54 protein-coding genes and 3 pseudogenes (1 of these 57 cut by a window edge) are annotated in these 56038 nt (G+C 62.6%); 19 read left to right on the top strand and 38 right to left on the bottom strand.

Features of this window, described 5'->3' with window-relative positions:
• The 3 genes from E3T41_RS00415 to E3T41_RS00405 all read left to right on the top strand — a co-directional run.
• On the top strand, positions 1-250 hold the 3' portion of the coding sequence (locus E3T41_RS00415; RefSeq protein WP_092450886.1) for a DUF6194 family protein. 242 nt of this gene lie to the left of the window's left edge; the window shows 250 of its 492 coding nt (coding positions 243-492); its start codon lies beyond the left edge, outside the window; its stop codon occupies positions 248-250.
• Positions 251-672: 422 nt separating this feature from the next.
• Positions 673-1293 carry an META domain-containing protein gene (locus E3T41_RS17720; RefSeq protein ID WP_166787518.1) on the top strand — a complete coding sequence of 207 codons (621 nt, stop codon included), beginning with the start codon at positions 673-675 and terminating at the stop codon, positions 1291-1293.
• Positions 1294-1364: 71 nt separating this feature from the next.
• Positions 1365-1622, top strand: coding sequence for a hypothetical protein (locus tag E3T41_RS00405; RefSeq protein ID WP_134476727.1), 258 nt, complete (start codon positions 1365-1367; stop codon positions 1620-1622).
• 29 nt (positions 1623-1651) lie between these two features.
• Here the strand turns inward: E3T41_RS00405 and E3T41_RS17715 are convergent, their stop codons facing one another.
• Together E3T41_RS17715 and E3T41_RS00400 are read right to left on the bottom strand one after the other, a co-directional pair.
• A complete protein-coding gene (locus tag E3T41_RS17715; RefSeq protein ID WP_166791464.1) occupies positions 1652-1804 on the bottom strand; it encodes a hypothetical protein in 153 nt (50 codons plus the stop codon).
• 103 nt (positions 1805-1907) lie between these two features.
• The gene (locus E3T41_RS00400; protein ID WP_134476725.1) at positions 1908-3728 is read right to left on the bottom strand and encodes an HNH endonuclease signature motif containing protein; all 1821 of its coding nucleotides are present in this window, start codon (positions 3726-3728) and stop codon (positions 1908-1910) included.
• A 366-nt stretch (positions 3729-4094) separates the two neighbouring features.
• Here E3T41_RS00400 and E3T41_RS00395 point away from each other — a divergent pair, with 366 nt between their 5' ends.
• The gene (locus tag E3T41_RS00395) at positions 4095-5219 is read left to right on the top strand and encodes a hypothetical protein (RefSeq protein ID WP_134476723.1); all 1125 of its coding nucleotides are present in this window, start codon (positions 4095-4097) and stop codon (positions 5217-5219) included.
• A gap of 24 nt (positions 5220-5243) precedes the next feature.
• Here E3T41_RS00395 and E3T41_RS00390 read toward each other — a convergent pair whose 3' ends face one another.
• A complete protein-coding gene (locus tag E3T41_RS00390; RefSeq protein WP_092450898.1) occupies positions 5244-5891 on the bottom strand; it encodes an FMN-dependent NADH-azoreductase in 648 nt (215 codons plus the stop codon).
• A gap of 160 nt (positions 5892-6051) precedes the next feature.
• On the opposite strand from E3T41_RS00390, the pseudogene E3T41_RS00385 reads away from it, so the two are divergent.
• The 4 genes and pseudogenes from E3T41_RS00385 to E3T41_RS00370 all read left to right on the top strand — a co-directional run bounded on the left by E3T41_RS00385 (position 6052) and on the right by E3T41_RS00370 (position 9967).
• Positions 6052-6936, top strand: a pseudogene (locus E3T41_RS00385) (IS5 family transposase).
• 479 nt (positions 6937-7415) lie between these two features.
• The gene (gene dhaK / locus E3T41_RS00380) at positions 7416-8423 is read left to right on the top strand and encodes a dihydroxyacetone kinase subunit DhaK (protein ID WP_134476721.1); all 1008 of its coding nucleotides are present in this window, start codon (positions 7416-7418) and stop codon (positions 8421-8423) included.
• Positions 8420-9055 (top strand): dihydroxyacetone kinase subunit DhaL, encoded by a 636-nt coding sequence (dhaL, locus tag E3T41_RS00375; RefSeq protein WP_198416373.1) that lies wholly within the window; start codon positions 8420-8422, stop codon positions 9053-9055. Before dhaK ends, dhaL begins: the two co-directional genes overlap by 4 nt.
• A 45-nt stretch (positions 9056-9100) precedes the next feature.
• The gene (locus E3T41_RS00370) at positions 9101-9967 is read left to right on the top strand and encodes an SMP-30/gluconolactonase/LRE family protein (protein ID WP_166787520.1); all 867 of its coding nucleotides are present in this window, start codon (positions 9101-9103) and stop codon (positions 9965-9967) included.
• Positions 9968-9996: 29 nt separating this feature from the next.
• On the opposite strand, the gene E3T41_RS00365 is transcribed toward E3T41_RS00370, so the two are convergent.
• The 13 genes from E3T41_RS00365 to E3T41_RS00305 form a co-directional block, all read right to left on the bottom strand.
• Complete coding sequence (locus E3T41_RS00365) at positions 9997-10959, bottom strand: sugar kinase (protein WP_134476719.1); 963 nt, start codon at positions 10957-10959, stop codon at positions 9997-9999.
• Complete coding sequence (locus E3T41_RS00360; RefSeq protein ID WP_092450905.1) at positions 10956-11621, bottom strand: bifunctional 4-hydroxy-2-oxoglutarate aldolase/2-dehydro-3-deoxy-phosphogluconate aldolase; 666 nt, start codon at positions 11619-11621, stop codon at positions 10956-10958. Before E3T41_RS00360 ends, E3T41_RS00365 begins: the two co-directional genes overlap by 4 nt.
• An 82-nt stretch (positions 11622-11703) precedes the next feature.
• Positions 11704-12918: a sugar ABC transporter substrate-binding protein gene (locus E3T41_RS00355; protein ID WP_092450907.1), complete on the bottom strand. Its 1215-nt coding sequence runs from the start codon at positions 12916-12918 to the stop codon at positions 11704-11706.
• 29 nt (positions 12919-12947) lie between these two features.
• A complete protein-coding gene (locus tag E3T41_RS00350) occupies positions 12948-13958 on the bottom strand; it encodes an ABC transporter permease (protein WP_092450909.1) in 1011 nt (336 codons plus the stop codon).
• Positions 13955-15031, bottom strand: a complete 1077-nt coding sequence (locus E3T41_RS00345) for an ABC transporter permease (RefSeq protein WP_092450911.1) — start codon at positions 15029-15031, stop codon at positions 13955-13957. Before E3T41_RS00345 ends, E3T41_RS00350 begins: the two co-directional genes overlap by 4 nt.
• Complete coding sequence (locus E3T41_RS00340) at positions 15028-16647, bottom strand: sugar ABC transporter ATP-binding protein (protein ID WP_092450913.1); 1620 nt, start codon at positions 16645-16647, stop codon at positions 15028-15030. The genes E3T41_RS00345 and E3T41_RS00340 overlap by 4 nt, the downstream gene beginning before the upstream one ends.
• Before the next feature lie 198 nt (positions 16648-16845).
• Positions 16846-17556 carry a FadR/GntR family transcriptional regulator gene (locus E3T41_RS00335; protein ID WP_092450915.1) on the bottom strand — a complete coding sequence of 237 codons (711 nt, stop codon included), beginning with the start codon at positions 17554-17556 and terminating at the stop codon, positions 16846-16848.
• 125 nt (positions 17557-17681) lie between these two features.
• Positions 17682-18821 (bottom strand): mandelate racemase/muconate lactonizing enzyme family protein, encoded by a 1140-nt coding sequence (locus E3T41_RS00330; RefSeq protein WP_092450917.1) that lies wholly within the window; start codon positions 18819-18821, stop codon positions 17682-17684.
• Positions 18822-18884: 63 nt separating this feature from the next.
• The gene (locus E3T41_RS00325) at positions 18885-19604 is read right to left on the bottom strand and encodes a gluconate 2-dehydrogenase subunit 3 family protein (protein WP_092450919.1); all 720 of its coding nucleotides are present in this window, start codon (positions 19602-19604) and stop codon (positions 18885-18887) included.
• Between the two features lie 19 nt (positions 19605-19623).
• A complete protein-coding gene (locus E3T41_RS00320) occupies positions 19624-21303 on the bottom strand; it encodes a GMC family oxidoreductase (RefSeq protein WP_092450921.1) in 1680 nt (559 codons plus the stop codon).
• 152 nt (positions 21304-21455) lie between these two features.
• Positions 21456-21983, bottom strand: coding sequence for a type 1 glutamine amidotransferase domain-containing protein (locus tag E3T41_RS00315; RefSeq protein ID WP_092450925.1), 528 nt, complete (start codon positions 21981-21983; stop codon positions 21456-21458).
• A gap of 58 nt (positions 21984-22041) precedes the next feature.
• Positions 22042-22746, bottom strand: a complete 705-nt coding sequence (locus tag E3T41_RS00310; RefSeq protein WP_092450927.1) for a cysteine hydrolase family protein — start codon at positions 22744-22746, stop codon at positions 22042-22044.
• A gap of 104 nt (positions 22747-22850) precedes the next feature.
• Positions 22851-23114, bottom strand: coding sequence for a hypothetical protein (locus tag E3T41_RS00305; RefSeq protein WP_134476717.1), 264 nt, complete (start codon positions 23112-23114; stop codon positions 22851-22853).
• Between the two features lie 101 nt (positions 23115-23215).
• Between E3T41_RS00305 and tatA the strand changes: the two genes are divergently transcribed.
• The 3 genes and pseudogenes from tatA to E3T41_RS18285 all read left to right on the top strand — a co-directional run.
• Entirely contained in the window at positions 23216-23440 is a 225-nt protein-coding gene (gene tatA / locus E3T41_RS00300) for a twin-arginine translocase TatA/TatE family subunit (protein ID WP_092450931.1), read from the top strand.
• Positions 23441-23574: 134 nt separating this feature from the next.
• On the top strand, positions 23575-24339 hold the full coding sequence (gene tatC, locus E3T41_RS00295) for a twin-arginine translocase subunit TatC (RefSeq protein WP_092450933.1): 765 nt from the start codon (positions 23575-23577) through the stop codon (positions 24337-24339).
• Between the two features lie 566 nt (positions 24340-24905).
• A pseudogene (locus tag E3T41_RS18285) lies at positions 24906-25845 on the top strand (integrase core domain-containing protein); the annotation flags it as partial.
• Positions 25846-25866: 21 nt separating this feature from the next.
• Here E3T41_RS18285 and E3T41_RS00285 read toward each other — a convergent pair.
• The 6 genes and pseudogenes from E3T41_RS00285 to gabT form a co-directional block, all read right to left on the bottom strand.
• Positions 25867-27168: pseudogene (locus E3T41_RS00285) on the bottom strand (ISL3 family transposase).
• Positions 27169-27382: 214 nt separating this feature from the next.
• Positions 27383-28933, bottom strand: a complete 1551-nt coding sequence (locus E3T41_RS00280) for an APC family permease (protein ID WP_092450938.1) — start codon at positions 28931-28933, stop codon at positions 27383-27385.
• 7 nt (positions 28934-28940) lie between these two features.
• On the bottom strand, positions 28941-29849 hold the full coding sequence (locus tag E3T41_RS00275; protein ID WP_104133076.1) for a universal stress protein: 909 nt from the start codon (positions 29847-29849) through the stop codon (positions 28941-28943).
• Positions 29846-31207 carry an NAD(P)/FAD-dependent oxidoreductase gene (locus tag E3T41_RS00270; RefSeq protein ID WP_134476714.1) on the bottom strand — a complete coding sequence of 454 codons (1362 nt, stop codon included), beginning with the start codon at positions 31205-31207 and terminating at the stop codon, positions 29846-29848. Before E3T41_RS00270 ends, E3T41_RS00275 begins: the two co-directional genes overlap by 4 nt.
• A 22-nt stretch (positions 31208-31229) precedes the next feature.
• Complete coding sequence (locus E3T41_RS00265) at positions 31230-32720, bottom strand: NAD-dependent succinate-semialdehyde dehydrogenase (RefSeq protein ID WP_134476712.1); 1491 nt, start codon at positions 32718-32720, stop codon at positions 31230-31232.
• Entirely contained in the window at positions 32717-34096 is a 1380-nt protein-coding gene (gabT, locus tag E3T41_RS00260) for a 4-aminobutyrate--2-oxoglutarate transaminase (RefSeq protein ID WP_134476710.1), read from the bottom strand. The genes E3T41_RS00265 and gabT overlap by 4 nt, the downstream gene beginning before the upstream one ends.
• Before the next feature lie 171 nt (positions 34097-34267).
• On the opposite strand from gabT, the gene E3T41_RS00255 reads away from it, so the two are divergent.
• Both E3T41_RS00255 and E3T41_RS00250 read left to right on the top strand, forming a co-directional pair.
• Complete coding sequence (locus tag E3T41_RS00255) at positions 34268-35836, top strand: PucR family transcriptional regulator (protein WP_134476708.1); 1569 nt, start codon at positions 34268-34270, stop codon at positions 35834-35836.
• Positions 35837-36162: 326 nt separating this feature from the next.
• On the top strand, positions 36163-36387 hold the full coding sequence (locus E3T41_RS00250) for a hypothetical protein (protein WP_134476706.1): 225 nt from the start codon (positions 36163-36165) through the stop codon (positions 36385-36387).
• A 91-nt stretch (positions 36388-36478) separates the two neighbouring features.
• Here the strand turns inward: E3T41_RS00250 and E3T41_RS00245 are convergent, their stop codons facing one another.
• From E3T41_RS00245 to E3T41_RS00235, 3 genes are all read right to left on the bottom strand, one after another.
• Positions 36479-36988 (bottom strand): hypothetical protein, encoded by a 510-nt coding sequence (locus E3T41_RS00245; RefSeq protein WP_092450951.1) that lies wholly within the window; start codon positions 36986-36988, stop codon positions 36479-36481.
• Between the two features lie 116 nt (positions 36989-37104).
• Positions 37105-37560 (bottom strand): GNAT family N-acetyltransferase, encoded by a 456-nt coding sequence (locus tag E3T41_RS00240; protein ID WP_092450952.1) that lies wholly within the window; start codon positions 37558-37560, stop codon positions 37105-37107.
• A 287-nt stretch (positions 37561-37847) separates the two neighbouring features.
• Entirely contained in the window at positions 37848-38525 is a 678-nt protein-coding gene (locus tag E3T41_RS00235; RefSeq protein ID WP_134476704.1) for a hypothetical protein, read from the bottom strand.
• Between the two features lie 68 nt (positions 38526-38593).
• Here E3T41_RS00235 and E3T41_RS00230 point away from each other — a divergent pair, with 68 nt between their 5' ends.
• A complete protein-coding gene (locus E3T41_RS00230; RefSeq protein ID WP_233195428.1) occupies positions 38594-39469 on the top strand; it encodes an acyl-CoA thioesterase II in 876 nt (291 codons plus the stop codon).
• 8 nt (positions 39470-39477) lie between these two features.
• Here E3T41_RS00230 and E3T41_RS00225 read toward each other — a convergent pair whose 3' ends face one another.
• Entirely contained in the window at positions 39478-40188 is a 711-nt protein-coding gene (locus tag E3T41_RS00225) for a zf-HC2 domain-containing protein (RefSeq protein WP_092450955.1), read from the bottom strand.
• Entirely contained in the window at positions 40185-40694 is a 510-nt protein-coding gene (locus E3T41_RS00220; RefSeq protein ID WP_092450957.1) for a sigma-70 family RNA polymerase sigma factor, read from the bottom strand. Before E3T41_RS00220 ends, E3T41_RS00225 begins: the two co-directional genes overlap by 4 nt.
• Before the next feature lie 141 nt (positions 40695-40835).
• On the opposite strand from E3T41_RS00220, the gene E3T41_RS00215 reads away from it, so the two are divergent.
• Entirely contained in the window at positions 40836-41324 is a 489-nt protein-coding gene (locus E3T41_RS00215; RefSeq protein WP_092450959.1) for a ubiquinol-cytochrome c reductase iron-sulfur subunit, read from the top strand.
• A 39-nt stretch (positions 41325-41363) separates the two neighbouring features.
• Here E3T41_RS00215 and E3T41_RS00210 read toward each other — a convergent pair whose 3' ends face one another.
• The 5 genes from E3T41_RS00210 to msrA form a co-directional block, all read right to left on the bottom strand.
• Complete coding sequence (locus tag E3T41_RS00210) at positions 41364-41834, bottom strand: thioesterase family protein (RefSeq protein WP_092450960.1); 471 nt, start codon at positions 41832-41834, stop codon at positions 41364-41366.
• A gap of 12 nt (positions 41835-41846) precedes the next feature.
• On the bottom strand, positions 41847-43529 hold the full coding sequence (gene ettA / locus E3T41_RS00205) for an energy-dependent translational throttle protein EttA (protein ID WP_134476702.1): 1683 nt from the start codon (positions 43527-43529) through the stop codon (positions 41847-41849).
• A 5-nt stretch (positions 43530-43534) separates the two neighbouring features.
• Positions 43535-44089: a hypothetical protein gene (locus E3T41_RS00200; protein WP_241990981.1), complete on the bottom strand. Its 555-nt coding sequence runs from the start codon at positions 44087-44089 to the stop codon at positions 43535-43537.
• Between the two features lie 41 nt (positions 44090-44130).
• Positions 44131-44661 carry a single-stranded DNA-binding protein gene (locus E3T41_RS00195; RefSeq protein ID WP_134476700.1) on the bottom strand — a complete coding sequence of 177 codons (531 nt, stop codon included), beginning with the start codon at positions 44659-44661 and terminating at the stop codon, positions 44131-44133.
• Positions 44662-44865: 204 nt separating this feature from the next.
• Positions 44866-45390: a peptide-methionine (S)-S-oxide reductase MsrA gene (gene msrA / locus E3T41_RS00190; protein ID WP_134476698.1), complete on the bottom strand. Its 525-nt coding sequence runs from the start codon at positions 45388-45390 to the stop codon at positions 44866-44868.
• Positions 45391-45529: 139 nt separating this feature from the next.
• Between msrA and E3T41_RS00185 the strand changes: the two genes are divergently transcribed.
• Entirely contained in the window at positions 45530-45760 is a 231-nt protein-coding gene (locus E3T41_RS00185) for a hypothetical protein (RefSeq protein WP_092450968.1), read from the top strand.
• Positions 45761-45861: 101 nt separating this feature from the next.
• Complete coding sequence (locus E3T41_RS00180) at positions 45862-46632, top strand: hypothetical protein (RefSeq protein WP_134476696.1); 771 nt, start codon at positions 45862-45864, stop codon at positions 46630-46632.
• Between the two features lie 79 nt (positions 46633-46711).
• On the opposite strand, the gene nadE is transcribed toward E3T41_RS00180, so the two are convergent.
• The 3 genes from nadE to E3T41_RS00165 all read right to left on the bottom strand — a co-directional run bounded on the left by nadE (position 46712) and on the right by E3T41_RS00165 (position 51211).
• Positions 46712-47533: an ammonia-dependent NAD(+) synthetase gene (gene nadE / locus E3T41_RS00175; RefSeq protein WP_104133067.1), complete on the bottom strand. Its 822-nt coding sequence runs from the start codon at positions 47531-47533 to the stop codon at positions 46712-46714.
• A gap of 1181 nt (positions 47534-48714) precedes the next feature.
• Positions 48715-50262, bottom strand: a complete 1548-nt coding sequence (locus E3T41_RS00170) for a cytosine permease (protein WP_198415565.1) — start codon at positions 50260-50262, stop codon at positions 48715-48717.
• 34 nt (positions 50263-50296) lie between these two features.
• The gene (locus E3T41_RS00165) at positions 50297-51211 is read right to left on the bottom strand and encodes a LysR family transcriptional regulator (protein ID WP_092450975.1); all 915 of its coding nucleotides are present in this window, start codon (positions 51209-51211) and stop codon (positions 50297-50299) included.
• Between the two features lie 71 nt (positions 51212-51282).
• Here E3T41_RS00165 and hisD point away from each other — a divergent pair, with 71 nt between their 5' ends.
• Complete coding sequence (hisD, locus tag E3T41_RS00160; RefSeq protein ID WP_134476694.1) at positions 51283-52632, top strand: histidinol dehydrogenase; 1350 nt, start codon at positions 51283-51285, stop codon at positions 52630-52632.
• Positions 52607-53470, top strand: a complete 864-nt coding sequence (locus E3T41_RS00155) for a nitrilase-related carbon-nitrogen hydrolase (protein ID WP_370256841.1) — start codon at positions 52607-52609, stop codon at positions 53468-53470. Before hisD ends, E3T41_RS00155 begins: the two co-directional genes overlap by 26 nt.
• Before the next feature lie 456 nt (positions 53471-53926).
• Here E3T41_RS00155 and E3T41_RS00150 read toward each other — a convergent pair whose 3' ends face one another.
• The 3 genes from E3T41_RS00150 to E3T41_RS00140 all read right to left on the bottom strand — a co-directional run bounded on the left by E3T41_RS00150 (position 53927) and on the right by E3T41_RS00140 (position 55912).
• On the bottom strand, positions 53927-55147 hold the full coding sequence (locus E3T41_RS00150; protein ID WP_134476692.1) for a hypothetical protein: 1221 nt from the start codon (positions 55145-55147) through the stop codon (positions 53927-53929).
• 35 nt (positions 55148-55182) lie between these two features.
• Positions 55183-55449, bottom strand: coding sequence for a hypothetical protein (locus E3T41_RS00145; protein ID WP_134476690.1), 267 nt, complete (start codon positions 55447-55449; stop codon positions 55183-55185).
• 76 nt (positions 55450-55525) lie between these two features.
• Complete coding sequence (locus E3T41_RS00140) at positions 55526-55912, bottom strand: sulfate permease (RefSeq protein ID WP_174775264.1); 387 nt, start codon at positions 55910-55912, stop codon at positions 55526-55528.
• Positions 55913-56038 lie beyond the last annotated feature (126 nt).

Genomic DNA, 56038 nt, shown 5'->3' with positions numbered 1-56038 from the left:
CCCGGCCAAATTTACCGCCCTCACCGGTGAGACCACCGGTGACTTCTCCGCCCGGGATTTCAGCGTTGCGGACGTGATCATGCCGCATCCCGTCTACGGTGCCTTGGGCTGGATCGCGGTCGTCAACCCTGGTCCCCGTACAGAGAACACGGTCATCGACCTGCTCCACGCGGCACACGACGACGCGCGACGACGACTCATACGTCGATCAAGCCTGACTGCTGAGGGCGAGTCTGCCGCGGATCGCTGAGTTGGGTCGTGCCCGCGCAGGCGAGCAGCCGCGGCGCTGGACAATCCGGCGGGCACTCGGCCATGATCAAAGGCATGGGGATTACGTCAGGAACTCCGAAGGGAACCGCTTCGCAGGGGGCGACCAGGTCGCGACGAGCGCGGTCGTGGCCGATGGGTTTCGGAACGGCCCGACGGCGCGGGCGTGAGGCAGCGAGCCTGGCTGCCGTGCTCGTACTTGCGTTGACGGCCTGTGCGCAGGCTCCACGAGGACAGGTTGAGCCGACTTCGGACTCACCGCCCCCGACCAGCCCTCCTACCGGCGCGGAATCTGCCGCGATTGGATTGGTCAACATCTGGCGCGTTTCGGGCGCAGCGGGCGAGGCAGCCGCTACCTGGTTGCGGATGGACGTCCCGGAGTTCCAGCTCTGGCGAGACTGCGGCATGATCCAAGGCTCGTGGCGGGCGAGCGAAAACCTGCTGCTTGCCTCCACGTACAGCGCCAGCGGTGAGTGCGTCACCGGGACCACCTTGCCACGAGTCGCCTGGCTCGAATCTGTCACCGGGTATCGGGCTGCCGGCGCGGGCTGGGAGCTCACCGATGCGAGCGGCGCAGTGGTCGCCACCCTCACCATCGATGGCAAGCCCGATGCGATTCCGACAGCGGCCGAGTTCTACACCGAGCCGCCCGTCATCACGGAGGCGATGCGCGAGACGTTGCGATTACCGGCCTCCCTGCCGCCCGAATTCACCCCGGCAACGCCTGACGGCCTCGTCGGACGGTGGGTCCCGATTTCTCCCAGCGGCGCAACCGATCCGCACGTACTGTTTGCGGCGGACGGTACGTGGACGGGCTCCGACGGCTGTAATGGTGGGCAGGGCCGCTGGGCCGCGGACGGGCACGGCGCGCTCCTCGCCACAGCCGGCGCATCGACCCTGATCGCGTGCGAAGGCGCGCCGGTGCCGTCTTGGGTGTCCGAGGCCAGAGTGGCCGCCGTCGATGGTGGAGTACTGCGGCTCCTCGACGCGGTCAGGGCAGAACTGGGGCAGCTCAAGCGATACTAATCGTCCCGCACGATCCGATCACGATCATGAAGCCGCGAGCGTGCGCGCCGTGCAGGGCATAGTGTTTTGCTATGTCAACACCGACGCGCACAGCTGAGCCGAAGCTTCGATGGGTACTGGCAAGCCTGCTGATCATTGCCGTCAATGTCGTGCTTCTAGGCACCCGCACGGGCGAGTGCACGGACTACTCGCCCGAGTCGGGGGCGGTGAGCACCTGTAGCAGCGGCCCACTGGTGGGAGTCCCCGGAACGTGGGCAATTGCAATACTCAGTCTCGTCGCTCTGGCCTATTTCGTCTATCGACTGGTACGCCGCCCCGTTGCGAGTTGAAGCTGGGACGGCCGATCACCAGCGCAGCACTAGACACTCGCTGGCTGCCGGACGAGCTCGTCGAGACCGCCACCGGCACGACGCGACCCAGTCTCGCCAACGCGCCCGACTTCGTCGGTCGAGCCCGTCGCGACCACCATAAGCACGACGTCCGCCGTCGGCACGACGTCCTCCGTCGGCACGACGTCCTCCAGCCTCTCGAATGCCAACAGCCGTTGGTCGAGCCTGCCGAGACCGCCATAAGCACGACGCGACCCAGTCTCGGCGTCTGGTCCAGCGGTGGCGCTACTTCTCCCAATGGGGTTTTTCTGCCGGGGTGGCGGCACGGTTCTGACCGGCGGGGCGCCAGGTTTGGGTGGGGTCGAAGAGGAGGGGGCCGCGCACCCAGGGACGTCCGTCTCGCATGTCGATCTCCCAGCCGGACGTCTCAATGCTGGCATGCCCGGCGTTGCAGAGCAGGACCGCGTTGTCGATATTGGTCCGGCCGCCCTTGCTCCAGGCTAGGACGTGGTGCGCCTGCGTCAGGTGCGGCGGCACCGTGCAGCCGGGGATGACACAGCCACCATCACGGGCCGCCAACGCCCGGCGCTGACTCGCGGTGAAGAACCGGTTGGAGTCGCCGAGGTGCAAAACCTGACCCTGGTGGCCGAACAGCACGGGTTGGTACCCGCCGGCGCAGAGGAGCTCGTCGACTTGTTTGACGGTGAGGGGGCCGTCGATGCCGTCGATCCAGCCAGCACCGCGCCCGGCGAGGAGGTCGTCGATGTTGATATGCACGAGCACCGTCGGTGCGGCCCCACCCATCGTCGGGGTTCCCGGCTGCCGAGCAGCCGCCTCAAAGACCGCACGGAGGATGCCGGCCTGCTTCTCACCGATCGAACGGACGTCGCCGGGTTCCTGCGGGCAGGGACTGAGCGGGGCGGGCTGGCCGGCGCCGAGCGTCTCACCCGCCTCACCCGTCGCGGCGGTGTTGCCCTGAGTCTGCTCGTCGCAGCCTTCGTCGTGGCCGTTCTGGCCGTTCTCTTCCTGCTCGATCGCCGTGGTCCGCGCGTCTGGGGCATCGAGTTCGACCTTTTCGGAGTCGGCGCCGGTTTCGGTGAGTTCGCTGACATCGCTGTCGGTGTCCTGGTCACTGCTGGTGCTGGTGCTGGTGCTAGTGCTGTCCTCGGTGGACGGGTCCGTCGCACGGAACGCGACCTTGGCGCGTGGAGCGGCGCCGGGAACGGGGTTGGCCGCGGCGGAAGAAAGGTAAGCGTCGAAGACGGTACTGATGATGGCACGGTCGAGGGTGGTCAGCCAGCCGTTCAGACTGTAGCCGCCGTTTACCAGCCCACCGAAAGAGAGCCAGCTGCGCCGTTCGGCGGTGGCCTCGCCGGGCGCGGACCCGTCGGGCGCCAGGCGCGCCTGCCACGCAATGCCCTGCTGGCGGAGCAAATCCGGCGCGAACGCGATCCCCGCGCCCGGGAGCCCCTCGGTTTCGGGCGTGATCGCACCGGAACCGCTCGCTACCAGCGACCGCTCCACCCGGTCGAGATCATCGACCAGCACCGACGGGCGCAGGCCGTCGAGGACGGACACGATCACTCGGGCCTGCTCGACGCCGAGCTCCCCGCCCTGCAACGCCTCCCCCACCACGGGATAGGTCGGTGTCAGGGGCCTGCCGAGCAGCATCCGCTCACCCGCATTCTTGCCCAGGCTGGCACGCTGCCGAACCTCGCTGCGGGAGATCCGGGCGAGGGTGGAGACCAACACGAGGCCGCTGCGGCAGCCCAGCCGACGCGCCAGGGACACCGCGCCGGAAGCTTCAACCTCGGTCTGCTGCGCCGTTTTCGCCGCAGCCTTCGTCGCCACGGCCTTCTTAGCCACAGCCGCATCAAAGTACTCGGAGCGACGGAGCACATCCGTCGTGGAGAGCACCCGGGCCCCATCAACGACCCGGCCCACACTCTCCAGCGCGAGCAGCATACTCAGGGATTCTTCATCACCAAGAGACCCGAACGACAGCCCACCCAACGCCGCCAACAACGCATCCCGCGCCTGCTCCACCGCCACAACAACGGGGTTCGAACTGGACTCACCGGGGTTTTCCATGAACATGGGCGCCATTGCCTCCTTCCCAATGATTCTACCCCGAATCGAACACAAAAGCGAGGAAAACTCAGGGAATTTCTAGAAACCAAAATTGACAGACTGATCGAATTGCTTCAACATCACGGTCTCTTCTCGCGGCAAGACTGCCGATGTCACTCATGAATCGCTGCCGCAGCGGTCAAGCGACCTCGAAGTAATAAACGATTTGTCCTCTCATATACGCCTGAGCCCCTGCACCCGCTCGTGCCCCGCGCACCAGCGCTCCGCCAATGCCCTATCGGCGACGCCCGACCGCGACGTTCGACGTAGTGGTCGACCGCTGGCATCCCGACGACACAGAGGGACTGGCGGCACGTCCGCGCGTGTTGGTACATTGCCAGCATGGGGAAAAACAGTGTGGTTCCAATTACCGTTGCCCTGATCCTTGCGCTGACGGGGTGTGCGGGCCCGGCGACGCCAGCTGCCTCGGGACCGTCGACATCTCCGTCGACAACACCGGCGGCCGAGCTCTCGTCGGCGCCCGCTTCGCGGTTCGACGTGACCTGCGCCGACCTGGTGTCGATCGCCGAACTGGAGGCGCTTTTCGGTGCGAACGACTACGAGCCACGATTGGACTGGGCACCATCCGTATCCCCGGTGAAGTATGCCGTGCAGAACACCGGTGGGTTGAGCTGCACCTGGGGCAATGACGATGTGCCCGTGGGTGGTATTCCCAATCCGGCATATGACGAACTGACCGTCCAGGTACTGCCCGATGCCACGGCCGCGCAGATCGAATTGCATGTGGCCGACCATCCGCAGGGTGACGCCCAGCCATTCGGAGACTCGTCCGGGACGACCTGTTTCGCGCACTCCGGCCTGTGCACGTCCAACATTGTCGTCGGCGAGGCCTGGATCGAAGTATTTCTGGAGGGGGCCAACGTTTCCGATCCGGCCTCCGACGCCGATGTGCTGGCGCTCGCAGCGCCGATCCTCCGCACCATCACCAAACGGGTCGCCACCGCCGCGGCCTCGAACACCACGCCGGCCGTTGCCGCAGTCGCTGCACGCACCGACTGCGAGGTAATCCTGCCGGCTGCAACCGTGCAGTCCGTCTTCCAGGCGGCCGAGCTGCCCGTGCACACCACTTACCACGGCGGCGGTTGGAGCGTCATGACCGGAGCGGCGACGCTCGCTGGGGTGACGCGCTGCATCGTGGGGCCCGCCGGTTCCGACGCAGCCCTCGCCAACCTGGAGATGCTGCCGCACGGTGCGTGGGCTTTCGATTCCGCTCAGGTGCAGAGCGGCGTCTGGGCGGCGCACGAGCCCGTCGATGTCGCGGGAGTAACCGAACAGGCCTATCTCCTGTGCCCGGTCGGCACGATCTCGGCCTGCTCGGTCGACTTCATCGTCGGCGATGACTGGGTGCGACTGGGCACGTTCATCAACGGACAACGGCCGGTAGAAGCCACCGACCGCGACCAGGTATTGGAGCTGGCCGGGCACGTCGCAGCCGCTCTGGAATGAACTAGCCGGCCGATCGAGGGCGGGTCAGCCCAGGCGGCGGGCGGCCTGCGCAGCGGACGCGTGGGCGGCCGCCAGTTCCTGGTGCTGCTTGGCGACCTCGTCGGCGGGGGCGCCGAATCGTTCGCTCAGCGTGCGGGTGGCCACGATCGTTTCGAGCGTCATTCCCAGTGCGTCCGCCAGAATCAGGCTGAGCGCGGGCAGTGCGTGATCGTCGTATTCCGTGGATGTTCCCGCGTCGTAAACCCCGCCGCGAGTCGAAACGAGCACGGCCGGGCGACCGGCCAGTGGCTGCTGGCTGGCTGGGTCGTCGAACGGAGCGGTCACCGCCGGCAGGTGGATGTAATCGATCCACGCTTTCAAGGTCGACGGCATCGAGTAGTTGTACAGCGGAACGCCGATCAGCAGCACGTCAGCGGCGACCAGTTCCGAGATCAAAACCTGCTGCAGGGCCTCCTGCTCCGCGCTCGGGTTCGCATCCACGGGGCGTAGCCGGGGCGGAAAGTGTAGCGCGGCATCCGTCAGGTGGGGCAGCGGTTCGCGATGCAGGTCACGGTGAACGACTGTGTGGTCGGCGCCGAGACTGCGCCAGGTATCGGCGAAGGTCGCCGTGATAGCCCGCGACCGCGAAGTCACGAGGTCTGCGGACGAGTCAAGCTGCAACAGTATGGGCATTCCCACAGCCTAGAGGACGGCAGCCCACCGCCCAGTGGTCACATCAGGCTCACGGCACCCATTGCCGTTCGTGGCACCCCCTACCCACGGAGTGCCGCGAGCGGCACTCACCTAGGGCGTGTCTCTTAACCCAGTGGGTTGGTTGTGAGAGCATTTAGATGTGACTCGCACCGTTTTCCTTACTGATTCGCAGTGGTCGATGATTGAGCAGTTGATGCCGCCTGCTGCGGCGAAGGGTGGCCGCCCCTTTCAGGATCATCGCCGCGTGGTGGAGGGGATCATTTACCGGTTTCGAACCGGGACTCCTTGGCGGGATTTGCCGGAGAGTTTTGGTCCGTGGCAGACGGTATGGAAGCGGCACCACCGGTTCAGCGGCGACGGCACTTGGGACAAGATCCTCACAGAGTTGCTGTCTCAGGCTAATGCCGCCGGGCTGATCGAGTGGGAAGCGTCGGTGGACTCGACCGTGAACCGGGCGCATCAACACGGCACGAACCTCGGCCGGGCCACGGGGGCAACTGTCAAATTACACGAATCTGCTTGTCGAGCCACCTGATCATGCAATTGGCCGGTCACGGGGTGGTTTGACCACGAAGATCCACGCGCTGTGCGACGCGAATATGCGTCCTCTCGTCCTTCTTCTGGGTACGGGGCAGGGCGGTGACTCGCCCATGTTTCCGCGCGTAATGTCGAGCTTGAGAGTGCCACGCCGCGGCACGGGGCGTCCTCGGACCAAGCCTGATCGCGCCATGGCTGACAAAGCTTATGCGTCAAAGGCGAACAGAAAGCTTCTGCGCGACCGCGGTATCCAAGCCGTGATTCCGGAGAAATCCGACCACATCGCCAACCGCAAACGGCGGGGAGGAAAAGGCGGGGAGGAAAAGGCGGCCGGCCACCAGGATTCGACAAGGAGGCCTACAAGCGCCGCAACGTGATCGAGCGATGCTTTCAGGCGTTCAAACAATGGCGCGGCATCGCGACCCGATACGACAAGCTCGCCGTCAACTACCGCGGCGGAGTCATCCTCCGGACGATCACAATCTGACTCAATCCGTTAGGAGACACTAGGTGCAAGACAGAATTCTCATGTCCATTCCTCCCTAATGCCCGGTGCGTCTCCGCGCTGACACTCGTTGGGTGACAATGACGGATGATCTCCTAACGGTTCACGGGTCCCCACGCGACCAGTGCTGCGTTCATCGTTTGGTGGCGACTTTCGGACCGTGTACATACACACGATGCCAAAGGTAGACAACTCCCAAGGTGAAGGTGCGGCTTTCAACGAGTTAAAGAGCCACTCGGCGGCGAGGGTTTCTCCACCACTGGCGTTGTCACCCTCCCCCGGCTCGGCGGCGTCGGGAGAGCGATACTGTTTCTTCGAAACCAGTGGCATTTGACATCGTCCTCGTTTTTGCATAGTGTTCAGACCACCTGATCACCTGCTTTTCAGCGTAAAATCGCGGCATCACCTGGACTGCCTCGGACTGACTCATGAGCAACACCTTGAAACGAAGGCACACTTCGATGAAGAAGTTTATGAACGATCCCGCAGACGCAGTAACCGATTATCTTGTCGGCCTGGCTGCAGCTCACCCGACGACAGTGACCTTCGATGCCGAGCGACGCATTGTTGTGAGAACCACGCGCGCCAGAGCAGGCAAGGTCGGTCTGGTGGCCGGCGGCGGCTCCGGCTGTGAACCGCTGCACACGGGGTTCGTAGGCCACGGCATGCTCGACGCCGCCTGCCCCGGTGAAATATTCACGTCCCCAGTTCCCAAGCAAATTGTCGCCGCCACGCTGGCCGCTGACAGTGGTGCCGGGGTGTTGCATGTCATCAAGAATTTCAGTGGAGAGGTGATGAACTTCGGCATGGCCACAGAGCTGCTCGCCTTTGAAGGCATCGCAATCGACTCAGTGCTCGTCACCGATGACGTCTCCATCCCGCAGATGCCCGGAACTGCCGGACGACGGGGACTCGGCGCGACCGTGCTGGTCGAAAAGATCGCGGGTGCAGCGGCCGAACGTGGTGACGACCTTGCCTCCGTCACGGCAATAGCCCGCCGCGTCACTGACCGCGCTCGTACGTTCGGTGTGGGCCTGAGCTCCTGCACACCCCCACTTCGCGGAAAACCTATTTACGATTTGCCCGACGGCGAGATTGAATTCGGAATCGGTATCAGCGGCGAACCTGGTCGGGAACGAGTGGCCATGAGAGACGCGCACCAGATAGCCGACGCCATGGTTTCCGAGGTCGTGACCGATCTGCAGCCCTCCCCTGGCGCACAGCTGCTCGTCCTGGTGAACGGAATGGGTGCGACCCCGCTCAGCGAGCTGTACCTGCTGTACGGCGAGTGTGACCGGCTGATTCGCGCTCGAGGACTGGAGCCGGTACGCAGTCTGGTCGGAAATTTCGTCACCTCACTCGATCAGGCCGGAGCTGCCCTGACCATTCTGGAGCTCGACGATGACCTGACAGTTTTATGGGATGCGCCCGTGCGCACCCCCTCAATCACCTGGGGAGCAGAAGCATGAACGACCAGATCACCACGGCACAGCTGACCGCGTGGGTCACCGAATGTGCCCGCCTGATCAACGTTCACGCCGACGCTCTGAACGACCTCGATGCGACCGCTGGCGACGCCGACCACGGCTCCAACCTCGAACGCGGGTTCACTGCCGTGATGGCGATCGGATTCCTTGACCAGCTGGACTCACCGCGGGAACTCCTCAAACACGTGGGCTCCACAATCGTTGACGTGGTCGGCGGTTCCAGCGGCGCCCTCTATGGCACCTTTTTTCTGCGAATGGCTGTGACGAGCGGGCCGAACGGCGTGTTGGATGCTGCCGGTTTTGCTGAGCTGCTCCGCGCCGGTGGGCAGGGAATTGTGGATCGCGGCTCCGCCCAGGTCGGCGATAAAACGCTCTACGACTCTCTCGCTCCGGCCATCACTGCCCTGGACCAAGCGCTGGCGGCCGGTAACACGCTGGCCCGTGCATTGGTCAGCGCGTCTGCCGCCGCAGACGCCGGTCGGGACGGCACGGTGGCGCTGGCTGCCCGCAAAGGACGTGCAAGCTATCTCGGCGATCGAACCATCGGCTATGCCGATGCGGGGGCGACGTCGATGGCTCTGATCATTCGGGCCGCCATGACAACTCTGGGCTGACCCGTGCACGCTGCAAACACTCGAGCTTCTCGGGCATCTGCCGGGGTGGAAGTTGCCCTCGAAGCCGCAGCCGAACTGGCCGAAAGCCCCTGGTGGGACACCGAACGAGCCGAGTTGCTCTGGGTAGACATCTCGAAGGGTGAAATTCACCACTTTGACCCGGCATCCGGAACAGACCACAGCATCGCTGTCGGGCAACCGGTGGGAACCGTGGTCGGCCGCCGGTCCGGCGGCGTCGTGTGTGCGGTGCGCGACGGGATCGGCTACGCAGACTTGGAAACGGGTGCGTTCGAACTCGTTGCCCCCGTCGAAGCAGACCGAGCATCGAACCGGATGAACGACGGCGCCTGTGATGCAGACGGCCGGCTCTGGGTCGGCACCATGAATGCTGATTTAGTTCCGGGGGCAGGCAGTCTGTACCGCGTCTCTGCAGATCTGGCCGCAGATCGCATGGTTTCACCGGTTTCGATCTCCAACGGTCTGGACTGGAGCCCGGACGGTCGGACCTTCTATTACATCGATTCCCTGACCCGACAGATTGATGCTTATGACTTTGAACCCGGCGCCGGAACGCTCCGCGGCCGTCGCACCCTGGTGAAGACTCCCGGCCTCGTGGCCACCCCCGATGGCATGGCCGTCGACGCGGAAGGCTGCCTGTGGGTTGCCATGTGGGACGGCGGCAGCGTGCTCCGCTACAGCCCAGCGGGTGAGCTGTTGACGGTCGTTGACCTGCCGGTCACTCGCGTCACGAGTGTGGCCTTCGGCGGCGCTCGCTTAGATCAGCTTTTCATCACATCGGCCCGTGCAGGGTTGACACCTGAACAACTCATGCACGACGAACCACTCGCCGGCGCGATCTTCGCCGTCGACCCACACGTGACAGGACTAGCCCCGCACCGGTTCGCCGGTTAGAGCCACGGCCGGCGCTCAGCGGCCGGCCCTCAACGAATGACGGGTTCGGTTGCCGCGAGGAGACCGAGTTCACTGCGAAGGGGCATACCCTCCCAGTCCCCGGCGACCGTGCAGGCAAAGGCACCCACAGACACCGCGGTCTGCAGGCGCAGCGCTACAGGAGAGCCGCGATGAACTTCAGACAGGTAACCGGCGACGAATCCGTCGCCGGCACCGACGGTGTCTTCCACGGTGACAGTGAAGGCCACCTGGTCATAACTGACCCCGTCAACAAGGGCGAAGCAGCCACGATCCCCCAACTTAATGATCACTTGCCGCGGTCCCAGTTCGCCCAACAGACGGGCGGTCTCAGCCACACTGTCGGCACGCCCCACGGCGATCTCGGCTTCGTCTTCACCGGCGAAGACGATGTCGGCGAGGGCAACCAGGTCGCGATAGCTCTGCCTTGCCGCCTGGGCGTTCCACAACCGTGATCGATAGTTCAGGTCGAAGGAGACGAGCACTCCGGCGTCCCGCGCCAGAGACATGGCATGACGGGTGGCCTGTGCCGCTGATTCCGAGAGCGCCGGAGTGATACCGGTGACATGCAGCAAGCTCGCCTGACGAATGACGTCAGCCGGGATGTCTGAGGGCTCAAGCCGAGAACCGGCGCTTCCGGCCCGGTAGTACCAGACCCGGGTAGCGGTGGCCATCCGTCGTTCCTTAATCATGAGTCCAGTGGGGGCGTCCTCGTCAACGGTGATGATCGCGTTCACCCCTTCGGCGGCCAGCTCCCGCTGAATGAGGTCTCCCAGGCTGTCGCGGCCCACCCGACCGACCCAGGTCACCGGGGTACCCAGACGCTTCAGGGCAATCGCCACATTGCTCTCCGCACCCCCCATCCCTAGCTGCACGCTGCGGCTGAGGGCCAGCATGCCGGGTTGCGGGTCTCGAAAAAGCCCCATCGTCTCGCCGAAGGTCAGCACTCCTCCCGGTGTCGCGCCGGCAGTCATGACTCACTCCTGAAACCGCTCACCAGGTTCACGGCGTGTTCAGCCCGTTCTGCCAATTCGGTCAGACTGCCGCCGGAGAACGCATTACCGATCAGCGGTCCACCCAGCGAAACTGCCAGCGCTCCGGCCTGAAGCCAGGGCTCCACATCGGCCATCTCGACCCCGCCCGACGGAATGACCTGAATATCAGGAAAGGGACCACGAAGCTGGGACAGATAAATCACGCCCACCGTCGAGGCAGGAAAAATCTTCACGGCCGTGGCGCCCGCAGTCCAGCCAGCGTGCAGCTCTGTCGGGGTGAGCCCGCCCGGGTAAATCGGCACACCACGACGGCAGGCCAGCGCGACGATCTTGAGGTTCGTGGTGGGTGTCACCAGAAACTCGGCGCCGGCATCCAGTGCGAATTCGGCCTGTTCGAGATCGGTGACGGTTCCCACGCCGAGGTCGACCGTGGTCGGAACGATCTGGCGGAGCGCGGAAAAGTGTTCGAGAGTTCCCGGAGTGCTCAGCGTAAATTCAAGAGATCGGATGCCCGCATCAACAAGAATTTTTACAACGGGATCGTAGTCGTAAGCCTGCCGTGCTCTCAAAACAGCGATGAGAGGCGACTCGAGAAGATTAGAAGAGGGAGGAGTTGCTGAAGAGCTGGCCCGAAGTACCATAGTGTCGTTTTTTCCTTTGATGTCAGTGACAGAATGATTCTTCGGACCAGCTCAAACAGCCAGACCGATCGAATCCGGAGGATCAGTAGGTCTTGGCGGGCTTCAGCGCATTGTTGATGTAGGCCTGGGCTGCCGCGACGTTCGTCTTAGTCACAACCCGGGTGGGCACCTCAATAAACTTGCCCACCGATTCGCCCAGCACGACGTTGTGGAAGATCGTGTCGATGAAGGTGCGGCCCTGGTCTACCGATCCCACGTCAATGGTGGCAGTGAGTTTGCCCGCAACGATTGAGTCCATGCCCGAGATCAGACCGTCGGCGCCGATGATGACGATGCCGTCTGTGCCGTCCCACAACTTGAGGCCGGCAGCCTCCACCGCCTGCAGCGCGCCTAGAGCCATGTCCTCGTTTTCACCGTAAATGGCGTTCACGTCACGGAAACGAGTGAGCAGGTCCTGAGCAGCGTTCAGACCCTTTTCACGAACGTAGCCGCCGTCAGCACTGCCGACAACCTCCATGCCCGGGTTTTCTGCCATAGCCTTGGCGAAACCAATCAGGCGTGCCTTCGTCCAGTCCGAACCAGACGGTCCCATAATCTGAATGACCTTGCCCTTGCCGCCGAGTGTGTCGGCGATGAACTTGCCAGCCAGGTAACCTGACTGCGAGCGGTTGTCATAACCGATGTTGGAGACGGTGCTGATCTGATCGGGCTCGTAGATTTCTACCGGCTGGTTGAACTGGAAGACCGACGTCCCGCTGTCGGCCGCTTCCGTGTAGACGTCCTGCATCGTGGCGAAGTTTGCCCCGGTGCATACCAGAACTGCATCGAATTTACGGGTGGTCCAGCCCCGTACGGTGCTGATCTGCTGCTCGACGGCATCAAAGTTTCCCGTGGGGGAGGAGCGTTCCCACTTCCACTTCACCCCGTAGGCTGCCTCAAGTTCTGCCATCCGGCCGAAGGCGGCATTTTCCATCTGGTTGAAAAACTCCGAGAGAATCGGAGGCGTCCAGCCAACCTGAAGCTCTCGACCAGCAACGAGCTTCTTAATTTCAGCGTCGTAAACGGAGCCGCCGATGCTGCCGGCAGCGGCAGCGCCGCCCGTTGCCGCGGCTGATCCGGTGGGGGCAACGGTCGAGCAAGCCGACAGAAGACCGGTCGTGGCGATGACTCCCGCGCCCAGTCCCATCGAAGTGAGCAGGCTGCGGCGAGAAACTCCATTTTTCTTGACCTCTGAAATGATTTTTGTGTCAGACACTTTTTTACCTTTCGCTGTGTTGATTGAATTTCCGCTCGTCATCTTTGACGGGTCGGGTGTACCGGTGAAGATCAGGCGTGTGCCAGCCTGGTCGCGAGTCGGGCCGAGCGAGCTCTGATGAGCGAGCTCACTCGGTCGAAGACGACGGCCAGGAGAAGAACTCCTCCGGTCACAACTTGTTGCCAACTCGAACTCACCCCGGCGATATTGATGGCATTCGCAGTAATACTGAGCACCAGCGCCCCGATGACCGCCCCGAAGGCAGATCCACGGCCCCCGCCAAGTGCGGCGCCCCCGATGATCGCAGCGGCGATGGCGGCGACCTCGTAGCCGAGTCCCATGGTCGGGGCGACGGTGGTGTTTCGACCGGCCATAATCATTCCGGCCACGCCAGCCATCAACCCGCTGATCATGTATGCGATCACCTTGATGCGGGCAACGGGTACCCCGGAGAGCACGGCTGCATGGGGGCTGCTGCCCAGACCGTAAGCGTGCCGTCCGTAACTGGTGAACTTCAGCACGACGGCCACCACGACAACCGCAACAATGGCAATAAGAATGGGAACGGTGATGAAGCCAAATGGCTGGCTGAGGCCGCTGATGACGTAGTACTCCGGCAGCATGTAGCCGATAATCGGCACCCCGCCGGTCCACAAAAATAGAGCGCCGCGGGCAACTCCGAGCATTGCCAGGGTGGCGATGAAATCAGGCAAACCCAACTTGGTGATCATGATCCCGTTGATAAGGCCGAGAAATGCACCGACCGCCATCGTCGTCAGCAGACCCACCACCAGGGGGGCGCCGCTGGTGATCGTGTACGCACCGATGCCGGCGCTCAAGCCCATCACGGACCCGACCGACAAATCGATCCCGCCGGTAATCAGCACCACGGTCATCCCCAACGCCAGCAGCAGCACGAACACCATCTGGTTGGAGACGTTGCCGGCATTGATCCCGGTAAAGAAGTTGGGGAAAGCCACCGACATGGCCACGATCAGAATGACCAGCAGGAGAATGGCTCCCGCACTCGGGTTGGCCAGAAGACGGCTGAACCGCTGGCTCGGGGCAGTAATGGCGATCATTTCGTGTTCCTCACAGACGAACGAGTAGCGGATGTTGTGGGCGCGTCGGCAGACACAGACGCTGAGGCATCCGAGTCATCGAAAATCTGACGCTTGGTGGTGGCTGCCGCCAGCTGTTTGATCACCCATTGCTGCACCGCACGGTCGAACGCAACGGCGATGACGATGCTGGCGCCGGTCACGATGCTGAACCAGAGCGGATCCACCCCGATGAGCTGCAGCCCCTGGGCCATGGTCGCCAGGAAGAGTGCACCGATCACCGCGCGCCAGACACTGCCACGGCCACCGGCGAGCGATACGCCACCCAAAACCGCGGCCGCGATCGCGCTGAGTTCATATCCCTGGCCGAGGCCTGGCTGCACGGAGTTCAGATGAGAAGCCAGGAGAACGCCGGCCAGGCCGGCAATCGTTCCGGACAACAGGTACACGCTGAAAGTCAGGCGCCGCACCGGCGTTCCCGCCAAAAAGGCAGCCCGAGGATTTGTCCCCACGGCGAAGATCGTTCGGCCAAACGTCGTGAATAGAAGCACCCACTCCAGCGCAGCCACGATCACCAGAGTGATCACCACCCCGGTGGGGATTCCGAGGATGCTCCCCTTGGTGAGCCAGGCAAACGCGGGCAGTGACACGCCGGTGAGCTGGGTTCCTGTCGTGAGGACCTGAAGGGCGCCGGCTCCGATGCTGAGCGTCGCCAACGTCACGATGAATGCGTTGATCTCCATCACCGCGATGAAAAAGCCGTTGATAATTCCAAAAGCCATACCCGTGGCGATGCCCGCCAGAATACCCAGCGGCAGTGCCCCGCCGTTCATCAGAACCAGCATCGTCGTCGCAGCGCTCAGTCCCGTGGCTGCGCCGACGGAGAGGTCAAAACCGCCGACGATAAGCACGAAGGTCATGCCCGCCGCGAGAATGATGACGAACAGTGACTGCGTCAGCAGATTCGAGATGTTCTCCTGGGTGAGAAAGAACGGTGAGGCCAGAGAAAAAAAGACCACAGCCAGCGCCAGAGCGGCCGCGACCGGCAGCCCGTCAATCGCTAACGTCTGGGTCAATCGCGTACGCACGCTCATGGTGTTTCCTCCGCTACTCGGCTCTGCTCTGTTACTCCAGCCACCATGGCCATAATTTTTTCCGCCAGTTCGTTGTCGGTGCCGCCAGTCGTATTCCTGCGCTGTCCAGTGAGTTCTCCCACCAGGCGTCCCTCACGCATCACGACAATGCGATCGCTGAGGTTCACCAGTTCAGGTAATTCAGAGGAGATCACAATCGCCGCCCCGCCTTTATCGACGAAATCATAGATCAGACGGTAAATTTCGGTCTTGGCGGCGACGTCGATCCCCTGGGTGGGCTCATCAAATATGAGCAGAGAAGGCTTATTGAAGAGGGCTCGGGCGATAATCACTTTTTGCTGGTTTCCGCCACTGAGAGTGCCGATTTTCTGCGTCACACCACTGCATCGAATGCGCAGTTCAGTGACAAAGCGATTGGCCGCGTTTTTTTCCTTGCGGTTGTTCAACACGATGGTGCCGGTGGAGACGTCGTCCAGGCTGGAAATGGAGATGTTTTGGGCGATCGACATGGAGCCCAGAATGGCCTGTGTCTTTCGCTCTTCAGGAACGAGCGAGATTCCGAGTTTGGTAGCCTGACGGGGATTTCTGATCAGTACTCTGCGGCCTCGAACAAAGACCTCTCCGCTGTCAGTGCGGTCGGCGCCCAGAATGACCCGAGCCAGTTCGGTGCGGCCGGCTCCGGCGATCCCGGCAATGCCGAGAATTTCTCCCTGTCGCACGGTGAGCGAGATGTCCCGCAGCAAAGGCAGTCGGGTAACCTCAGTCAGTTTAAGAACCTCTGCCTGTTCTGTATCGGACAACCCTTCGCGGCCATCGTGCACAGTGGACGACTCGGCCAGATTACGGCTGCGCCCCACCATCAGTCGCACCAGCGAGTCGGGCGTCTGGTCCGTCGGCGCCACATGAGCGACCCAGCGGCTGTCGCGGAGAACGGTAATCACGTCGGCCAGGCCGAAAAGTTCGTCGAGCCGGTGAGTCACCCAGAGCAGGGCCACTCCTCGTTCCCGCATACGCCTCATGTGGTCAAAAAGCATCTGCCGTTCGCTGTCTTCCAGACCGGATGTCGGCTCATCGAGAATGACGACGCGTGCGTCGAAGGCCAGCGCTTTGAGAATCTGCACCACGTGCTGTTTGAGGGCACCTAGGCTGCCCGTCGGTAAATCCAAATCTGTTTTGCTCAATCCGAATTCTTCGCAGAGCGATTCAACACGGCGCCGCATGGCTCGCTCGTCCAGGAACGGACCGCGCTTCAATTCGCGACCGAAGTAGACGTTCTCAATCACCGTCAGGTGCGGTGCGAGGGTCTGCTCCTGGTAAATCGTGCTGATTCCCAAGTCCTGAGCCTGTCGCGGGCTGGTGAAGTTGCGCGTCTTATTGTCGACCAGCAACTCGCCACTATCTGGGTTCGAGAGACCAGAGAGCAGACCGATCAGGGTCGATTTTCCCGCCCCATTTTCTCCGAGGAGAGCGTGGATCTCTCCTGCGCGGAGCGACAGACTCACGTCGTCGAGGGCGATGACTCCGGGGTAACGCTTGCCCAGTCGGCGAGCTTCCACAATTGGCGCCTCGGCAGCGAGGCCGACCTGTGTGGCTGCTGTCACGTTGGAGGGAAACATTCATGCTCCTTTGCATGTCTGTCAGGACGACGGGTGCCGTCACGGTTTCGTACCACCTAAACAGGGTGTTCAGGTTAGTTGGAAATCAGGTGGTCTGAACTCTTCGATTACAATTCTCCCCTGTCAAGAGAATTCAGGGCGTGTTGAACGACTCTGAACCGCCACATTTCACCGGCGGAAAACGATCAGACAGCTCTGTTATAAGACAGCCTCAAGGTGTACTTCAATGTCTTTCTGAACTTCGGCTAGATGGTTGGCCACGGCAATTTCAGCGGCGGCCGAGTCTCCCCCGGCCACAGCCTCCACAATGAGCACGTGGCCGGCATGGGCTGTTTTCCGGCGGCCTGGCAAGCGAATCACCCGATGAGAATAGACCACGAACAAGTGCTCAATGCTCTTGGACAGGTCAACCAGAAGCTGATTTCCACTAGCGGCTGAAATCGCCTGATGAAGTTGTCCGTCCAGCTTGATGAATTCATAATCGGTGATGCCCGGAACCGCGGCCTGCTCAAGAAGTGAGTGCAAATTTGCCACCTGTTCTGCGGAGATTTTCTTGGCCGCGAGTGAGGCACCTTCCCGTTCCAGAGCCAACCGTGCTTCAAAGAGGTCTGGAACGGTGTAATCACCCGTCAGAATCATGTCCGAGGGCAGTAACGTTGTTTTCTCGTTACTCACGACGAAGACACCCACACCGTGGTCAGTCCTGAGCAGGCCGCCCGCCTCCACCATGCGAAGGGCTTCGCGCATAGAGCTGCGCCCCACACCAAAGTTCTCGGCCAGAACGCGTTCCGGGGGAAGCTTCTCGCTGATCTTGTATTCACCCTCAATAATGAGCCGCTCAAGTTGGAGAGCCACGGCGTCTGCCAACTTGACCCGCGGTACGCGTTCGATCATTTTGTTGGCACTCATCGCGGGTCTCCCTGATCAAGATAAAATTGCTTGGAAAAAAGGTGCGGTTCACCTATTGGTGGTCTGAAGATATGAAGTCTCAAGTTTAGTGACCTCTCACCGGAGCGGGCGTAATGACACGCTCATCACAACAAGGCGGGAATGGCCTGAAGCGCGAACCGACCGTAGGCATCCGCGGTCAATTCGATTCCCAGACCGGGGGCATCCGTCGCCTCGAGGAAACCGTTCTTCAACAGCGGAGCAGACGCCAAGAGACCGTCCCAACCGGGACCACCGTAGGCATCATATTCGATCATCGGCGCGTTCTCACAGGCAAGAATGAGGTGGAGTCCGGCAGCCAGAGCGATACCGGTCCCCGAGGAACAGGCGATGTGCGGAACACAGTCAATGTTCCACGAACTGGCCATGTCGGCGACCCTCTTGGCCTCCGAGATTCCCCCTACACTGGTGCAATCAGGCTGGAGAATGTCGAAAGTTTTACGTTTGAGTAGGTCAAGGTATTCAAATCGGGTCAGGAGAGATTCTCCGCCGGCCAGGTTTATGGACACCCGGTCCGAGAGCCAGGTGTGCTCATCGATGTACTGGGTCAGGCTGCGAGACAGAATTGGCTCTTCGAGCCAGGCAATCTGAAGCTGCTCGAGTTCCCGGGCCAACGTCAACGCTTCCCGTCGATCAAAGGCCATGTTGGCATCGACCATGATGTCAATGTTCGGACCCACGGCGTCGCGCACGTCGGCCACCATGTCGACCCCGGCCTTGAGATCAGGACCGTGCCGAAGTTTCATGGCAGTGAAGCCCTGTTCAACGGCTTGGATGGCCTCTTCCACCACCAGATGGGGGGCTTTCAACGAGGGCGCGAAATAGGCGCGAACCTTCGACTTGGCCGCTCCCAGCAGGCGATACACCGGTTGACCGCTCACCTTGCCGAGCAGGTCCCAGAGGGCAATGTCGACCCCACTTAGTGCATAGGTTTCGATGCCTCGTCTGCCCCACATGTGTGTCGCATCCAGCATCTCTTGCCAGAGCGCGGCAATATCCTGGGGGTCCCGACCGATAAGCATGGGACCCAGTTGATTATTGATGATGGGCCCGACGGTGCTGAAATACTCCGATGAGAACCCGGCTTCGCCGATTCCCTCGAAACCCTCATCAGTGCGAATGCGCACCACAATTCCGCCCTTGGAATTGACCGCCATGGCGCCCCAGCGCAGGGGCTCATCGAGAGCGACTCCCACCGGGAAGGCTCTGACCTCAGTGATCTTCATTATTTTCCTTCGTCTAGTGAACAGCGGCCACCAGTTTCCCGGGGGCCGCCGTGGTGAGGTTCCTTAGAGCGTGCCGCCCGCGTCGCGGTAGACCTTCAACTGCGGAATCAGGTCTTCCCACTCGAACTCACCCTGATAGAAGTACTCAGCGGTGCTGTAGGTGCCGTCCATGGTGTCCTTGAGCGACTTCGGGCCAGGGAATCCAATGAACTTCCAGCCCATCTGTTCCTTGTTACCGCCGTAGACCGGGTCACAGTAAAATCCTTGACGGGTGTGCAGGCAGAGAGCACTAAAAAAGTCCAGCCCCTCATCAAAAGACCCCTGCAGGAACGTCGTCACCGGCTCTTTGGTGCCGAGAGTTACCTGACCAGGCTTTGGCGCTCCGGAGAGAAGCTCCAGCACGTGGTCGGCTTCTGCGTCGCTGAGATCAGCAAACCTTCGACCTGACTCAGAATGTGCCAATTCATCGAGCCGGACGAGCCCGTGTCGGTACACATTTTGCATCTCATCCATTCGAGCACGCCAAGCATCCGCATATTTTCCCGACATTTTCAGGAACCCGCTGCCGTCGGCGGCTGCGTAGACATAGTCTGTGCCGGAGAGGTAACGGTCGATGAAAACCACCACCCGGGCCTCGCGTGCACCTGGATCCTGATCGGTCGGCATGATCCGCGCAGTCGCGGCCTCGACCGTGTCCCATTCGGCGTCGGTAAAGAAGAGTCGTTCGGTGGTGTCCGGATCTACCGGAGCCCCAACGATCTCCCATTCTGATTTCAGAGTCATGAGTGTCTTCCTGCCTGTCTCAGCGCTTGGTGTTCGAGAGAATGAGACGTTCTTCGCGTCCCTTGGAATAGACCTGGGCAATGTATTCACTGCACCGCCAGGCGTTGGCCATCATGGTCAACGTCGGGTTGACACCAGTGGCCGTCGGGAAGCCGGAGCCGTCGAGAACGAAGAGATTGTCCACTTCGTGGGCCTGACCCCATTCATTCAGCACGCTCTTGGCCGGGTCGGTGCCCATGCGCGCAGTGCCGTGCTGGTGGCACGTGTTGCCGGTCATCTTGTCCAGATAGACAGGGACGGTCTTGCGTGCCCCGGCCGCCTCCAGAATCTCAACGTTCTTGTCTACTTGCCATTTACCCATGGCGATGTCGTTGCGGTGGGGACTGTGTGTAATGCGTGCAACCGGCCGACCAAAGGCATCTTTCACCGTGGGGTCAAGATCTACCCGATTGGATTCCACCGGCAGGTCGTGCAGAATCAGGCCGATCTTCATGGCGTAGTTGTAGTAGTTGCGGTCCGCGTCTTTCAACGCTTCGCCCCAGCTCGGCCGGCCCGGAAAGACCCAGTTGATGGGGTGGCAGGTCTGCGAGGCGGAGATGATGGAACCACCGATGTGACCACGGTTTTCGTCGGTCTCATAGAATTCCAACGATCCGCCGCTGATGTAGTTGCCGGCAAATCCGTTCAGCGGCTCGTCGATGTCTTTATCGAACAAACCCACCGCAAAGAGGTATTCGTGGAAGGTGGCGTTCTTGCCGACCAAGCCACTGCCGTTGGCCAGACCATCGGGAAACCGAGGCGACTTGGACATGAGCATGAGGCGCGCGGATTCAATGGCACCAAGCGTCAAAATCACGACGCGTGCATCCTGCTCTACTTCGTTTCCATCCGGGTCGATGTAAACGACACCGGTGGCTTTGCCATCATGACCCAACTTCACCGACTGCACGAAGCACTCGGCGCGGACTTCCAGGTTTCCCGTGGCCACGGCTTCCGGGATAAAAGAGGTCAGCGTGTTGGAGCGGGCGCCACTGGGATCGCCATACTGGTTCCAGAAACTGGTCTGATTAAAGGGGTCACGACCGTTGTGTTTGTTCGTAACCATGGCATGCGGAATAGGAAAGGCGTTAATGCCCATTTTGTTGCAGGCATCGTAGAAACGCTTGCCGTACTGGGTCGGTCGGAGCGGCGGGCTGGGATAGCCCTTGCTGCGGTACGGTTCGTACTTGTCGGCCCCCGCGATACCGGAGACGCCGAAGGCCCACTCAACCTTGGTGAGGTAGGGCTCCAGGTGTTCGTAGCGGAAGGGCCAGTCGGCGAGACTTGCGCCTTCGATCTCGCCGTGGAGGGAGCGCATCATGAAGTCAGACTCGCGCGGGCGCGGCACCCAGCCGGCCCAGTGGTTTGTTCCTCCACCGACCATCTGCGGGGTCGGTGAAAAGGGGAATCTTTCTGCCACGGCGTTTTCGTCGTAGCGCACGGTTCGGGGGAACATTTTCGGGTCCGGCCACATGTAGTCACGGTTGACGAACTTGAGTTCATCGCCGGAATAATGTTCCAGGGGTCGCAGCCACGGGCCACGGTCAAAGCCCACTACCTTCAGTCCTGCCTCGGCCAGCACCTTGACAGCGGTGCCACCGTTGGCGCCAAGTCCCACGACGATCGCGTCTACAGGCTCGGGCTTCTTCCGATTCAGCATGATTTTCTCTTCCTTGAGACGGTTTTGTGAACTTCTTGATCACTTTTTACCGCGTCGTCAGTGATCCACGCGGAAGTGTTGTCTGGTGTTGACTAGACGCTGAGTTGCCGGCGAAATGATCGAACCGGCAACTCAGCTTCCCCAGTGCGCGCCTAGTGGGTCTCGAGGTACGTAACGAGGGCCGCTCCGAAGGCAGGCAGGTCGATCGGAGTTCGGGAGGTGATGACGTTGCCGTCAATGACGACTGCTTCGTCAACCCAGACTCCCCCTGCGTTTTCCACATCGTCCTTGATCGGCAGGTAACCGGTAACCTTACGACCGTTTTTGAGCACTCCGGCTGACGCGAGGACCCAGCCACCGTGGCAGATGGCGGCGACCAGCTTGCCCGACTCGTGGGCGTTACGAACGAGGGAGATCATCTCGGGGTGCAGTCGCATATTGTCGGGCGCAAATCCGCCCGGCACGACGACGGCGTCGAAATCTGCCGACGTCACGTCAGCGGCGTCTGCGTCGACGTCCATGGGGTAGTGCTCTTTGGAGTCATAGCTCTTCTTGGTTCCGCTGCCGACGACGACAACGGTCGCCCCGGCCTCTTCGAGGCGGAGTTTGGGGTACCAACCTTCGAGGATCTGGTATTCGTCCTCGATCAGCAGGGCAACTTTTTTTCCGGAAAGTGTCATTTCTGGGAGTCCTTTTTATCGCGAGTTGTGGGGTCACACGGGGTGAGAGGCTGGCGCCTTATTTCGCCAGCATCTTGAGAAACTCGATGCTCGTGCGCACGTCACCGTGATTGGCCTGAATATTGCGCAGAGCCTCCCAGTGCTGGCCGTAGCCCAGCGGGTCGTCCTGACCAGACGGGATAGCTGCGGTTGTGTCGGCCAGGACGACGATCTTGTAGTCCTGGTTGGCGCCATCGATGGCCGTTGCAATCTGGCAGTTTCCGCTGGACAGGCCGGCCACGACGAGCGTGTCTGCTCCCGCGCGGCGCATGTACTCGTTCAGCGGAGTACCGAAGAAAGAAGAAAAACGGTGCTTGCGCATCACAGGCTCGTCGGGAGCCGGAACGAGTTCGTCGACAAGTTCATCGCCACCATTTCCCCATGATCCGGGGAAGCCTGCAAGCTGGCCTTCGAGGCCCCACTTGACATCGGCGTACCCAGCGTCTTTTCCATCGCCACGCAAGCCCCAGAGGGACCAGACGACGGGGATGCCCGCTTCCCGGCAAGCATTCAGCACGTTCACGACCGGCTGTACCGTGTCTTTGCCCTCCGGAGCGCCGCCAACGCTCTCGATGTACATGGCACCGCCAACCTCGGCACACGCCTTCTGCATGTCGAGCACAAGCAGCATCGTCTTCTTCGGGTCGATCGTGGGAGCGACCCACGTGGACCGGTTAATTACTTTGTCAATGTTCTCGTAGGTGAAATCAAGCGAGGACAACATTGTCTCTTTTCTATTCGAGATACTACCGAGGTAGGTTATCTAATGGTCTGGTGGTCTGAACTATGACACAGTTGAGGCGAATCAGTCAAACTATTTTTGAAAATTCACGACGGATCACGCGGATCCAGAGCTTCACTCACGATGCGGCGCGGGTCATATTGGCGCGGATCGAGCTTTTTCCAATCGAGATCCTGGGCATCCTCCCCCAGCTCTTCAGTGAATCGACCCTTGGCACCATTGGCCATGGACCTACCTCGCTTGACCAGCTGAGCAAGATTGGCCGTGTAGAGCGGCAGCCGTTCCGGCCCGATAAGGAACGCGGCGATCACGCCAATGATGACTAATTTGTCGAAGGTTAATCCAAACATGTTGACACCATAACACGCAGACCACTAGACATCAGATCACCATCACAGATAGTCTCTACGTCACCTCACACAGCGCTCAAAACGATCGAAGGGTCCAGCTCATGCTTGCAAATCTCAACGGATGGCACGCCGTCATCATCCTCGCCGTCGTTCTGCTCCTCTTCGGTGCACCAAAAATTCCGATGCTGGCGCGCAGCCTCGGGCAGTCGATGAAAATCTTCAAGAACGAGATCAAGCCAGACGCCAAACGTGCCGACGACGAACTGCTCGCAACCTCATCGACCGAGGCATCCGCGTCCCCGAGCAGTAATTCCCCTCTTGTTTAAGAGCGTGCACATTTCTCCGAACTTCGCATCCCCTCGCCGAGCCGACTAAATCCTGCGCATGAACGCAGACAACACATGAACACAGACAAAACATGAGCACAGACAAAACAGAGACCACGGCCGAAAAAAGTCGAATGTCACTTGCCCATCACCTAATTGAACTGCGCAAAAGGCTCTTCAAATCAGCCTTCGGGCTGCTCGCGGGCGCCGCGGCGGGCTGGATTCTTTCCGATTTCGTGATGAACAGCCTGCGAGTGCCGGTGAGCCTCATCGCAACGGCTCAAAACCGTTCTGCCACACTGAACTTCGCTGACATAACGAGCGCTTTCGATCTCAAGCTTCAAATTGCACTCACCGTCGGTGCCGTGGTCTCCAGCCCGATCTGGCTTTTTCAGATTTTTGCCTTTCTGGTTCCCGGTTTAACAAAAAAGGAGAAGCGCTACACGTTCGGTTTTTTCTTCACGGCCGTGCCTCTCTTCCTGGCCGGGTGCATCTCAGGCTGGTTTGTTCTGCCACAAATCGTTGCACTCATGACAAGTTTTGCGCCCGCTCAAGATGCCGCATTCATCGAGGCCAAGCCCTACTACGACTTCGTACTGAAGCTAGTTCTCGCTATCGGGATCGCTTTTGTCCTCCCGGTATTTATCGTCTTGCTTAATTTCATCGGGATTCTGAGTGCAGTGTCGATCATCAAATCCTGGCGCATAGCCCTTGTGGTGATTGTACTCTTCACGGCCGTCGCCACGCCCGCCGCCGACATCGTCTCTATGTTCATGTTGGCAATTCCGATGATCCTTCTCTATTTCCTGGCCGCGGGAGTCGCTGGGATACATGACCGACGGGTCGCGAAGAACCTGAGGCTTACAGACACGTTGTCTCCCTTTCTGTTGGAGACCTGAGTCAGTTGTCGGCTCATTATTCTTCGGTGAACCGCAGCTTCGGTGTTTTGTTTGCGCGTGTCGGTGGGCTGGTGATGTCACCATCCTCAGCTTATCTAAAGCGAGAGTGGTGGAAGAAGCGGCCTCACTCATGCGCCCAGCCAACTCGTGGGGTCTGACCCCCGGGGTCGCGGAGTACCGCAAAAACCGCATGGGCGTTCAAAGCGGATTCCACGACGCCCTCCAGATCGTTGGTGAGACCTGCTGCCCGGGTACGCCAACGCCGCATGAGGACGCATCGAAGGATCACCTGAGTGCACTGATCGAAACGCCCGCGCATCACCCGCGCATCAAGTCAAGAATTCCCGCGGCACCAGAATGAAAATGGCGAGTAGTCTGGGGAGTAAATCCTGATGGTAGCGCTAGTCCGGCGACTTAGTATGTGTGGTCCCAGCACAGTGTTTACAGCCTGTCTCATGACCTTGTTGGCACTATGTCTCAGGACGTTGTTTACAGGGTGTCTTACGACCTTGCATACACGTTGAGCAGTGGACGAAATCCTCACGTGGCCTCGGTTTTGATGGAGAGTGCCCAAATCTCTCCCACCTTTCGTCCGCCGCCAGATTATCGAATTTGATCCTCTTGCCGCCGATGGCCCCAGTATTTCCGAAATCTGCCAACGTCTGAATATCAGCCGGCCGTCGTTTATGATATCCGGCGACGCTTCCTTCAGGAGGGAAATAAGGCGCTGAATCCGCACTCGTCGGCACCAAAGAATCCGGTGCGGACGTTCGACAAGAAGACGACGGAAATTGTCCTGCGCATCCGTGCTCGGCTGGAAAAGGATGGCTGGGATAACGGTCCCAAATCGATCTAGTTCACCGGTGTGAACACGAATGAATTCAGTCAACCGGTTCCGTCGGTGGCGACCATCGCCCGGATCCTGTCATCCTCCGGCGTGACGAAGGCCAACCCGCGTAAACGGCCACGGACGGCCTGGCTGCGGTTCGCGCGCTCGTCGGCGATGGAGATGTGGCAGCTGGATGCATTCGAGTATCGCCTGGCGACCGAGCTGGCCTCGAAAGTGACGGTCTACCAGCTGCTGGATGATTCCACCCGTTTCGACGTGGGCAGCATGTGCTTCGCCGAGCCCGAGAACGGCACCGATGCCATCATCACCCTGAGCGCCGCGATCGACGATCACGGCGTGCCCAAAGAGTTGCTCAGCGACAACGGGACCGCTTTCAACCAGAGCCGGCGCGGCAACATCTCGGCGACGGAACGCTTCTTGGCCGACCGTGGGTGCTTGGGGATCAGCGGCCGGGGCGGCCACCCGCAGACGCAAGGGAAAAACGAACGCAGCCACCAGACGCTGCTGCGGTTCCTCGATGCCCGCGCCCCGGAGAGCCTCGAGCAGCTCGCCACCCTCATCGTGGATACCGCAACTATTACAACTACCGTCGCCGGCACCAAGCGTTGCCCGGCTCCATGACACCGGGCCAGGCCTGGGACGCGGCCGAACACCGACCCTAGGACGGAACACACCCGTTAATTTCGTCCGGGAAACACGGGTTTGTGCCCGCCGAGGCTGAGCATGGCGAGGGCGATGAGGGCGTCGGGTGATGTGAAGCCGTAGGCGATGCGGGTCATGAGGCGGATCTTGGTGTTCATGGATTCGACGCGGCCGTTGGAGAGGCCGTGTTCGATGGACGCGAGGATCGCGGTGCGGTGCTTGACGATGCTCTTCTGCAGTTTCACGAAGGACGGAATGCGGCAGCGTCGGGCCCAGCCGACCCATTTGTCGAGGGCTTCGGTCGCTTCGTCGAGGGGCAGTTTGAAGATCACCAGGAGGCCTTCCTTCAGGTAGTAGGCGCGTGCCAAGCGGGGGTCGGTCTGCACGATCCAGGCGAGCTTGGCTTGCTGCTTCTAGGTCAGGTTTTCCGGATTCTTCCAGAGGGCGTAACGGCAGTTCTTGATGCCGGCAGCTCGGGCGCTGTCCGGGCGAGCTGGAGCATCGACGGCAGGTCGGCCACGGGTGCGTCGGGCATCGTTTTGCCGGGCGGCTTTGCGAGCATCATTCCACGCAGTTCGGCAGACCTCATCGAGGGCTTCGGTTGCCCATTTCACGACGTGGAACGGATCAGCGCACCGAACGGCGTTGGGCGCTTTCTCCGCGACAACACTGGCGATCCAAGCCGCGCCGTCCGCGGAAACATGCGTGATCTGCGCTGAACGCTCCGGCCCTAACGCGTCAAAGAACGTCGCGAAAGTGGCTTTGTCTTGACCCGGTGCGGCCCACACAAGACGGCCGGAATCGTGGTCGACGACACGGGTCAAATACCTGTGGCCGCGCTTGTAACTGATCTCGTCGATCCCGATCCGCGTCAGGTCCGCGAACTGGTCGTACTGCTTTTCGGTATCGGCCCAGACCCGGGTGATGATTGCGCCGACGGTGCGCCACGCGATGCGCATCAGCACGGTGATGGCGGTCTTGGACGTTTGCGTGGCCAGCCACGCGACCTGGTCGTCAAAGAACATCGTTTGGCCGCTTTGGTGCCGAGCCCAGGGGACGGCGGCGACGGTGACGCCGTGGACGCGGCAGGACACTCGGGGTGCGTCGGCTTCGAGGTGAACTCGAATTGAGCCCACGTCTAACCCTCGCCAGCGACGCCGCCCGTCACCGAGGTCGTAGCGTGGGCTGCGTTTCTGACAGGACCCGCATCGGTTCCGCCTCGGCGCCATCGGACGCACCGACGCGATCAAAATCCTGCCCTCCAGATCAAGATTGATGTCCTCGACGAACGTGCTCTCGACACCGAGGAGGGTTCGCCATATTCTTAGGGTTCGCACGCCGCTTTTTCCCTTCGTAAGTTTCTTACCTTTGACAGTTAGAAACCTAGGCGGAGAGCGGCGTGCGGCCGTTAAGGCGCTCCCAACGGACCCACGGTTTCGTCAGGAGAGCCGATCAAACCGCCGATGCAGCCAAAAATAAACGCCGTCATAGTACTAGGTGGACACCAGCTTGTGCGGCATCCGCTTTTACTCAGCGGATGCCGCAGCGCGGCTATTCCTCCCGCTCGCCAAAGCGCGGCGCAGCCAGGCTGAGCGTCTCGCCGCGGAAGAACGCCGGGCGTACCCGCGACTGCACGATCATGATGACAACACCGATCAGCAAAATAGCCATGCCGAGCACGAAGACCAGACCCAGCCCGAAGATCTCGGAGCCGCTGCCGTAGTTCGGGTCCATGCTGTCGACCAGGGTGGTGCAGAACAGCACCGCCAGGATGATGCCGCCGACCAGGGGAAACAAGAAGGTGAAGAAGGCGTTGCGCACGGTGGCGAACCACTGCCGGCGAAAATACCAGACGCAGGCGAACGCGGTCAGACCGTAGTAGAAGCAGATCATCATGCCGAGGGTCGTAATGGTGTCCCAGAGCACATCTTCGCTGACGAAACGCATGATCGTGTAGAAGCCGGCTGCGACGACAGCGGAGGCGATGGTGGCGTATCCGGGAGTGAAGAAGCGCGGGCTGACCCTCGCGTAGGCCGGCGGCAATGCGCCGTAGTGGCCCATGGCGAGCAGGGTGCGTGCAGGGGAGACGAAGGTGGATTGCAGCGAGGCGGCCGAGCTGGAGAGTACGGCAATCGACATGAGCACGGCGAACGGGCCCAGTGCCGGGCCGGCCAGCGCGAAGAACACATTGCCCTGAATCTCCGGGTTGCCGAGGCCAACGCCCACACCGCCGACACCGGCAAACGAGATGGCCGCAATGGCGACGAACAGGTAAAGCACCATGACGATGATCACGGTGAGCGTGGCAGCCCGGCCGGGAGTCGAGCGCGAGCCCTTGGTCTCCTCCGACATGGTCAGGGTGACGTCCCAGCCCCAGAAGATGAAGATCGACAGGCTCAGGCCGGCCGCAAAGGCGGAGAACGTGGTGACAGCGAAGGGGTTGAACCACGACAGCGAGACCGGCGTCGGGTCGAACGCGGTGCCATTGGCGATGTGCACGAAGGCCATGATGCCGAATCCGACCAGCACGATCAGCTGAAAGCCGACCAACCAGTACTGCACCTTCTGGGTGGTCTGCATGTCCCGGTAGCTAATCCAGGTTGCGATCAGAATGAACACCAGGCAGGTTCCGACGTTGATGAGCGGGTTTCCGGCGAGCCCCGCGATCTCGGCGCTGTTACCGAAGATCTGCGAGAGCATCAGATAAAAGAAGTCGACGGCGATTCCGGCGAGGTTGCTCAGCACGACGACGGTTGCGGCGATCAGGCCCCAGCCGGCCATCCAGCCGATCCATGGCCCGAATGCCCGCGTCGCCCAGGTGAACGAGGTGCCGCTGTCCGGCATGGCCTTGTTCAGCTCGCGGTAGCCGAGGGCGACCAGCAGCATCGGAATGAATCCGGCGACGAAGATCGCCGGCAGCTGCAAACCGACTTCAGCCACGGTAGGTCCGAGTGCACCGGTCAGGGTGTAGGCCGGAGCGATGCAGGAGATGCCGATGATGACGGCGCCGACCAGTCCGACCGAGCCAGCGCTCAGCCCCTTCTTGGAGATTCCCCCCGTCGGTTTTTCAACGGCTTCACTGGCGTTGATTTGTAGCGTCATGTTGTATTTACTTCCCCACCGTCTCGGTGAATTCGGTCGTCACGGTGGCATCGGGCGGCACGGTGAAATCTCGGGGCACCACGATCAGGGGCACCGGCAGTTCGCGCAGCATCTTGGCCGCGATGGAACCCAGAAAGAGGCGATGGGGCTGGGCCAGCCGGCTGGAGCCGACCAGGCAGACCTCGGTCGGTTCCCAGGGCAGTCCGCGCACGGCGTGCTCGATGCTGCTGCCGGAGGCGACGCTGGCGGTCGCCTCCAGCCCGTCCATCAGGTGGTCGGTGGCGTAGTCGAGCACTGCCTGGGCATGGTCGGCGGCCAATACGATCGTCTGATCGTCGGCGCCGGGACGATCGATCGCGACGAGGGAAACCAACCGCAGGGGGGCATCCACTGTGCGCGCCAAGAGGATGCCGGCCGTCAGTAGTCCGTCGGCTCCCGGTTTGGTGCCGACCGCGCAGGTGACCCGGCGGATCGGCTCGTCGGTACCCATCACCCGGGTGCCTTCAGGGGCAAGGGCAACGGGGACGTGGGAGGAGTGCAGCAGGCCGCCGGCGACGCTGCCGATCGCGAAGCGTCCGAGCAGGCCGTGGGTTGCCGCGCCGACGACGATCAGGTTCGCCTGCAGCCGAGCGGCGGCGGCGAGCAGCCCCTGGGTGAAGGAATCGGCGTGTTCGAGGTGGGTGCGCACCGAAATTCCGGCGGGTACCAGGGTGAGCGCTTCGGCCAGCCAGCCCTCGGCCGTCTCGAGCAGCAGCCGGTCGTAGCCGGGATCGGTGGGGGTGAGCGTCGCCCGGTCCCCCGCATTGAGAACGAGGACCACGTCGAGTTCGGCGCCGGGCGCGCGGGCAAGACGCACGCCGAGGGCGAGGGCATCCGCTCCCCCCGAGGTCGCCGTGTAGCCGACCAGAAACCTCACGCGACCACGCGCGTCGCAAGGATCGCCGCAGCGGATTCCTGCCCGACCCGGATCGCCCCGTCCACGTGCTGGTAACCCTTGCCGGCCATGTCGCTGCAGGAAAACGAGATCGGGCCGACGGGACTGCGCAGTTCGGCGCCGTACCGGGCCAGTCCGCCCATATCGAAGCTCGCCGCGTAGGCGCCGCGGGTCCATTCCTCGGAGCCCCAGTCGCTTTCGTAGTAGACGACCGGGTGCAGCGCCTGCTCGCCGTAGTAGTGCGAGAGCGACTCGAGAATGCGGGCCTTGCGCTCGAGCGCGGTCAGCGCGAAGACGGCATCCGCTTCTTCATCGGAGACGAAACCGACCAGGGTGCCGCGTGGGTCCTCAAAATTGGTGTTGTCGTAGGCCTCATGCACGAGCTCGTACGGGCTGAACGCGGTGCCCGAGAGATCGTCGGCGCGCCAGAACGGCGTCTCGTAGACGGCGTGCACCTTGATCACGAAACCCATGGAGAGGTGCTGGTGCAGCTGCTGCTGGCGGCGCGGCAGGGGCGGGTCGAAGCTGATCCGACTGATCAGGGGCGGCGGAACCGCCACGATCGCGTGCCGGGCGGTGACCGTCATACCGTCGGCAACGACAATGACTCCGTCCTCCTCCCAGGTCAGGCTGCGCACCGGCTGCCCGAGATAGACATCGCCGCCAAGCTTCTCGGCCAGCAGCAGCGGAACCTGCTGCAACCCGCCGACCACGCGCTCGTCCAGAATGAAATCGGCATCGACGAGGTTGCTGAACGACCCGGCGCTGGCCGCCATGAGCAGCGCCTGCAACGCCGAGAAGGCGTGCGCGGGCTTGGTGAGCATGGCCCCGGCAATGAACATGCCCATGTTGTCGCGGGCCTCCTGATCGTCGGTCTGGGTCTCCAGCCAGCGGCTGAAGGAGACCTCGTCCAATTCTTTGGCGAGCGGGTGCTCCCACGGGGAATCAGGGTTGATCTCGGCCACGAGGGCGTCCAGTTTCTCGATCAGGCCAAGGATCTGTGCCTCGGTGCCGGCTGGAACCGGAAATATCTCACCGTCGAACCGGCTGACCACGCCGGAACCGTTGATGTACACGTTGCGGCCAGCCCGGTAGCGCGGGTAGGTCTTGAGGCCCAACTCGGCCAGGGTGGTCTTGAGGGCGTGCTGGTCGGGCGAGACCCACTGACCACCGATCTCGAGCATGGCACCCTCGATCTCTTGGGTCCACAGCCGCCCGCCGACCCGATCGCGGGCTTCGAGCACCGCGACACTGAGGCCGGCCTTCTGCAATGCCGTGGCGGCGGTGAGACCGGATGCCCCGGCGCCGATTATGACGACGTCACGATCAATCGTGGTCATGGTTGCTCCTGTGTTGACTGAGTTATGACGAGGGAATGAGGGTGTACTTGGTCGAGAGGTATTCGTTGATGCCTTCAATGCCGCCCTCACGGCCGAGCCCGGACTGTTTGACGCCGCCGAATGGTGCTGCGGCATTGGAAACCAGGCCGGTGTTCAGGCCCATCATTCCGGTATCGATACTCTCGATCATACGGTGCCCACGGTTGATATCGGTGGTAAAAACGTAACCGATCAGACCATATTCGGTGTTATTTGCCATTTCGATGGCCTCTTCATCTGTTTCAAAAGTTTGGATGCCGACGACCGGTCCAAAGATTTCCTCCAGCACGAGGCGGCTGTCGGCGCTCACTCCGGTCAGCACAGTGGGGGCGTAGAACGAGCCGGGCCCCTCTGAGCGGATGCCGCCGGTGAGCAGCGTGGCGCCGCGCGCGAGGGCGTCCTGCACGAGGGCAGCCACGTTGTCGACGGCCGCCTCGGTCACGAGCGGCCCGAAGTTCACCGTGGGATCGATGCCGGGTCCCGACACGAGGGCATTGACCCGCTCGGTCAGTCGACGGGCGAACTCATCGGCCACAGACGCGTGCACGATGAACCGGTTGGCGGCCGTGCAGGCCTGGCCGGTGTTGCGGAACTTCGCGAGCATGGCGCCGGTGACGGCCTGCTCGAGGTCGGCGTCGGCGAACACTACGAAGGGGGCATTGCCGCCGAGTTCCATCGAGGTGCGCAGCACGTTCTGGGCGGCCTGGGCGATCAGGGCACGCCCGACGCCGGTCGACCCGGTGAAGCTGAGCTTGCGCAACCGGGGGTCGGCGATGATCGGGGCCGACACCGCCTGCGACCGGGTCGTCGTAATGACGTTCACCACGCCGGCCGGCACGCCGGCATCCGCTAACAACTGCACGAACAGCAGCGTGGTCAGCGGGGTCAGCTCGGCCGGTTTCACGACCACGGTACAGCCCGCAGCGAGCGCCGGGGCAATCTTGCGAGTGGCCATGGCGAGCGGAAAGTTCCACGGCGTAATCAGGTAACACGGGCCCACCGGCCGCTGGGTGACGACCATCGTGCCGGTCCCCTCCGGGTTGGCACCGTACCGGCCGTTGATACGCACGGCTTCCTCGCTGAACCAGCGCAGAAACTCGCCGCCGTAGGTGACTTCACCGTTGGCTTCGGCAATCGGCTTGCCCATTTCGAGCGTCATGAGCGTGGCGAAATTCTCCCGACGCTCCTGCAGCAGGTCGAAGGCGCGGCGCAGAATCTCCGCGCGCACCCGCGCCGGGGTCCCTGCCCAGACATCCGCTGCGGCAACCGCTGCGTCGAGGGCTCGGGCCCCATCAACGACGGATGCGTTTTGAATCTGTTTGAGAACCTGCCCAGTCGCCGGGTCGGTCACCGCAAACGGCTCCCCGGTCCCGTTCACCCACTGGCCGTTGATGTACAGCTGGTCGGGCACGCGGGCCAGCAGCTCTGCGCTGCCCTGCGCTGCCGGCTGGCCGGTGAGGGTCACGGCGCTCATGCGACGGCCAGTGTCTCAGCCAGTGCGTCGGCGATAACCTGCAGGCCCTCGAGCAGCAAATGGTCCGGAATGCTGAGCGGCGGCAGAAAGCGGATGACGTTGCCGTACGTTCCGCAGCCCAGCAGGATGACGCCCTGGGCGTGGGCGGCGGCGATGACCCGACCGGTCAGGGCGGCATCCGGCTCCCCCGTGGCGGGGTCGACGAGTTCGATGGCGATCATGGCGCCGCGGCCCCGCACCTCGATAATGCGCGAGTCGGTGGCGGCGAGCGCGCCGAGCCGCTCGTTCAGGATGGCTCCGATGGCGACGGCTCGTTCAACCAGGTGGTCGCTCTCGTAGGTGTCGATGGTGGCGAGCGCTGCGGCGCAGGCGAGCGGGTTGCCGCCGTAGGTGCCGCCGAGGCCGCCGGCCTGGGGCGAATCCATGATGTCGGCGCGCCCGGTAACCGCCGACAGTGGCAGGCCGCCGGCGATCCCCTTCGCGGTGCAGATCAGGTCGGGCACGATGCCCTCGTGTTCACAGGCGAACATGTGGCCGGTGCGGGCGAAGCCGGTCTGAATTTCGTCAGCGATGAAGATGACTTCGTTGGCGCGGCACCAGGCCAGCAGAGTGGCCAGGAATCCCTGAGCTGGAACGATGAAGCCACCCTCGCCCTGAATGGGTTCGATGATGATGGCGGCGAGGTTGCTCGCGCCGATCTGCTTCTCAATCTGCGAGATGGCCCGGTTCGCCGCTGCGACGCCGTCCAGGCCGCCGTCGCGCAACGGGTACGACATGGGCGCTCGGTACACCTCGGGAGCGAAAGGGCCAAAACCGTTCTTGTACGGCTGGTTCTTGGCGGTCAGCCCCATCGTGAGGTTGGTGCGGCCGTGATAGGCATGGTCGAAGGCGACGACGGCCTGCCTTCCGGTGAAGTGCCGGGCGATCTTGACGGCGTTCTCCACCGCTTCGGCGCCGGAGTTGAACAACACGCTGCGCTTCTCATGGTCACCGGGGGTGAGGCGGTTCAGGGCTTCGGCAACCTCGATGTAGGAGTCGTAGGGCGCCACGGTGAAACAGGTGTGGGTGAACTGGGCCAGCTGCGTGGCCACGGCCGCCACCACGCGCGGCGCGCTGTTACCAACGCCGGTCACGGCGATGCCGGATCCCAGGTCGATGAGCGAGTTGCCATCGACGTCGACGACAACGCCCCCGCCGGCGGCCACCACGTACACCGGCAGCGTGATCCCGACGCCGGCCGACACGGCCTGGGCCTTTCGTTGGCTCAGCGCGCGTGATTTCGGGCCGGGGATGCTCGTGACGAGCTTGCGTTCCTGCGCCAGCTGGGGGCCACCAACCGGTGTGCTGGTGGGGCGAGGGGTATCCAGGAAGGTCATCAGAGTTTCCGATCCAAAACGACGGGCGGCATCGCGGGACGATACCGCTGTGCCATGGGAGCACTGTGCCATTTGCAGCACGGAGCAATGCTAGGCAACACCGGGCCGCCGCAACATAGCCGGGTTGTATAGTTGGGGCCACCGAGCTCTCCAATCTGTATAAGGCCTCCCATGCTCCCCACACTGTGCCGCCTGCTTGCTGATCCCCAGCTCGGTCTGACTGTGCTCAGCATTGCCGAACCGGTCGCGCTCGAGGCACCGGTGGAGTGGGTACACAGCTCCGACCTCGTCGACCCCACCCCCTTCCTGTCCGCCGACCAGGTGCTGCTCACCACCGGCACCCAGTTCGGCACCGATCCGAAAGCGGATGCCGACTACCGCCGCTATGTGCAGCGCTTGCGCGACCGAGGCCTCACCGCGCTCGGTTTCGGTACCGAGGTCATTCGCAACGGCACCCCGGAGGGGCTGCTCGCCGCCTGCCAATCGCTCGGCCTTCCCCTGTTCGAGGTGCCGTATCGCACACCGTTCATTGCCGTGGCGCGAGCGGCCGGCGACCTCGTCGCCGAGGATCGCTACGCCGGGGCGACCTGGGCGTTGCGGGCACAGCGTGCGATCGCGCTCGCCGCACTTCGCCCCGACGGTTTGAGCGCGACCCTCGCCGAGCTGTCGAACCAGCTCGGCCACTGGGTCGCGCTGTTCGACGCGAGCGGCACCCTCGATCGGGTGTTTCCCCGCGAGACGTTCAGCGCAGCCCCCGACACCCGCGCGACCGTGCAGCACGAGGCCCGCCGCCTGCTCGGGCGCGGCAAGCGATCGAGCAGCAGCGTCGAGGCCGGCGGCGAGACGCTTTCCCTGCAGACCCTCGGCGGGCATGACCACCTACGCGGCGTGCTCGCGTTGGGCGGGCCGCGCGCCCTCGACCAGGCAAGCACCGAGGTCGTTACGAGCGTGATCGCCCTCGCCGGTCTCGCCCTCGAGCAGAACAACGCCCTCGATCGCGCGCAGGGGCTGCTGCGCTCCGGGCTGATGCACACCCTGCTCGGCGGTGACCAGAAACTGGTGGATCAGATTTCCCGGCAGATGTGGGGTGCACTTCCGGTCGGGCCGGTGCTGGTCGCGGTCGTTGACGCGCCGGCCGCGCGCCGCGACGCCATCACGGAGTACCTGGAGCTGCGTGTCGAGGACTCTCCAGGGCAACTGTTCTTCGCCCGCCAGGAGGACACCATCGTGCTCTGTCTCGACCGGGCGGCCGACGGCATCCTCTCGGACCTGTGCACGCTGTTTGAGTTGCACGCCGGCCTCTCGGAGCCAACCGAGTATCGCCAGCTGCCTCGGGGCCTCGACCAAGCCCAGCAGGCGCTCGCCCGGGCGCGGGAGGGCGCCGTCGGCGTGATCGGTTTTGACGTCGTCGCGCGGCAGGGCGTGCTCGCGCTGCTGGCCAGAACGGATGCCCGCGAGGTCGGCCTGGCCACGCTCGCCCCGGTCCTCGCCCACGACCAGACCCACGGCACGGAACTACTCGCCACCCTGCACGCCTGGTTGCTCTGCAATGGGCAGTTCGGGGCCGCCGCCGACCAGCTCGGCGTGCACCGACACACGGTGCGTGCCCGCATTCAGCAGGCAGAGCAGTTGCTCGCCCGCGACCTGGGGTCGTTTCCGGCGCGCGCCGACGTCTGGGCGGCACTGCTGGCCACCGATTCTGCCACCGAGACCGGCCGGACGACGAGAGAAGGGGGTTGAAGAGGATCGATACGGAAATTCACGTTTAGGCTGCACCGGTGCGGGTTCCGGCGCTGCACGGTGAAGCTTTTTTCGAATCAAACCGGCAGTGGCGCCGGCGCGCTGGATTGCACGGTAAACGGTTGACCGGGCTACCCCGTTGATACGCGGGTACCCTATAAGCATCCTGGTCAAGCTTATTGTGTGTACCGGTCAGCCCCCTTGATCAGGCATTTTCTCGGTCAGGGCTTACGGGCATCGGGCGCCGTTTCGGAGTGAACGTTGGCTCTGGCGTCCGGATCAATGGACTCTGGCCGAGGTTCAACGCAGACGTCATGGTCGCAACCATGAACAGTGTCCTCCGACCCCGCTGGGCTGAATGGGAGAGCGTCACTGCGCCGTCTCTTGTCGTCTACGCAGAAGCGGGGATGTTCACCGCTCAAGAAGCGGCTGAGTTCATCGACCGCGGCCGAGACGTGAAACGAGTTGATCTCGCCGGGGCGTCCCCCGACGGACACCTCGATTCATTCGACTCCCGGATCATCGCACTGCGTACATTCCTTCTGGCTTGACATTGTCTCGATCAAGGTTCCGCCTCTGGTACGCGCGCTAACGGCAATGATGACGAGCCTGGATCCTTCTTTGACGGTTATCTCCGGACGATCACCCCGTGTGGACGATTTCCCACAAATCTCCGAGAGTCACGGTGAGCTGCTCTTCACTCGGGCAATCGTCGCACAACGACTGAAACTTGCCGCGCTCAGTTTCACTCGCGCCGTGCTGATCGAGGTAGTGCCGACGTAGCGGGCCATCAGCGACGCCGACCGGACGCCGGTCCATCAATCTGCGCGGTGCGTGATCATGGAAGATCAACTGTTCTTCGAGCTCCGGCCGCATCGCCAGCGCGAGCTCAAGCTGACTCGTTGTCGCCGCCCAATGCCTCACTGTGGACTCCCGTACTGCCTCTTCGGGGTCATCGATCAAGGCTAGGAACACGTCAGCCGGCAACACAAATGGGTAAGCGCCAAGCTGCCACCTCACAGAGACGTCATCGGACCCCGCGGCCGCGCGAAGCACGTCATCAGGAAGTGGAACCGGAGGCACGAACGTCCTGCGGTACTCAGCATCGTGTGCCGCAATCAGCGCCAGCTCAATGTCATCATCGTCTGCCATTCGTCAATGATGCTTCCTGACGTTCATTAGCACCAGCCCCGGGCGCACCACGGGCGGACGTGCCGCAGGGGGGTCCACTTACGGTTGAACCCCTGGATGGCGTTGGGCGGATCTCGCTAGAGAAGTCGGCTCCACGCCACTTCGCGTTGGAGCTGCCCGGATTCTGTAAAGAGCCGCACCTGATGCGTTGACGCGAGTGCGATCGCGAGTTCGTTCCTGTCTGCCGAGACGAAGCCGACCTTGTGCCAGAACGGGCCGGATCGTCGGCTGAAGAGCCAGGCTCGAGTTGCTCCGGATTCGTCGGCTCGGTCAAGCGCGAAGCGCGCCAATTCGAGGCCCTTGCCGCGACCTCGGAGTGCCGGATCGACAGCAACGCTGCGAATGAGGACGTGATGGTTGTCGTCGCTGCGCTCGTAGCCGGTGCTGGCGACGATGCGTCCGGTTTCTGCGTCGCGTGACGTCCACAGTCGCACGGAGGGGGAATTGAGCCCACTGAGCGTCAGGTCAGCGAGTCGAAGGAACTCGGTCACTTCGTCGAGATCCTGGGGAGTCGTGGGCGTCAGGTGGAGCATTGCTCCACGATATCGCTCACGTAGATCAACTTGACCGGCACTGCAGGGTTGACTGCGTGTGCCGTGCCATAGTCTGTGGCTGGGGAGCGCGGGCATCCGTTCTTGAAGAATTTCTTGCGGGCGACAGAACGGAACGAGTATGGAATACAGCGGCAGTCGCATGATCAACGCAGATGAGATCGCAGCGATCCGCTGGCCCGGCCACGAGATAGGGCGCGCTTAAGACCCCGGGAAGCATGACGCCCGACCGAGACGGCCAGCAGCACAAGCCTCCGGGGTGATCGTTGCTACGGCTGGAGGGCCCAGGGCTTGCGCCGCACCAAAACGTGACCGCGACTCGTGCTGAGGCGGGTCCACAGGCCCGACTCGTAGAGCTGCACCGGTTCGTCGGCAGCGAGAAAGCCGAGGCTGAACGCGGCAAACCCGGCGCCGGTCGGCACGAATTCGAGTCCTTCGACCTGACGGCCCCACACTTCGGCGCGCACCCGCTCGACGATCATTTCGCCGGTTCCTTCCGGAATCGCCGCAGCGACCTCGTCGATGCCGGCGCGGGCGGCGGCTTCGAGATGCGCGGCCGTCGTCTGCCCGTGCCGGTCCCAGCCCCCCTTGGGCGGCGAGATTCCGGCCCAGGTCACGGTGTTCACCTCGAGGGGAACTGTCACCGTCACCGGCAGGGTCAGGTCGCTGGTCGTCGATTCGAGCCGTTTGAGGCGCTCGATCAGGGAACGCACCGGCACGACCTTGTCGAGATCGACCGGCGTGGTCAACGCGAAGGTGCGCAAGCCGAGCACGGTCGGGCTGACATCGAGCAGGCCGCGCGGGTAGAAGATCGCGGTGTACACCGCGATCACCCCCTCCGATGCGATCAAGCGCACGGAACCATCGAGAACGCGACCGGACCGTGACAGAAACACGATCAGATCGCTGAGGGACTGGGAATCGGTAAGAGTGAATGACTGGCTCATCACCTTCTAAACTACCAAGATGCGCCACGACCGTTGGCCGCGCACGCAAACTTGCCAGAGGAGACAGCATGCACAAGCCGATGGAAGGCCTTCTGGCTGTTCTCGATCTGACCGACACCGGAGCCCGCACCAACGAAGACATCTTCACCGGCCCTTCCCAGTGGATGCCGCTCGGTCGCGTCTTCGGCGGGCAAGTTCTGGCCCAGTCCCTCGTCGCCGCGATGCGGACCGTGCCCGATGAACGCCATGTGCACTCGATGCACGGCTATTTTCTGCGCCCCGGTGATGTCAACCAGCCGATCACCTTTTCGGTCGAACGCATTCACGACGGACGCTCGTTTTCGACCCGCCGCACCCAGTGCTATCAGGACGGTGTGCCGATCCTGTCGATGATTGCCTCGTTCCAGGACGCCGATGAAGGCCTGGAGCACCACATCGAGATGCCAGCAGACATTCCCGACCCAGAAAGCCTGCCGACGGCATCCGATTCGCTCGCGCACATCGACCATTCGGTGGCGCGCTACTGGGCAAGCGAGCGCCCCTTCGATATGCGCCACGTTCCCTCTCCGATCTACCTCAAGGTCAATGGCGAGCACACCTCGCGTCAGGCCGTATGGATGAAGACGTTTTCGCCGCTGCCGGACGACCCCGACGTGCATCGCGCCGCGCTCGCCTACGCGAGCGACTACTCGATCATGGAACCGATCTTGCGTCGGCACGGCGTCGCATGGGCCTCGCCGGGCCTCAAAGTCGCGAGCCTCGACCACGCCATGTGGTGGCACCGCTTCGGCCGGGTCGACGAATGGCTGCTCTACGTGCAGGATTCGCCGAGCGCGCAGGGCGGTCGCGGCCTCGCCACCGGTAGCATTTTCAGCCGCGACGGCGTACTTCTGGCCACCGTGGCGCAGGAGGGCATGTTGCGCGTGCCCATAATCCTCGAATAGTTCCGCAGCTACCAGCTCGGTTTGGACTCCAGCAGCACGCGTTCGTCGGGCATCCACCGGATGTCCACGCTCGCGATATCGTCTTCGGCGACACTCGTGGTGCCCGCGGCGGTGATCGTGGTGCCGGGGCCGGCAATCCAGCTGGCCACCAGCCTCTCGTCGCCGGCGGTGTCGGTCACGAACAGGGCGTAGGGCTGCGGGCCGAAGTTGTTGCCGCTCTTCGCGTAACTGCAGCTCGCGTCGATGCGGGTGCCCCAGTTTTCGCCGGTGAGGCGAAAGCTCGCGGTGAGCGGACTCGGGACGACGGCGGTCATGGCCACGGCCGGTTCCCTGGCACTGGTGACTCGCTGGTCCAGCCAGCCGGGCACCATCAGGGCAGCGGATGCCGCGATCGCGGCGGCCGCAAGCACGGCCCCCACCGTGCGCCGGCGGGCCCGCCGGGAGCGGACCCGTGCCTCGGCCAACAGCCGGGGCAGCAGTTCGGCGGACGGCGATGTGCCGGAATCCACTGCCGCACCGGTCGCGTGACCGAGCTGCGCAGCTTGATCCAGTGGAACCAGAGCGAGCAGCCCGGGCAGCCCGGCGAGGTGGGCGACGGCCTGACTGCAGGCGGCGCAGTCGTTCAGGTGTCGTTCGTAGTCACGCCGGTCGCCCGGCGTAAGCGCGCCCAGTACGTAGGCGCCGTCCCAGTCTGCGTACCGGTCAGCAGGAGTGGTCATCGCTCCGTAACTCCTCGCTCTTGCAGTGCGAGACGCAGGGCTCGCAGGCCATAGTGCAGCCTGGATTTCACAGTTCCTTCGGGAATATCCAGGTGTCGTGCAGTCTCCGCGACGGACTGGCCTTGATAGTAGGCGTAGACAATGACGGCCCTATGGTCGAGCGAGAGGTCGGTGAGGGCATCCGCTACCAGCCAGGCATCGAGCAGGGCGTCGGTCTGATCGTCGGTGGGCAGTTCGGGCAGCTGGTCGGTCGGCATCTCATGTCGGGCGCGGGCCGAGCGTCGGTCGTCGATCACCAGGTTTCGAGCCACCGTGAACAGCCACGCCCTGGCCGACACCTCGGTCTGATCGAGCAGGCGTGGCCGGCGCCAGGCGCGCAGCAGCGTCTCCTGCACCACGTCGTCGGCGAGGGCGGTGTCGTGGGTCAGCCGCACAACATAGCGCCACAGAATAGGCCCGTGCGTGTCGTGGAGGGCACGCAATAGTTCGGCACGCTCATCGGCCATGGCCTACCTCCCCTGCTAACACGGAACCGGGGCCATTGCGGTTCAATTGACGTCCTGAAACACTGAACCGAACCACCGGCCGCTTCGTTGATAGCTGAAGCAGCGCCAACCTACCCGCTAATACGTTCCTCAAGGAGAATCATGGCCCCGGCAATCAACCTGTCCCGTCGAAGCATGATCCTAGTGGGGGGAAGCGCCGCCGCAGCGGTCGCCCTGGCTGCCTGTAGCAGCACCCCGGATACCGGTACCGCCTCCACGGACGCGTCCCCGACCGAGACCGAGAGCGCGACCGATCCGACCGGTTCAGCCACGGATCCCGGCGCGGAAACTGCACCGGCCGGGACCGAGGTCGCCAAACTGGCCGATATCCCGGTTGGCGGTGGCATCGCGGCCACCCTCGATGGTCAACCAATCCTGCTCGCCCAGCCGACGGAAGGCACGGTCGTCGCCTTCAGCGCGATCTGCACGCATCAAGGCTGCAAGGTGGAGCCCGCCGCCACCGAATTCGACTGCCCGTGCCACCAGTCGCGCTACGACCTCGCCACGGGTGAAGTGCTCGGCGGCCCGGCACCACGCGCACTGGACCGAGTCACCGTCACTGTCGCTGGCGACACGGTTCTGGCCGGTTAACGATCCCGGTAGGCGCGGCGATCGATGGCCCGCGCTGGCTCATCGGCGGGCAAACTCGATCGGTTCGTCGAGGTAGGGAGTCCAGGCGGCACGTTCGGCATCGTTGATGCGGCGCGGGCGTTCGCTCGTCGCATCGACGAGCACGATGGTCGTGTTCGCCCGCGCATACAGTATCTCCGGCGTGACCCCCTCGGGGCTGTACACCTCATAGCAAACGTCGAGGCTCGCGCCACCGAGCTTACCGAGCCACAGCCGCACGTCGAGCGGCTGACGCAGGTAGGGCACCGGCGCCAGATACTCGATCTCCTGCCGGGCGATCAGCGTCAGGGTCGCCGCGCCCGGACGCCCGTCGAGCACGGCCGTGCTCGCGCCGATCGCCCCGTCGTCTTCGGTCACCCAGAAGGCCAGGATGCGCGCCTCTTCCAGCAGGCGCAGCATCTCGGAGTTGTTGACATGACCGTAGGCGTCGAGGTCGGACCAGCGCAGACGGATCGGTACGTGCAGCTTCACTTGCTTGACTTTCTAGTCGCGAGTGAGCTTGCGGTAGGCGGAACGGTGCGGCTTGGCCGCGTCGGGGCCGAGTCGTTCGATCTTGTTCTCTTCGTAGGACTCGAAGTTGCCCTCGAACCAGTACCAGTTGGCCGGGTTTTCGTCGGTTCCCTCATACGAGAGGATGTGCGTGGCCACCCGGTCCAGGAACCACCGGTCGTGGGTGATCACCACGGCGCAGCCGGGGAACTCGAGCAGCGCGTTCTCGAGCGAACCAAGCGTTTCGACGTCGAGGTCGTTAGAGGGCTCGTCGAGGAGCAGCAGGTTTCCGCCCTGCTTCAGGGTGAGAGCCAGGTTCAGGCGGTTGCGCTCGCCACCGGAGAGCACGCCGGCCTTCTTCTGCTGGTCTGGGCCCTTGAAACCAAAGGTCGAGACGTAGGCGCGCGACGGAATTTCGGTCTTGCCGACCTGAATGTAGTCCTGGCCGTCGGAGACGACCTCCCACAGGGTCTTGTTCGGATCGATGCCGCCACGGTCCTGGTCGACATAGGAGATGTTGACCGTGTCGCCGATTTTCAGCTCGCCGCCGTCGAGCGGCTCCTTACCGACGATGGTCTTGAACAGGGTGGTCTTTCCCACACCGTTCGGGCCGATGATGCCGACGATGCCGTTGCGCGGCAGGGTGAAGCTGAGATTGTCGATGAGCATGCGCCCGTCGAAGCCCTTTTCGAGCTTGGTCGCGTCGATGACCTGGGCACCGAGGCGCGGGCCAACTGGAATCACAATTTCTTCGAAGTCCAGCTTGCGGGTGCTCTCAGCGGCGGTGACCATCTCTTCGTAGCGGGCCAGACGGGCCTTCGACTTCACCTGACGGCCCTTGGCGTTGGAGCGCACCCACTCGAGCTCGTCGGCGAGACGGCGCGACAACTTCGCATCCTTCTTGCCCTGCACGAGCAGTCGTTCCTGCTTCTTTTCGAGGTAGGTGGAGTAATTGCCCTCGTAGGGGTAAAGGTGTCCGCGGTCGATTTCGGCGATCCACTCGGCAACATGGTCGAGGAAGTACCGGTCGTGGGTGACGGCGATCACGGCGCCGGGATACTTGGCGAGGTGCTGCTCGAGCCACAGGACACTCTCGGCGTCGAGGTGGTTAGTGGGCTCATCGAGCAGCAACAGGTCGGGTTTCTGCAGCAGCAGCTTGGTCAGCGCTACGCGGCGCTTCTCACCACCGGAGAGGTTGGCGACCTCGGAGTCACCCGGCGGGGTGCGCAGGGCATCCATGGCCTGCTCGAGCTGGGAATCGAGGTCCCAGGCATCCGCTGCATCGATCGCTTCCTGCAGAATGCCCATTTCGGCGAGCAGGGTGTCGAAGTCGGCGTCAGGTTCGCCAAGAGCGAGGCTGATCTCATTGAACCGGTCGACCTTGGCCTTGATCGGCCCGACGCCCTCCTGCACGTTTTCGAGCACGGTCTTGCTCTCATCGAGCTGCGGTTCCTGCATCAGGATGCCGACGGTGTAGCCCGGGGAGAGTCGCGCCTCGCCGTTGCTGGGGGTATCCAGACCCGCCATGATCTTGAGAATGGTGGACTTTCCGGCGCCGTTCGGGCCGACCACACCAATCTTGGCACCGGGGAAAAAGGACATGGTGACGTCGTCAAGAATCAGCTTTTCACCGATCGCCTTGCGAGCGCGGACCATTGAGTAAATAAATTCGGCCATAATACCTACCAGTCTATTTGTCGACTGGACCCAACCAGACACAAACCGGTCGAGAGGATCGGCGCGACCACGCTGTGGAAGCCGTCGCTGGCCGGGCCGATTTGACCGATCAGGCATTCGCCGGCGAAGCGCACGGAGAATTGTACGGAGTCGGCGACGAGATCGGCCTGGGTGCGGTCGAAGCTCACTTCCATCGCGCTGCGGTCGAACCCGCCGGCGACGAGGGCGTCGATGTAGGCACGGCCGTCAGCAGCGGGGTTGGCCTTGGTTACCGCCGCGGCCAGAAAGTTGAAGTAGACCAGATTCTCCCCGGCGGTTCCAGTCGGTACCAGCGCCGGGTCGGGCGCTGGAGTAGCCGAGGAGTCCGGTGTCGCCGACGTAGTGGGCACAGCGGTGGTCGCGGCGGGCTCTGCGGGGACACCGGTACACGCGGCGAGGCTGACGCCGAGGAGCAGCGCAGCGCCCACCGCGACCACGGCGGACAGGGAGAACCGCGAGCGGCCGGCGCGCCGACCGGCCGTAGTCACGACGAACTGATCCTGCGGTTGTGGTTCTGCCACGATCACGTGTTGCCTCCCCCCGTCCACGCGCGTGGACGATGTTACGAGTCTAAACGCGCGTAGGCATCCACATCCGCGTCGGTGTCGATCGGTACAAAGCCGTCTCCGGCCGGGTCGACCTGCCCGCGCTCCGCCTCGAACGCACTGGCCGATTCCTCCGATTCAGGGGATTCCACCGGGTCCGGCTCAGCCTGATCGGTGCTGGTACGCGAGGGTGCCACAGAGCGCACCGGCGTCGTGGTGTACCAGGTGAGGTCATGGCCGACAGAGTCAGCAATGATCTCCACGGAAGTTCCGGATTTCTCGGCGTTGGTCCATTTTCGAACGACCAGCCGTCCGGTGACGACAATGTGCTCGCCTTTGTTGAGCGACTTGCCCGCATTCGTGGCCAGCTGGCGAAAGGTCTTGACGGAATACCAGCAGCTTTCGTCGACGATCCATTCGTCTTTGGCCTGGTTGTGGTGGCTCTGGCGGGAGGCCAGCCGAAAGGAGGTGATCGGGGTCCCGTTTTTGCCGAAAGTCACACTGGGATCGGTGCCGATGACTCCGGATATCGTGATGTGGTCGCTCATGGTTTCTCCCGGCACGGTTGTCGCGAAGACGCTCGTTGGGCGCTCGACAGAGAGTGAGCGCACACGGCCCGGGAACGACAACTCGTGCCAGTCTTCGTCGCTCCCGGGTCGCACACTGCGAGTGTGCCGCCCCCATGGGCTGCGACGGATCGATTCAAGCGAATCAGTGGAGAATCCCGCCGACGAGCCGTTGTGGAGAAGAAACTAGCCGACGAGGTACTCGGAGTACGACTTGCGAATCTTGTTGACTTTCGGCACGGCAACGGCCATGCAGTAGCCCTGCCCGGGGTTCTTGTTGAAGAAGTCCTGGTGGTAATCCTCGGCATCGTGGTAGTCGCCGAGCGGTTCGATTGTGGTGGTGATGCCGGAGCCCCACCACTCGCTCGCCCGAGCGCGGGCCGTCTCAAACAGCCGCTTCTGCTCATCATCGCTGTAGAACATGGCCGACCGGTATTGGGTCCCGATATCGTTGCCCTGCCGGTTGAGCTGGGTCGGGTCGTGCAGTGTGAAGAACACGTCAAGGATGACGCTGGCCGGAATGACCTCCGGGTCGAAGGTGACCGCGACGGCCTCGGCGTGGCCGGTACGCCCGGTACAGACCGCTTCATAGTTCGGGTCGGCGGTGGTTCCGCCGGTATACCCCGACACGACCTCGCTCACACCGCGTAAGACCCGATAGACAGCATCGAGACACCAAAAACATCCACCTGCGATCACAAAAGTTTGCACTCCTCCACCCTAACTCGTCCGGCGTCGCCGCTGCCGAATGCTGCGTCAGCATCGCCGACTGTTCGCCGAAAGCGGATGTCGGTGGTCGCCCATACGGTGGATGAAACAACCGCGGCCGGCCGAAGCAGAAGGAGCAATCATGACCACTCTCATCGCACCGATCGCCCGCATTCGTGGCCGTGACTTCATCCTCGTGCGCGAGGGACTGTGGCGCGTCGTCGACCCCCTTGGCGCTGTCATCGGCTATCTCGAATGCCACGCCGGCATCGACGGCGACCGGTACAGCGCCCGCAGAATAGTCTTCGCCACGCGCACGCGCGATCTCGGTGTGTTCTGCCGCATCGAAGACGCCATCGATTGTTTCCGCTAGTGCTCTAATAGGTGCCGCGCTGCACCCATTGGTTCCAATTGCGTGGGGGCACGCCGAGGCTGGTCCCGCAGAACAGAAACTGCGCGGATAAAATCCTCGACATGGAATGGTGGAATAGCTTCGTAACCTGGCTCACAGACGTCAGCACAGAACCGGTGGTTTTCAGTGCAATCGTCTTCATTGGTGCGATTGTCATCGCCAGCGTGCTGGCGGCGTTGATCTCCCGGGGGGCCGTCAAGCGGCTCCTCACTCAGCGGGATCGGGAGATCAAGGTGGCCGCGATCGCCTCTCTCGTCGATGCCGCCACCGAGGCATCCGTTTGGAATTCACTGACCCCGCAGGAACAGGTCATGAGCGAACGGGCCGTCGGACAGGCCGACATTCAGGTTCGGCTGCTGCCGATCCGCGGTTCGGGCATCGCCGCGAACTGGGCCGCCCACGAGTTGTACGAGCTCAAGCGCACCTCGGCCACATTCGGGTACCAGCTGGAACCGGCTTTGGTCGAGTTTCGCGACCGCCTGGTGGAGTGGCAGAACAAGCCCGGGCGTGCCCGCAAAATCTTCCAGGGCGATCTCGATCGTTGGAAGGCCCAGAATTCCGGCGCCGAGAAGAACCTGCTGGCCGAGCAGGAAGCCTGGGTTGCCCAGCAGCACCACGACCAGCACAGTGCGGCAGAGTCCGCCCCCGCACCGGTGCGAGCGGCAGCGCTCACTCCTGCGGCGGTCAACCGTGCGCCGGCAGCCACTTCGACGGCGGCTGCGGCTGCGGCCGACGCATCACCGGAGACCCAGCGTCTGCTCGACGACGTGAACAAGCTCGAGGTGCGCAGCACAGACCCGCTCACTCGTTCGTCCTCCGCACCGACCACCTAGGTCAATCAGCACCACCTGAACAAGCCGGTCGGCGCTCTCGCAGCACTGACCGGCTCGTTTTTTCGTCGCGCTGGGGCGCTTACTGCCACCAGTCGTCAAACAGCGAAGCTGGCACTCGCCGCTTATGCTCCGTACTCAGGAAGCGTGCTTCGATTGCCTCGGCCACTTCGTCCTCGACCGGAAGCCCCTCGAGAAAATCGTCGATGTGGTCATACTGCAGCCCCAGATTGGCTTCGTCGGTCTGGCCGGGCGTGTGATCGAGCAGATCAGCGGTCGGGTCCTTCAAATAGAGCTGTTCGGGGGCGCCGAGCTCCATCAACAGGGCCCGGCCCTGACGCTTGGTCAGGCCGGTCAGCGGGAGAATATCGGTGCCGCCGTCGCCGTACTTGGTGAAGAATCCGGTGACCGCCTCGGCAGCATGGTCGGTCCCGACCACGAGCAGGCCGAGCTGGCCGGCGAGCGCATACTGCGCGATCATGCGGGAGCGCGCTTTGACATTCCCCTTGGTGAAGTCGGTCATCGCCACGTCGAGGCTTGCAAGAAACTCGGTTTCGAAACCTTCGACGGCGAGTTCGATATTGAAGACGGCCTGCGATTGCGGGCGGATGAATTCCAACGCGAGTTGCGCATCCGCTTCATCGCGCTGCACCGCGTATGGCAGGCGTACAGCGACAAAGGTGGCCGGATGACCCTCGGCGACGAGATCATCGATGGCGAGCGCACACAACCGGCCGGCCAGGGTGGAATCCTGGCCGCCGCTGATGCCGAGCGCCAGGCCCGCAGCGCCGGTGCGCTTGAGGTAGTCCTTGAGAAATTTCACCCGGCGGCCAATCTCGGCGGCCGGGTCGATGGTGGGTGAGACGTTGAGTTCCGCGATGATTCGCGCCTGGAGTTCTCGCATACTTGAATCTAGCAATCCTCGAGAATTAGTGCTGCCGCAGCACCCAGACGGCAGGCGAAGCCTTGGCCTTCACGTCGATTCGCGCCACACTGGCAACCGCTCGTATCCAGAGTCAACGACAAGAGTGAGGCGGATATGACACGACGAACAAAAGCACCGCTGCGCTGACGATATTGGGCCTGGTCTTCTTCGGCCTCGGCGTTTGGAGTGCCGTCAGCGGCGACAACGTGTTTTATTCGGTCGGAATGCTGGGGCTCGGTGTAGCCCAGACGATCTACTACGGCCGAAGATACATTCAGCAGAAACGCGCTCGCACCTGATTGTGCCGTTCGCTACAGTGCGGTGCCCCCGGTAGGAATCGAACCTACGACAATCGGATTGCGGCGGACCCTTTTTGGCCGAGCGACTCTCATAGCGAGACCTAGTCTGATCTCGATCTGATCAGGAGTTCCCTGTGATATCTGTTGCAATTCTATCGCAATGCTTCGGCCCATCTAGGCTGGTCTCGACGCAATAAACGTTGAATAAACGTGCGCGGATCAAGTCCTTAGGCTTGGTCCCAAACCCGCCCAGTCGACACACGATACCGAGCGCGAGCCGAACTCCTGATTTCGGGCCTACACACACCTCCGCGAGCGCATCGATGGGTTAGAGCTGGTACCTGAACTAATGGTCACAGACCCCTGATGCGACGGCTCTATCTAAAGAGATCATCCCCCCAGGACGTGACCTCCCTCTAATTCGTTGAGGGGATGCCCGTCGGAGACGGTGGTGGCTTCGGGAGATGCCGAACGATGGGTTCGGGTGCGCGGCATAGGGCGTCGTGAGCACCCGGGGTCGAGGGTGCTAGTCCGGGCTGCTCATCGAAATAATATTCAGGCGGGTCAGCACCACGCACTAATCGTGAAACCCCCTTCTCCTCGTTAAAAAAACTGAGAGAAGGGGGTCTCATGGTGGCGCTTGCGCGATTTGAAAAGCCTATGAAGCCCTCACGGACGCACCGAGATGGCCGTCCAATCGGCTGACTGCGCGATCTCTACGTCAGCTGAGGGTGCAAGGGAGCGAACCAAACTTCCAAGCAACCACGCCTGAGCGCGGTTTGGGATGGTAGCACTAGCACCGAGGTGACAAGTAAGACAGTTCCAGAATAGGGCCTCGCCTGCCCTATGCGGGCCCGTCAGTCACGCCCTCGGCGCAAACATGACCGCTTCCTCTCCATGAAGAGCCATGTCCTCGTCGGCAGCCCGCCGCTCGCGATCATGATCAATGCCACGAGCGAGGATCACGTAGGCGACAGCGGAGGCTGCCAACCCAACGAACAAGGCGAGGTCGGCGCCGCCCAGGCTTTCTGCGATTGGCCCGGTGTACCAAGCAGTAACCGCGAAAGGAATCATCGCGACGATGCCGATTGCGTAGGCGGTCATGCCACGCCAACCCCAGTTGCCATAGATACCTCCCGGCTTGAAGATTTGTCGGATGGCGTACTGGCCGCGCCGGACGAAGTAGTAGTCGACCAGGTTCACGGACGTCCAGGGCACGAGAACGTAAAGCAGGATGACTAGGAAGCTGCCGAAGTTCGCAAGAAAGTCGCCCGTGCTGACTAGTGCACCGAAGAACGCCGCCATTGCAATCAGCGTGCAGGCAACTATTCGCACCGTTCGTGTCGGCCGAATGGGACGAATCGAGTCCGCGATCGTGATTAGTTCCATTGCTGCGGCATAGATATTCACGGTGATGACGCTGATTAGACCCGGAAGAGCTGCCAGGAGGAGCCAGAAGCCCGAACCCGGCAAAATCATATCGGCCGCGTCTCGAACGCCGTCAAGTGGGCCTGCCGCGGTGAAGACCGCCGCGATGAAGGCACCCAACACCATGAGCCACACCGCACCGACAAATACTCCACCGTAGGTGTGGAAGAGGGCTTTTCCAGGACGAGTTTCCGGGGGGAGATATCGGGAATAGTCCGACACATAAGGCGCCCAGCCCAAGGCGTACGCTGCAGCCGCGCCGAATTGAACGAGGAACGCCGGCCAGTTGAAGCCGTCAAAGGATAGCTGGGTGGGGTCCAGCGGCACCGCGACGATCGCCGCCACCGTGAATATTCCGAAGGTCAGCAGGAACAGGAGGGTTAGCCACTTCTGAGTCTTGTGGATCCAGTGGTAACCGAAGATTGCGAGGACGAGGGCGAGTGCGCTGATGACGAAGTACCAGAGCCCGTTCGCTTCGACACCAGTGGTCATCGTGAGAATCTCGCCCGCCAGCATCTGATTGAACATATTGAAGCCGACCAAGCTGAACACGACGACGGCGCAGATGAGAGCGACCCCGCGGAAACCAAACTGGGCCCGGGATTGAATCATCTGCGGCAGGCCGAGCTGCGGACCTTGTGCTGAGTGGAACGCAGTGAAAATTGTCCCCACGGCGACCCCGAGCACGATCGCAGCCAGTGAAGTCAGAAACGAAGCACCGAGAGCAGCACCGAGCATGCCGGTGGCAAGGGTTGTGACATTCGCATTCGACATGAACCAGAGCGGGAAGAGGGTCCAAGGCTTACCCCGCCGCTCTGAAATGGGCACCCAGTCAATCGAGCGTGACTCAATGGCGTTCGGCAGCGCTGCGGACGGCAGCGTGTCACGTGGATGGGTCATTCTTCCCCTTGATTTGGACGGTGAGAGCGACAACCTGCGCTCGGTTTTTTTCAGAATAGGGGGACCAAATTCGCTGCACAAGACGATGCGGACCTATATGAACCATAGGCTGAGGCTATAGCGGATCGGTGCTCAATGACGGGGCGCGCAACATCTCTGTCGCCAATCGCGCTAGCTCAGCTGTGGCCGGGGACAGAGTCGCCCCCTCGCGCGTGATCAGTGCGATGGTGTCAAAGAGAGGTTCTGCGAACGAGACCGTACCCACCGATGCGGGAAATCCAGCGCTCGACGCGACAGCTCGCGACAGAAGCGTGTCTCCCATGCCCCGCGCCACCAAAACCAGCGCTGACTCAACATTCTCAACCTCGATCATCGGCTCCAGTCGCACCCCGATCAGTTGGGCACGCTCAGCGAGCTGTCTGCGCGTTGGATCATTCCAGCCGTAGTGGGCGTCGTAAAGAATGAGTGGCGCGTCACCAATCGCCGCGATCGTCATGGGCGCTTGAAGCCGACGAGGATCCGCGCTTGCCCAGACCACCTCGTCGCGAAGCAGCGGAGTCACGGACAAACCGTCATTGTCGATCGGAAGAACCGCAAGTCCGGCTTCAAGCTCGCCGCCACGTACGCCGTCAGCGACCTCTACCGAGTTCTGGCCCACGAGCCGCGTGCGAACGCCCGGGCGTTCCGCGTGAAACCGTTCGGCCAGATCCGAGAGAAAGTAGTATCCGGCGTTTCGCAAAACGCCAAAGGACGCGACACCGCCCGTAATTCCGCGCAGCGCATCCAAGGTTTGCCTCGCGCCGTCCACGCCGTCCACGACCCGACGCGCCCACGGCAGCAGTTCTTCCCCAGCAGATGTCAGAACAAGGCGCCGTCCCGTTCGCGCGAATAGTGGCAGCCCCCCCTCCACCTCGAGCTTGCGAACGAGTTCAGACACAGTCGGCTGGGCCGTGCCGAGGGCCAGCGCTGCCGCGGTGAAGGACCCGAGGGTCGCAGCGAGCAAGAATGCCCGCAGTTGCGTGATTGTCATAGCTTTACCCTATGCCACTGATAGTTTACCTCGGTCTTGTCCTCCGAGAAAGAGCCACCTAGGCTCGCCTCATGCTCTTTACATCCGCTGCCCTCCTTGCCGCCGCCGGCTCCTATCGCCATCTCAAGACTCCCCGTCTGGACGGCCCTGCCGCCCAGCGTGACCCAAAAGTGATCGCCACTGTCTCCGAAATGCTCAGCACCATCGAGGCAGGGGGGATGGATGCAGTCTTGCAATACGCCGCGCAGCTGGACTCTTGGACCCAGTCCAACGTTGAGCTGAGCGCCAAGGAACTCGCTAGTAGCGGAGATCGGCTGCCGGCCGACCTTCGCGCGGCGATCGAACTGGGCGCGTCCCGAACACAGGCCTTCGCCCGTGAGCAACGCACCCAGCTCAAGGACTTTGAAGTTGAGCTTGTGCCCGGGTTGATCGCGGGTAGTCGCTACGTTCCCATCTCTCGGGTTGGAGCCTATCTTCCTGCCGGACGGTTCCCACTTACCGCGAGCGCTTTCATGACGGTCGGCGTGGCGAAAGTTGCCGGTGTTCCATCCGTCCTTGCGTGCACACCGCCGCAGCCGAACGGTCGGGCCAATGACGCCGTGTCGTATGCGGCGTACCTCTCCGGAGTGGACCGTGTGTTCATTTTGGGAGGAGTCCAGGCTTTGGCTGCGATGGCTTTCGGGTTGCTCGGCGAGGCGCCGGTCGACATGCTCGTCGGGGCGGGGAACGCTTATGTCGCCGAGGCAAAACGACAGTTGTTCGGCACTGTGGCGATCGATCTGCTGGCCGGGCCGTCGGAAGTTGCAGTCATTGCCGACCACACCGCCGATGCTGAACTCGTTGCCGCTGATCTTCTCGGTCAGGCCGAGCATGGCCCCAACTCACCGGCCGCCCTGATTACCACTTCCGAAGAATTGGGCCACGCCGTCATTGCCGCTGTCAACCGCCAGCTGGAAACGCTTGAGACTGCCTCCATTGCTGGGGCGGCCTGGCGTGATTATGGCACCGTGACTGTCGCTGCGAACCGCGATGTCGCCATTGCGCTAATGGACGACTTGGCTCCCGAGCATCTCGAGGTAATGACCGACGATGACGATTACTACCACGACAACCTTCGCAACTATGGCTCCCTGTTTATCGGCGCCTGGAGCACAGTGGCCTACTCGGACAAGGGCATGGCTGGGACGAACCATGTTCTTCCCACGGCAGGGGGCGCGAAACACAGTGGCGGTCTGTCCGTCTCACGTTTCCTGAAACCACTCACGTATCAGAGAATCGCCCCCCAAACGACCTCCGAACTCGCACCGGCAGTCGAAATAATTTCGGCGTCTGAGGGCATGGCCGCCCACCGCGCAACCGCCAGCATGCGGACAGCACGCGCCTCCGCACTGATGTATGAGTCGACGGCAGCCAGCGTTTAGGCTCATGATGCCCAACGAACCGACCGCGCCAGAGACCCCGGAGACACGACACGTTCGTGTCCGCTGCCATGAACTCGCGCCCCAGCTGGGGCAGTTATCCGCGAATCTCACGATGATCGAAGATGCCATACGAGCCGCTGTCATCGATGAAGTGGACCTGTTGGTCCTCCCAGAGCTGTCGACCAGTGGGTACTACCTACGCAGCAAGGATGAGGCCACGAGCTGCGCCATCCCGATTGCGCATCCAATTCTGGAGCGTTGGGCCGGTTTGCTGTCCCCGACTATGACTGTGGTTGTGGGCATCTGCGAATCCCGCAATGAAGCGCTATTCAACACCGCGGTCACACTCGGGAGTGGCGGGGTTCTCGGCGTGTATCGGAAGACCCATCTATGGGACGGAGAATTGACAATATTCACCGCGGGTCGAGACCGACCTGCCGTCACTGAGACGCCGGTCGGCCGGCTTGGTGTGCTGATCTGTTACGACCTCGAGTTCCCAGAAATGCCTCGTTCCCTCGCAGTGGGTGGTGCCGAAATGATAGCCGTGCCCACAAATTGGCCTTTGGTGCCAAAACCGTCGGGGGAACACGCACCGGAGGTAATTCAGGCGATGGCCGCCGCCCGAAGTTCTCGCGTGGCAATCGCCTGTTGCGATCGACGCGGCGCCGAATTGCACAATGAGTGGACCCAGGGAACATCCATCATCGGCTCAGACGGCTGGCCGACCGGGACCCTAGACGGCGATCGAGTCGACGCCCTTCTGGCAATCGATCCGCATCGCACCACTATCAGCCCACGGAACAACGTCATCCAAGACCGCCGACCGGCACTCTACTGAGCCCTGACCGAGGCATCCTTCGCGCCGGTGACGCTGTAGCGCACGAGCGCCCTGCCACCGCCGCGTCATGTCATGTCCTCGAGCAACACCAGCTCGTCCGTGTCCTTCCGACGCGAGAACATGAGTCGTACTTCGCCGTCCTGAAACGCAGCGAGAACTTCAGCGATGTGGGCCATGTTTGCACGTTACGACCAACCACTGACATGGCGTACCTCGCTCGGGACCGGCGAATGCCGATCTGGTCAAGGCGGTTCAGTCGCTGCCATGGCCCGCCATTCACTGCACTCCCCCATTTGGATCGGAGAATCAGTATCACACATCGAGTGGCCGTGCGGTGCAAGGGCCCGAGCAGGCCATAACAGCGATCGACGTCAGGGATTCCACCGCGTCTCGTTGGGATCGCACTCAGCGGGCTTCTGCCGCGACGGCCCACAGATCAAGGCTGTGGCTCTGCGTTCACCTTTGCACCATCGGGTCGAAGCTCACAGGACGTGGGGACGTGACGGTAGGGGTAGCCAGGCGATCTTGGATTGAGGCTCCAAGTCGAAGCCCCGCAATACGCGCCGCACGGCGAGCGTCATCGATCGTCAGCTTATTCGTGGGCACGCGCTGGACCACTTCACGCATCGCGAGTTGCACAACAAGTGACTCGACTTGCGCACGAGGTTTTCCCCGAAGATTCCGTGCGTGATTTTCTATCTCCGCGTCAAAGCGCAGCCGAACATTATCGCTGTGTACATGGGCGACGACAGTTTTAACCAGCCAATGAAACTGCAACTGCCGTTCCTCCCTCCTCACCTCAGCCTTCGTACTCCGCACGGCCGCAGCAACGTCGCGGCCGGTCAGCAGGTCGACCCGGCGCATCCGCTCTGCGACTATTTCGACGGCGCGGGCGTACACGACGTCTTCCACCGACACGGGCGGAAGGCCGACACGGGCACGCGACGATACATAGGCTTCGGCGAACTCGCGCATACGGGCACCGTTCTTGAGCATGTGCTCGGTCAGCGATTCGGCGAACACGGTGAATTGCCGCAGATGCTCGGGCCGCGACGGATCGTTGAAATACGCGTCGGCGTCGCGCTCGTTGGCCCGACGCTCAGCCGCCGTCGCGACATGAATGCGCTTCGGCGGGAGCCCGGCTCGACTCAAGCTGCGCTTGAGACGGCGCGCGGCAGCGTTTGCCTCCAGCTCTGACTGGTAAATCTCCGGGTCGCTGCGCCGGTTGCGCTGCAACTCGGCACGGCGCTCCTTGTTGCGCTCAGCCCACTGCCGGGTGATCTGCTTCGTGCGCTCGGGGTCCGCATCCCGCCTGGCCGCAGCCCGAGCGTTCACCTCGTCACGATGGGCCTCGTAGTAGCGGTTGTAGTACTCGCGCACCTTGTCGCGATTCTCCGCCACCCACCGCTGCTGATACTCCCGCCGACGCTCCGGATGGTCCACACGCCACTGCTTCGCCCGCTCCCTCCCCCGCGCCCGCACCTCCACCTCCCGATGCCGGCGAGCGGCGGCCCGACGCATCGAGTCGCGATTGAGCTCCCGGGCCCGGTCAAGGTGTTCCGACCGCCAGAGCCGATTCAGCTCGCGGATCCGGTCGCGGTTCGCCGCCACATACTGTCGCCGCTCCTCAGCCGCATCATAACCAGACGGATACTCCGCCAGCGGCTTCCTAAGCACGGAGCCTTCCTCAGATGGGTCGTTCATGATCGCGGCTACTCGGCAGGCGGCGGGGCCAGCTCGATGACGAGCGCAAGAAGTTCGGAGCGATGCGCCGTCGGATTCGTGATCACACGCCCGACCGCGACTCGGAGCCGCTCGGCGTCCTCGTCCGCCATCCCGGCGACGGGCTCCAGGCAGTAGGCAATGTCGTTCTGCAGGCTGGGGCCGTCATCGTCGACAGCGACCTCCGGAAAGTAGAACAGAGCAGCCAAGGCGGTGCGGCTGAGCAGGTCGTCGAACTGCTCCTGCGGGATCGTCATAGTGAAGCCTCCTGTGCGCGGACGTGTGTGAGCCAATCATGCCGCTACCAAGAGGTACGCCAGCCCGGACGTGCCGTTAGCCGCGCCTCGACACGAGTGTGGGCTCGGCGAAGTGATCGACGTCGTCGGCGAGCAGCGTCCTGGTCATGCGGTGGCGTGCCACGGCTTCACGAACGCGTACTGAGATCAACTTCAGGAGGCTGATCGGCCCGATCAAAACAAACTTGAGTGTGTTCCACAGAAACAGCAACACGAGCAGGTCCAGCCAGCCCGCACCACCGGCTTCAATCTGGGCTCGGCAATAGTCAGCAGCGATCGCATACGGAACGGCGAGCAGCATCGCCGGCACACCCCACTTCAGCCCACGCCGCGTATTGACCGCGTCGATCACGATGGTGGTCGGCATGAACCGGCGCAAGAAAAAGTAGCTGTGGGCCGTGGCGGCCAGAATCAATGCGAACATGGCGCAATCTTTCAGAAGCCCTCTCTGTCAACCTTGGATAAGGCACCGGGATCGTCCCGAATAGTGTCGTAGAGGGCGGGGAAGGAGTTCCCCTTGACGAACGCAGGAATGACAGGAGTCAGCTCG

The sequence above is a fragment of the Cryobacterium sp. Hh38 genome (assembly GCF_004403235.1).
GTDB lineage: Bacteria > Actinomycetota > Actinomycetes > Actinomycetales > Microbacteriaceae > Cryobacterium > Cryobacterium levicorallinum.
Note: the sequence above shows the minus strand (reverse complement) of the source record. Positions and strands in the feature narration are given on the sequence as shown.

What these genes read in the sequence shown, in the direction of transcription:
- E3T41_RS17720 (WP_166787518.1), top strand. Translation starts at nt 673, where the DNA reads ATGATCCAAGGCTCGTGGCGGGCGAGCGAAAACCTGCTGCTTGCCTCC.
- E3T41_RS00405 (WP_134476727.1), top strand. Translation starts at nt 1,365, where the DNA reads ATGTCAACACCGACGCGCACAGCTGAGCCGAAGCTTCGATGGGTACTG.
- E3T41_RS00400 (WP_134476725.1), bottom strand. Translation starts at nt 3,728, where the DNA reads ATGGCGCCCATGTTCATGGAAAACCCCGGTGAGTCCAGTTCGAACCCC.
- E3T41_RS00395 (WP_134476723.1), top strand. Translation starts at nt 4,095, where the DNA reads ATGGGGAAAAACAGTGTGGTTCCAATTACCGTTGCCCTGATCCTTGCG.
- E3T41_RS00390 (WP_092450898.1), bottom strand. Translation starts at nt 5,891, where the DNA reads ATGCCCATACTGTTGCAGCTTGACTCGTCCGCAGACCTCGTGACTTCG.
- dhaK (WP_134476721.1), top strand. Translation starts at nt 7,416, where the DNA reads ATGAAGAAGTTTATGAACGATCCCGCAGACGCAGTAACCGATTATCTT.
- dhaL (WP_198416373.1), top strand. Translation starts at nt 8,420, where the DNA reads ATGAACGACCAGATCACCACGGCACAGCTGACCGCGTGGGTCACCGAA.
- E3T41_RS00365 (WP_134476719.1), bottom strand. Translation starts at nt 10,959, where the DNA reads ATGACTGCCGGCGCGACACCGGGAGGAGTGCTGACCTTCGGCGAGACG.
- E3T41_RS00360 (WP_092450905.1), bottom strand. Translation starts at nt 11,621, where the DNA reads ATGGTACTTCGGGCCAGCTCTTCAGCAACTCCTCCCTCTTCTAATCTT.
- E3T41_RS00355 (WP_092450907.1), bottom strand. Translation starts at nt 12,918, where the DNA reads ATGACGAGCGGAAATTCAATCAACACAGCGAAAGGTAAAAAAGTGTCT.
- E3T41_RS00350 (WP_092450909.1), bottom strand. Translation starts at nt 13,958, where the DNA reads ATGATCGCCATTACTGCCCCGAGCCAGCGGTTCAGCCGTCTTCTGGCC.
- E3T41_RS00345 (WP_092450911.1), bottom strand. Translation starts at nt 15,031, where the DNA reads ATGAGCGTGCGTACGCGATTGACCCAGACGTTAGCGATTGACGGGCTG.
- E3T41_RS00340 (WP_092450913.1), bottom strand. Translation starts at nt 16,647, where the DNA reads ATGTTTCCCTCCAACGTGACAGCAGCCACACAGGTCGGCCTCGCTGCC.
- E3T41_RS00335 (WP_092450915.1), bottom strand. Translation starts at nt 17,556, where the DNA reads ATGAGTGCCAACAAAATGATCGAACGCGTACCGCGGGTCAAGTTGGCA.
- E3T41_RS00330 (WP_092450917.1), bottom strand. Translation starts at nt 18,821, where the DNA reads ATGAAGATCACTGAGGTCAGAGCCTTCCCGGTGGGAGTCGCTCTCGAT.
- E3T41_RS00325 (WP_092450919.1), bottom strand. Translation starts at nt 19,604, where the DNA reads ATGACTCTGAAATCAGAATGGGAGATCGTTGGGGCTCCGGTAGATCCG.
- E3T41_RS00320 (WP_092450921.1), bottom strand. Translation starts at nt 21,303, where the DNA reads ATGCTGAATCGGAAGAAGCCCGAGCCTGTAGACGCGATCGTCGTGGGA.
- E3T41_RS00315 (WP_092450925.1), bottom strand. Translation starts at nt 21,983, where the DNA reads ATGACACTTTCCGGAAAAAAAGTTGCCCTGCTGATCGAGGACGAATAC.
- E3T41_RS00310 (WP_092450927.1), bottom strand. Translation starts at nt 22,746, where the DNA reads ATGTTGTCCTCGCTTGATTTCACCTACGAGAACATTGACAAAGTAATT.
- E3T41_RS00305 (WP_134476717.1), bottom strand. Translation starts at nt 23,114, where the DNA reads ATGTTTGGATTAACCTTCGACAAATTAGTCATCATTGGCGTGATCGCC.
- tatA (WP_092450931.1), top strand. Translation starts at nt 23,216, where the DNA reads ATGCTTGCAAATCTCAACGGATGGCACGCCGTCATCATCCTCGCCGTC.
- tatC (WP_092450933.1), top strand. Translation starts at nt 23,575, where the DNA reads ATGTCACTTGCCCATCACCTAATTGAACTGCGCAAAAGGCTCTTCAAA.
- E3T41_RS00280 (WP_092450938.1), bottom strand. Translation starts at nt 28,933, where the DNA reads ATGACGCTACAAATCAACGCCAGTGAAGCCGTTGAAAAACCGACGGGG.
- E3T41_RS00270 (WP_134476714.1), bottom strand. Translation starts at nt 31,207, where the DNA reads ATGACCACGATTGATCGTGACGTCGTCATAATCGGCGCCGGGGCATCC.
- E3T41_RS00265 (WP_134476712.1), bottom strand. Translation starts at nt 32,720, where the DNA reads ATGAGCGCCGTGACCCTCACCGGCCAGCCGGCAGCGCAGGGCAGCGCA.
- gabT (WP_134476710.1), bottom strand. Translation starts at nt 34,096, where the DNA reads ATGACCTTCCTGGATACCCCTCGCCCCACCAGCACACCGGTTGGTGGC.
- E3T41_RS00255 (WP_134476708.1), top strand. Translation starts at nt 34,268, where the DNA reads ATGCTCCCCACACTGTGCCGCCTGCTTGCTGATCCCCAGCTCGGTCTG.
- E3T41_RS00250 (WP_134476706.1), top strand. Translation starts at nt 36,163, where the DNA reads ATGAACAGTGTCCTCCGACCCCGCTGGGCTGAATGGGAGAGCGTCACT.
- E3T41_RS00245 (WP_092450951.1), bottom strand. Translation starts at nt 36,988, where the DNA reads ATGGCAGACGATGATGACATTGAGCTGGCGCTGATTGCGGCACACGAT.
- E3T41_RS00240 (WP_092450952.1), bottom strand. Translation starts at nt 37,560, where the DNA reads ATGCTCCACCTGACGCCCACGACTCCCCAGGATCTCGACGAAGTGACC.
- E3T41_RS00235 (WP_134476704.1), bottom strand. Translation starts at nt 38,525, where the DNA reads ATGAGCCAGTCATTCACTCTTACCGATTCCCAGTCCCTCAGCGATCTG.
- E3T41_RS00230 (WP_233195428.1), top strand. Translation starts at nt 38,594, where the DNA reads ATGCACAAGCCGATGGAAGGCCTTCTGGCTGTTCTCGATCTGACCGAC.
- E3T41_RS00225 (WP_092450955.1), bottom strand. Translation starts at nt 40,188, where the DNA reads ATGACCACTCCTGCTGACCGGTACGCAGACTGGGACGGCGCCTACGTA.
- E3T41_RS00220 (WP_092450957.1), bottom strand. Translation starts at nt 40,694, where the DNA reads ATGGCCGATGAGCGTGCCGAACTATTGCGTGCCCTCCACGACACGCAC.
- E3T41_RS00215 (WP_092450959.1), top strand. Translation starts at nt 40,836, where the DNA reads ATGGCCCCGGCAATCAACCTGTCCCGTCGAAGCATGATCCTAGTGGGG.
- ettA (WP_134476702.1), bottom strand. Translation starts at nt 43,529, where the DNA reads ATGGCCGAATTTATTTACTCAATGGTCCGCGCTCGCAAGGCGATCGGT.
- E3T41_RS00195 (WP_134476700.1), bottom strand. Translation starts at nt 44,661, where the DNA reads ATGAGCGACCACATCACGATATCCGGAGTCATCGGCACCGATCCCAGT.
- E3T41_RS00185 (WP_092450968.1), top strand. Translation starts at nt 45,530, where the DNA reads ATGACCACTCTCATCGCACCGATCGCCCGCATTCGTGGCCGTGACTTC.
- E3T41_RS00180 (WP_134476696.1), top strand. Translation starts at nt 45,862, where the DNA reads ATGGAATGGTGGAATAGCTTCGTAACCTGGCTCACAGACGTCAGCACA.
- nadE (WP_104133067.1), bottom strand. Translation starts at nt 47,533, where the DNA reads ATGCGAGAACTCCAGGCGCGAATCATCGCGGAACTCAACGTCTCACCC.
- E3T41_RS00165 (WP_092450975.1), bottom strand. Translation starts at nt 51,211, where the DNA reads ATGACAATCACGCAACTGCGGGCATTCTTGCTCGCTGCGACCCTCGGG.
- hisD (WP_134476694.1), top strand. Translation starts at nt 51,283, where the DNA reads ATGCTCTTTACATCCGCTGCCCTCCTTGCCGCCGCCGGCTCCTATCGC.
- E3T41_RS00155 (WP_370256841.1), top strand. Translation starts at nt 52,607, where the DNA reads ATGAGTCGACGGCAGCCAGCGTTTAGGCTCATGATGCCCAACGAACCG.
- E3T41_RS00145 (WP_134476690.1), bottom strand. Translation starts at nt 55,449, where the DNA reads ATGACGATCCCGCAGGAGCAGTTCGACGACCTGCTCAGCCGCACCGCC.
- E3T41_RS00140 (WP_174775264.1), bottom strand. Translation starts at nt 55,912, where the DNA reads ATGTTCGCATTGATTCTGGCCGCCACGGCCCACAGCTACTTTTTCTTG.